This window comes from Streptomyces sp. NPDC057616, from assembly GCF_042800575.1.
In the GTDB taxonomy this organism is placed as follows: Bacteria; Actinomycetota; Actinomycetes; order Streptomycetales; family Streptomycetaceae; genus Streptomyces.
In genome coordinates, this window is record NZ_JBHVGU010000039.1 from 1 (window position 1) to 55107 (window position 55107).

54 protein-coding genes and 1 pseudogene (1 of these 55 only partly in view) are annotated in these 55107 nt (G+C 74.6%); 30 read left to right on the forward strand and 25 right to left on the reverse strand.

Annotated features, from left to right (window positions below; translation table 11 throughout):
- Positions 1 to 151: 151 nt before the first annotated feature.
- The 3 genes from ACFU97_RS36495 to ACFU97_RS36505 form a co-directional block, all read right to left on the reverse strand.
- Positions 152 to 484, reverse strand: a complete 333-nt coding sequence (locus ACFU97_RS36495; protein ID WP_384265068.1) for a cupin domain-containing protein — start codon at positions 482 to 484, stop codon at positions 152 to 154.
- 100 nt (positions 485 to 584) lie between these two features.
- Positions 585 to 3272, reverse strand: a complete 2688-nt coding sequence (gene ppdK, locus ACFU97_RS36500; protein ID WP_384265070.1) for a pyruvate, phosphate dikinase — start codon at positions 3270 to 3272, stop codon at positions 585 to 587.
- Positions 3273 to 3281: 9 nt separating this feature from the next.
- On the reverse strand, positions 3282 to 4187 hold the full coding sequence (locus ACFU97_RS36505; protein WP_384265071.1) for a universal stress protein: 906 nt from the start codon (positions 4185 to 4187) through the stop codon (positions 3282 to 3284).
- A 165-nt stretch (positions 4188 to 4352) separates the two neighbouring features.
- Between ACFU97_RS36505 and ACFU97_RS36510 the strand changes: the two genes are divergently transcribed.
- From ACFU97_RS36510 to hypE, 12 genes are all read left to right on the forward strand, one after another.
- Entirely contained in the window at positions 4353 to 5183 is an 831-nt protein-coding gene (locus ACFU97_RS36510) for a universal stress protein (protein ID WP_384265072.1), read from the forward strand.
- Positions 5184 to 5259: 76 nt separating this feature from the next.
- Positions 5260 to 5763, forward strand: coding sequence for a hydrogenase maturation protease (locus ACFU97_RS36515; RefSeq protein WP_384265073.1), 504 nt, complete (start codon positions 5260 to 5262; stop codon positions 5761 to 5763).
- The gene (hypF, locus tag ACFU97_RS36520) at positions 5760 to 8048 is read left to right on the forward strand and encodes a carbamoyltransferase HypF (protein WP_384265074.1); all 2289 of its coding nucleotides are present in this window, start codon (positions 5760 to 5762) and stop codon (positions 8046 to 8048) included. Before ACFU97_RS36515 ends, hypF begins: the two co-directional genes overlap by 4 nt.
- 6 nt (positions 8049 to 8054) lie before the next feature.
- Complete coding sequence (locus ACFU97_RS36525; RefSeq protein WP_384265076.1) at positions 8055 to 8312, forward strand: HypC/HybG/HupF family hydrogenase formation chaperone; 258 nt, start codon at positions 8055 to 8057, stop codon at positions 8310 to 8312.
- Between the two features lie 139 nt (positions 8313 to 8451).
- Positions 8452 to 9582, forward strand: coding sequence for a 4Fe-4S dicluster domain-containing protein (locus ACFU97_RS36530; protein ID WP_384265077.1), 1131 nt, complete (start codon positions 8452 to 8454; stop codon positions 9580 to 9582).
- Positions 9582 to 10064 carry a Crp/Fnr family transcriptional regulator gene (locus ACFU97_RS36535; RefSeq protein WP_384265079.1) on the forward strand — a complete coding sequence of 161 codons (483 nt, stop codon included), beginning with the start codon at positions 9582 to 9584 and terminating at the stop codon, positions 10062 to 10064. The genes ACFU97_RS36530 and ACFU97_RS36535 overlap by 1 nt, the downstream gene beginning before the upstream one ends.
- Positions 10061 to 10867 (forward strand): FAD/NAD(P)-binding protein, encoded by an 807-nt coding sequence (locus tag ACFU97_RS36540; protein ID WP_384265080.1) that lies wholly within the window; start codon positions 10061 to 10063, stop codon positions 10865 to 10867. The genes ACFU97_RS36535 and ACFU97_RS36540 overlap by 4 nt, the downstream gene beginning before the upstream one ends.
- Position 10868: 1 nt before the next feature.
- Positions 10869 to 11636, forward strand: a complete 768-nt coding sequence (locus ACFU97_RS36545; RefSeq protein WP_384265082.1) for an oxidoreductase — start codon at positions 10869 to 10871, stop codon at positions 11634 to 11636.
- On the forward strand, positions 11633 to 12994 hold the full coding sequence (locus ACFU97_RS36550) for a Ni/Fe hydrogenase subunit alpha (protein WP_384265083.1): 1362 nt from the start codon (positions 11633 to 11635) through the stop codon (positions 12992 to 12994). The genes ACFU97_RS36545 and ACFU97_RS36550 overlap by 4 nt, the downstream gene beginning before the upstream one ends.
- Complete coding sequence (locus ACFU97_RS36555) at positions 12987 to 13607, forward strand: CBS domain-containing protein (RefSeq protein ID WP_384265085.1); 621 nt, start codon at positions 12987 to 12989, stop codon at positions 13605 to 13607. Before ACFU97_RS36550 ends, ACFU97_RS36555 begins: the two co-directional genes overlap by 8 nt.
- Positions 13604 to 14707: a hydrogenase formation protein HypD gene (hypD, locus tag ACFU97_RS36560; protein ID WP_384265086.1), complete on the forward strand. Its 1104-nt coding sequence runs from the start codon at positions 13604 to 13606 to the stop codon at positions 14705 to 14707. Before ACFU97_RS36555 ends, hypD begins: the two co-directional genes overlap by 4 nt.
- Positions 14704 to 15750, forward strand: coding sequence for a hydrogenase expression/formation protein HypE (gene hypE / locus ACFU97_RS36565; RefSeq protein ID WP_384265087.1), 1047 nt, complete (start codon positions 14704 to 14706; stop codon positions 15748 to 15750). The genes hypD and hypE overlap by 4 nt, the downstream gene beginning before the upstream one ends.
- Before the next feature lie 38 nt (positions 15751 to 15788).
- Here the strand turns inward: hypE and ACFU97_RS36570 are convergent, their stop codons facing one another.
- The gene (locus ACFU97_RS36570) at positions 15789 to 16391 is read right to left on the reverse strand and encodes a hypothetical protein (protein ID WP_384265089.1); all 603 of its coding nucleotides are present in this window, start codon (positions 16389 to 16391) and stop codon (positions 15789 to 15791) included.
- Complete coding sequence (locus tag ACFU97_RS36575; RefSeq protein ID WP_384265090.1) at positions 16388 to 17389, reverse strand: Acg family FMN-binding oxidoreductase; 1002 nt, start codon at positions 17387 to 17389, stop codon at positions 16388 to 16390. Before ACFU97_RS36575 ends, ACFU97_RS36570 begins: the two co-directional genes overlap by 4 nt.
- Positions 17390 to 17680: 291 nt before the next feature.
- Between ACFU97_RS36575 and ACFU97_RS36580 the strand changes: the two genes are divergently transcribed.
- On the forward strand, positions 17681 to 18679 hold the full coding sequence (locus ACFU97_RS36580) for a GerMN domain-containing protein (RefSeq protein WP_384265091.1): 999 nt from the start codon (positions 17681 to 17683) through the stop codon (positions 18677 to 18679).
- 100 nt (positions 18680 to 18779) lie between these two features.
- Here the strand turns inward: ACFU97_RS36580 and ACFU97_RS36585 are convergent, their stop codons facing one another.
- The 5 genes from ACFU97_RS36585 to ACFU97_RS36605 form a co-directional block, all read right to left on the reverse strand.
- Positions 18780 to 18983 carry a hypothetical protein gene (locus ACFU97_RS36585; RefSeq protein WP_384265093.1) on the reverse strand — a complete coding sequence of 68 codons (204 nt, stop codon included), beginning with the start codon at positions 18981 to 18983 and terminating at the stop codon, positions 18780 to 18782.
- A 35-nt stretch (positions 18984 to 19018) separates the two neighbouring features.
- On the reverse strand, positions 19019 to 19528 hold the full coding sequence (locus ACFU97_RS36590; protein WP_384265094.1) for a flavodoxin domain-containing protein: 510 nt from the start codon (positions 19526 to 19528) through the stop codon (positions 19019 to 19021).
- A gap of 16 nt (positions 19529 to 19544) precedes the next feature.
- Positions 19545 to 20276: a CBS domain-containing protein gene (locus tag ACFU97_RS36595; protein WP_384265095.1), complete on the reverse strand. Its 732-nt coding sequence runs from the start codon at positions 20274 to 20276 to the stop codon at positions 19545 to 19547.
- 12 nt (positions 20277 to 20288) lie between these two features.
- The gene (locus tag ACFU97_RS36600; RefSeq protein ID WP_384265097.1) at positions 20289 to 22979 is read right to left on the reverse strand and encodes a GNAT family N-acetyltransferase; all 2691 of its coding nucleotides are present in this window, start codon (positions 22977 to 22979) and stop codon (positions 20289 to 20291) included.
- A gap of 133 nt (positions 22980 to 23112) precedes the next feature.
- Positions 23113 to 23886 (reverse strand): universal stress protein, encoded by a 774-nt coding sequence (locus ACFU97_RS36605; protein WP_384265098.1) that lies wholly within the window; start codon positions 23884 to 23886, stop codon positions 23113 to 23115.
- A gap of 277 nt (positions 23887 to 24163) precedes the next feature.
- Between ACFU97_RS36605 and ACFU97_RS36610 the strand changes: the two genes are divergently transcribed.
- From ACFU97_RS36610 to ACFU97_RS36650, 9 genes are all read left to right on the forward strand, one after another.
- Positions 24164 to 25045 (forward strand): universal stress protein, encoded by an 882-nt coding sequence (locus ACFU97_RS36610; RefSeq protein ID WP_384265099.1) that lies wholly within the window; start codon positions 24164 to 24166, stop codon positions 25043 to 25045.
- A gap of 25 nt (positions 25046 to 25070) precedes the next feature.
- Complete coding sequence (locus ACFU97_RS36615) at positions 25071 to 27404, forward strand: heavy metal translocating P-type ATPase (RefSeq protein ID WP_384265101.1); 2334 nt, start codon at positions 25071 to 25073, stop codon at positions 27402 to 27404.
- A 127-nt stretch (positions 27405 to 27531) separates the two neighbouring features.
- Entirely contained in the window at positions 27532 to 28026 is a 495-nt protein-coding gene (locus tag ACFU97_RS36620) for a hypothetical protein (protein WP_384265102.1), read from the forward strand.
- 134 nt (positions 28027 to 28160) lie between these two features.
- Complete coding sequence (locus tag ACFU97_RS36625; RefSeq protein WP_384265104.1) at positions 28161 to 28451, forward strand: hypothetical protein; 291 nt, start codon at positions 28161 to 28163, stop codon at positions 28449 to 28451.
- 13 nt (positions 28452 to 28464) lie between these two features.
- The gene (locus ACFU97_RS36630; protein ID WP_384265105.1) at positions 28465 to 28806 is read left to right on the forward strand and encodes a CBS domain-containing protein; all 342 of its coding nucleotides are present in this window, start codon (positions 28465 to 28467) and stop codon (positions 28804 to 28806) included.
- Between the two features lie 132 nt (positions 28807 to 28938).
- Positions 28939 to 29502 carry a universal stress protein gene (locus ACFU97_RS36635; protein WP_384265106.1) on the forward strand — a complete coding sequence of 188 codons (564 nt, stop codon included), beginning with the start codon at positions 28939 to 28941 and terminating at the stop codon, positions 29500 to 29502.
- A 5-nt stretch (positions 29503 to 29507) separates the two neighbouring features.
- A complete protein-coding gene (locus ACFU97_RS36640; protein ID WP_384265107.1) occupies positions 29508 to 30014 on the forward strand; it encodes a flavodoxin domain-containing protein in 507 nt (168 codons plus the stop codon).
- 157 nt (positions 30015 to 30171) lie between these two features.
- Complete coding sequence (locus ACFU97_RS36645; RefSeq protein ID WP_384265108.1) at positions 30172 to 31602, forward strand: phosphoribosyltransferase family protein; 1431 nt, start codon at positions 30172 to 30174, stop codon at positions 31600 to 31602.
- Positions 31568 to 32842 (forward strand): APC family permease, encoded by a 1275-nt coding sequence (locus ACFU97_RS36650; RefSeq protein ID WP_384265109.1) that lies wholly within the window; start codon positions 31568 to 31570, stop codon positions 32840 to 32842. The genes ACFU97_RS36645 and ACFU97_RS36650 overlap by 35 nt, the downstream gene beginning before the upstream one ends.
- Before the next feature lie 76 nt (positions 32843 to 32918).
- Here the strand turns inward: ACFU97_RS36650 and ACFU97_RS36655 are convergent, their stop codons facing one another.
- Positions 32919 to 33272: a PadR family transcriptional regulator gene (locus ACFU97_RS36655; protein WP_384265110.1), complete on the reverse strand. Its 354-nt coding sequence runs from the start codon at positions 33270 to 33272 to the stop codon at positions 32919 to 32921.
- 38 nt (positions 33273 to 33310) lie between these two features.
- Positions 33311 to 34600: an FAD-dependent oxidoreductase gene (locus ACFU97_RS36660; protein WP_384265112.1), complete on the reverse strand. Its 1290-nt coding sequence runs from the start codon at positions 34598 to 34600 to the stop codon at positions 33311 to 33313.
- Between the two features lie 274 nt (positions 34601 to 34874).
- Here ACFU97_RS36660 and ACFU97_RS36665 point away from each other — a divergent pair, with 274 nt between their 5' ends.
- Both ACFU97_RS36665 and ACFU97_RS36670 read left to right on the forward strand, forming a co-directional pair.
- Positions 34875 to 35666, forward strand: a complete 792-nt coding sequence (locus ACFU97_RS36665; protein WP_384265113.1) for an ArsR family transcriptional regulator — start codon at positions 34875 to 34877, stop codon at positions 35664 to 35666.
- On the forward strand, positions 35663 to 36052 hold the full coding sequence (locus ACFU97_RS36670) for a VOC family protein (RefSeq protein WP_384265114.1): 390 nt from the start codon (positions 35663 to 35665) through the stop codon (positions 36050 to 36052). Before ACFU97_RS36665 ends, ACFU97_RS36670 begins: the two co-directional genes overlap by 4 nt.
- A 23-nt stretch (positions 36053 to 36075) precedes the next feature.
- On the opposite strand, the gene ACFU97_RS36675 is transcribed toward ACFU97_RS36670, so the two are convergent.
- The 9 genes from ACFU97_RS36675 to ACFU97_RS36715 are packed head-to-tail and all read right to left on the reverse strand — an operon-like array spanning position 36076 to position 43819.
- Positions 36076 to 36714 (reverse strand): V-type ATP synthase subunit D, encoded by a 639-nt coding sequence (locus ACFU97_RS36675; RefSeq protein ID WP_384265115.1) that lies wholly within the window; start codon positions 36712 to 36714, stop codon positions 36076 to 36078.
- Between the two features lie 4 nt (positions 36715 to 36718).
- Entirely contained in the window at positions 36719 to 38104 is a 1386-nt protein-coding gene (locus ACFU97_RS36680; RefSeq protein ID WP_384265213.1) for a V-type ATP synthase subunit B, read from the reverse strand.
- Positions 38105 to 38109: 5 nt separating this feature from the next.
- Positions 38110 to 39855 (reverse strand): V-type ATP synthase subunit A, encoded by a 1746-nt coding sequence (locus tag ACFU97_RS36685; protein WP_384265116.1) that lies wholly within the window; start codon positions 39853 to 39855, stop codon positions 38110 to 38112.
- Complete coding sequence (locus ACFU97_RS36690) at positions 39843 to 40373, reverse strand: V-type ATP synthase subunit E family protein (protein ID WP_384265118.1); 531 nt, start codon at positions 40371 to 40373, stop codon at positions 39843 to 39845. Before ACFU97_RS36690 ends, ACFU97_RS36685 begins: the two co-directional genes overlap by 13 nt.
- Complete coding sequence (locus tag ACFU97_RS36695) at positions 40370 to 40591, reverse strand: hypothetical protein (RefSeq protein ID WP_384265119.1); 222 nt, start codon at positions 40589 to 40591, stop codon at positions 40370 to 40372. Before ACFU97_RS36695 ends, ACFU97_RS36690 begins: the two co-directional genes overlap by 4 nt.
- Before the next feature lies 1 nt (position 40592).
- Positions 40593 to 41015, reverse strand: coding sequence for an ATP synthase subunit C (locus ACFU97_RS36700; RefSeq protein WP_384265120.1), 423 nt, complete (start codon positions 41013 to 41015; stop codon positions 40593 to 40595).
- Positions 41012 to 42451 (reverse strand): V-type ATPase 116kDa subunit family protein, encoded by a 1440-nt coding sequence (locus ACFU97_RS36705; protein WP_384265122.1) that lies wholly within the window; start codon positions 42449 to 42451, stop codon positions 41012 to 41014. Before ACFU97_RS36705 ends, ACFU97_RS36700 begins: the two co-directional genes overlap by 4 nt.
- A complete protein-coding gene (locus tag ACFU97_RS36710; RefSeq protein WP_384265123.1) occupies positions 42435 to 43352 on the reverse strand; it encodes a V-type ATPase subunit in 918 nt (305 codons plus the stop codon). Before ACFU97_RS36710 ends, ACFU97_RS36705 begins: the two co-directional genes overlap by 17 nt.
- A complete protein-coding gene (locus ACFU97_RS36715; protein WP_384265124.1) occupies positions 43325 to 43819 on the reverse strand; it encodes a hypothetical protein in 495 nt (164 codons plus the stop codon). The genes ACFU97_RS36710 and ACFU97_RS36715 overlap by 28 nt, the downstream gene beginning before the upstream one ends.
- 182 nt (positions 43820 to 44001) lie before the next feature.
- Between ACFU97_RS36715 and ACFU97_RS36720 the strand changes: the two genes are divergently transcribed.
- From ACFU97_RS36720 to ACFU97_RS36740, 5 genes are all read left to right on the forward strand, one after another.
- Positions 44002 to 44865: a CBS domain-containing protein gene (locus ACFU97_RS36720; protein ID WP_384265126.1), complete on the forward strand. Its 864-nt coding sequence runs from the start codon at positions 44002 to 44004 to the stop codon at positions 44863 to 44865.
- Between the two features lie 56 nt (positions 44866 to 44921).
- Positions 44922 to 45371, forward strand: coding sequence for an OsmC family protein (locus tag ACFU97_RS36725; protein WP_384265127.1), 450 nt, complete (start codon positions 44922 to 44924; stop codon positions 45369 to 45371).
- A gap of 177 nt (positions 45372 to 45548) precedes the next feature.
- On the forward strand, positions 45549 to 48380 hold the full coding sequence (locus tag ACFU97_RS36730) for a cation-translocating P-type ATPase (protein WP_384265128.1): 2832 nt from the start codon (positions 45549 to 45551) through the stop codon (positions 48378 to 48380).
- Entirely contained in the window at positions 48377 to 49036 is a 660-nt protein-coding gene (locus ACFU97_RS36735) for a potassium channel family protein (protein WP_384265130.1), read from the forward strand. The genes ACFU97_RS36730 and ACFU97_RS36735 overlap by 4 nt, the downstream gene beginning before the upstream one ends.
- A complete protein-coding gene (locus tag ACFU97_RS36740; protein WP_384265131.1) occupies positions 49033 to 49689 on the forward strand; it encodes a potassium channel family protein in 657 nt (218 codons plus the stop codon). The genes ACFU97_RS36735 and ACFU97_RS36740 overlap by 4 nt, the downstream gene beginning before the upstream one ends.
- Positions 49690 to 49718: 29 nt before the next feature.
- Here the strand turns inward: ACFU97_RS36740 and ACFU97_RS36745 are convergent, their stop codons facing one another.
- The 3 genes and pseudogenes from ACFU97_RS36745 to ACFU97_RS36755 form a co-directional block, all read right to left on the reverse strand.
- Positions 49719 to 50243 (reverse strand): DUF2231 domain-containing protein, encoded by a 525-nt coding sequence (locus ACFU97_RS36745; protein ID WP_384265133.1) that lies wholly within the window; start codon positions 50241 to 50243, stop codon positions 49719 to 49721.
- Positions 50244 to 50367: 124 nt separating this feature from the next.
- The gene (locus ACFU97_RS36750) at positions 50368 to 50832 is read right to left on the reverse strand and encodes a cyclic nucleotide-binding domain-containing protein (RefSeq protein ID WP_384265135.1); all 465 of its coding nucleotides are present in this window, start codon (positions 50830 to 50832) and stop codon (positions 50368 to 50370) included.
- Positions 50833 to 51004: 172 nt separating this feature from the next.
- Positions 51005 to 53389 (reverse strand): annotated as a pseudogene (locus ACFU97_RS36755) (phosphoketolase).
- A gap of 47 nt (positions 53390 to 53436) precedes the next feature.
- Between ACFU97_RS36755 and ppk2 the strand changes: the two are divergent.
- Complete coding sequence (gene ppk2, locus ACFU97_RS36760; protein WP_384265137.1) at positions 53437 to 54240, forward strand: polyphosphate kinase 2; 804 nt, start codon at positions 53437 to 53439, stop codon at positions 54238 to 54240.
- Between the two features lie 5 nt (positions 54241 to 54245).
- On the opposite strand, the gene ACFU97_RS36765 is transcribed toward ppk2, so the two are convergent.
- Positions 54246 to 55107 carry the 3' portion of a universal stress protein gene (locus ACFU97_RS36765; RefSeq protein WP_384265215.1) on the reverse strand. The gene runs 20 nt beyond the window's last position, so the window shows 862 of its 882 coding nt (coding positions 21–882); the start codon falls outside the window, past its right edge; its stop codon occupies positions 54246 to 54248.

Consider the following 55107-nt stretch of genomic DNA (forward strand, 5'->3'; position numbering starts at 1 on the left):
TGGTGGCGCTTGGGAGGGGATGGAGAAGGTGTCGTTCGGGGGGCGGGTTTTGTGGGAGAGTGGGGCACCCCCCTCGTCGCGGACTCCCCGACCCCGGCCCCCCCACCCCCCCCCCCTGGTCCCGGCGGTCCGGCCGCCCCAGGACGGCCGGTCAGCCCGTCTTGCCGACCGTCAGCAGCACGGCCGAGTCCTCCAGGGCGTCCAGGCTGTGCCGCGCGGGAGGCACGAGGAGCAGGTCCCCGGTCCTGCCCTCCCACACGTCCCCGCCGCTGCGCAGGCGCACACGGCCGCGCAGCACGAGCACCGTCGCCTCGCCGGGACTGTCGTGCTCGGCCAGCTCGGTGCCGGCGCACAGGGTGATCAGGGTCTGGCGCAGGACGTGTTCGTGGCCGCCGTAGACGGTCTCGGCGCTGCGGCCGGTGGAGGACGCGGCGGCCCGTTCGAGGTGTTCGCGGATGCGGGCGTCGAGCGAGAGCTTCTGCATGGTTGCAGTGTGCCGTTTCTGTGTCGGTGACGGCCGCCGATACGCCGCCGCGAAAGCCGTGCGGCGCCTGGAACGGCCCGGTGGAAGACGTCTCATCCGCTCACCTGGTGTCGCTCGTGTCCGTGGTCTCGGTCAGCGATGCGCGTCCCGCCTCCAGCCGGGCCGCCGGGATGCGGAACGGCGAGCAGGAAACGTAGTCCAGGCCCACCCGGTGGAAGAAGTGGATCGAGTCCGGGTCGCCGCCGTGCTCGCCGCACACGCCCGTCTCTAGCCTCGGGTTGACCGCACGGCCCGCCTGCACGCCGATCTCCACCAGCCGGCCGACGCCCTCCTGGTCGATCGTCTCGAACGGCGACACCGGGAAGACGCCCTTGTCGAGGTAGAGCGGGAAGAAGGACGCCTCGGCGTCGTCGCGCGACAGCCCCCAGGTGGTCTGGGTGAGGTCGTTGGTGCCGAAGGAGAAGAAGTCGGCCGCCTCGGCGATGCGACCCGCGGTGAGCGCGGCCCGCGGCAGCTCGATCATCGTTCCGATCGGGCACTCCAGGGCCCGGCCGGTCTCGGTCTCCACCTCGCCGAGCACCCGTTCCGCCTCGGCGCGGGCCAGCCGCAGCTCCTCGACCGTGCCGACGAGCGGGATCATGATCTCGGCGCGCGGTGCGCCGCCGTCGCGCAGCCGCTGCGCGACGGCCTCGGCGACCGCCCTGACCTGCATGGCCATCAGGCCCGGCACGGCCAGACCCAGACGGACGCCGCGCAGGCCCAGCATCGGGTTCTGCTCGTGCATCCGCTCGACGGCCGCGAGCAGTTCACGGTCGTGCGGGTCCGGCCGGTCGGTGCGGGCGAGGCGGACGGCGAGTTCCGTGCGGTCGGGCAGGAACTCGTGCAGCGGCGGGTCGATCAGCCGGATCGTCACCGGCAGTCCGTCCATCGCCTCCAGGATGGCGGTGAAGTCGGCCCGCTGCAGCGGCAGCAGGGCGTCCAGGGCCCGTTCGCGTGCGACGTCGTCGCGGGCCAGGATCATCGCCTCGACCAGCGCCCTGCGCTCGCCGAGGAACATGTGCTCGGTGCGGCACAGGCCGATGCCCTGCGCGCCCAGTGCGCGGGCCCGCACGGCGTCCTCGGGGGTGTCGGCGTTGGCCCGCACCTCCAGGCGGCGTACGGAGTCGGCGTGGTCGAGGGCGCCCAGGACCGCGCTCGTGAGCGTGTCGGTGGCGGTGCCGGACTCCAGGGCGCGTCCGACGTCGGAGGCGGTGAGCGGCAGCGCTCCGAGGTGCACGGTGCCCGCCGTGCCGTCGACGGAGACCACGTCACCCTCGTGGACCACGGTCCCGGACGGCGCGGTGAACCGCCGCTGTGCCGCGTCCACGGCCAGTTCCTCGGCGCCGCACACGCACACCTTGCCCATGCCGCGGGCGACCACCGCGGCATGGCTGGTCTTGCCGCCCCGGCTGGTGAGGACGGCCTGGGCGGCGATCATGCCGGGCAGGTCGTCGGGCGTGGTCTCCCGGCGGACCAGGACCACCTGCTCGCCGGCGGCGGCACGGCGGACGGCCTCGGCGGAGTCGAAGACGACGGCGCCGACCGCCGCGCCCGGTGAGGCGGGCACGCCGTGGGCGAGGGGCCGGTCGGTGGTCCGTGCGTCGAACCGCGGGAACATCAGCCGGGTCAGGGCGGCGCCGTCGACGCGGATCAGGGCCTCGTCGGCGGTGATCGTCCGCTCCTCGCGCAGGTCGTGGGCGATACGGAAGGCGGCCTTGGCGGTGCGCTTGCCGACCCGGGTCTGCAGGACCCACAGCTTGCCGCGCTCGACGGTGAACTCGACGTCGCACAGGTCGCGGTAGTGGTTCTCCAGCGTGCGCAGGTGGTCGCCGAGTTCGGCGTAGGCGCGGGGGTCGAGCGTCCTGAGCTCGCTCAGCGGCAGGGCGTCGCGCACACCGGCGACGACGTCCTCGCCCTGGGCGTCGGGCAGGTAGTCCCCGTAGACGCCCTGTTCCCCGGTGGCGGGGTCGCGGGTGAAGGCGACGCCGGTGCCGGAGTCGGTGCCGAGGTTGCCGAAGACCATCGCCTGGATGTTGACGGCGGTGCCGAGATCCTCGGGGATGTGCTCGCGGTGGCGGTAGACGTGGGCGCGTTCGGTGTTCCAAGAGTCGAAGACGGCCCGGATGGCCCGGGCGAGCTGGTCGGCCGGCTCCTGCGGGAAGTCCGCACCGGTCTCCTGGCGGATGATCGCCTTGAACTCCTCGGTGAGCAGGACGAGTTCGGCGGTGTCGAGCAGATGGTCGTCGGCGACCCCACGCCGGGCCTTGTGCGCGGCGATGGCCTGCTCGAACAGGTCGCCGTCGACGCCCAGCACGGTGTGCCCGAACATCTGGATGAGCCGGCGGTAGGAGTCCCAGGCGAACCGCTCCTGCCCGGACGCCTTGGCCAGCCCGGTGACGGACTCGTCGTTGAGGCCGACGTCGAGGATGGTGTCCATCATTCCGGGCATCGAGAAGCGGGCGCCCGAACGCACGGACACCAGCAGCGGATCGTCGGGCGCTCCCAGGGTGCGGCCCATCGCCCGCTCCAGGCCGGCGAGCGCCTGCGCCGCCTCGACGGCGAGTTCCGGCGGCTCCTGCCCGGTGTTCAGATAGACCTTGCACGCCTCGGTGGTGACGGTGAATCCGGGCGGGACGGGCAGCCCGATCCTGGTCATCTCGGCGAGCCCGGCTCCCTTGCCACCGAGCAGGGCGGCCATGTCCCGGCCGCCCTCGGCGAAGGCGTACACGTACTTCGTCGGCTTGGTCATGATGCCCTCTCAGGCGTGGGGCACGACGGCCACGGGGCAGCCGACGTGGTGGATGGCGGCGTGGGTGACGGGGCCCGTGCGCGGGCCCGCGGGACGTTCGGTGGTGTGGCGGCCGACGACGAGCAGGCTCGCGCCCGAGGCGGCCCGGACCAGCACGGACTGGGGGCGGCCCTCGGTCACGGTCTCGGCGACCTCGACGCCGGGGTACTTGTCGCGCCACACCTGCAGGACGGCGCTCAGGTAGCCGAGCCATTCCCCGGCCCGTTCCGGGGCGCCCATCAGGCCGAGGTCACCGGGCCCGAGGCCGACCGGGGAGGGCTGCTGCCAGGCGTGCACGGCCCTCAGGCGCGTGCCCCGCGTACGGGCCTCCTCGAAGGCGAACTCGATCACCTCGTCGCACGGGTCCTCGACGTCGACACCGACGACGACGTCCCGGTAACCGGTGTCGGTGGACGCGGCGCCGCCGGCGTCCGGAAGGTGCTCGTCGGCGGCCTCCTCGCCGGCCCGGACCAGGACGACGGGCCCGGTGGCGCGTGCCACCACGCCCAGCGCGACCGAGCCGACCAGGAAGCCGGTGAAGCCGCTCAGGCCGCGCGACCCCAGCACGAGCAGGTCGGCGTCCGCGCCGGCCTTGAGCAGGGCGGCGGTGGCAGGGCCCTCGACCTGGACGTCGGGGTCCAGGCGGACGTCGGGGCAGGTGCGGCGGATGCGTTCCTGCGCCGCGCGCAGGGACCGCCGCGCCAGATGACGCCGGGCGGCCGTGGCCTCCTCGCCGTCCTCCTGGCGCGGATGCCAGTTCCAGGCGTGGAAGAGCCGCAGGGGCCGGTCGCGGCGTAAGGCCTCACGGGCGGCCCACTGTGCGGCTGCCAGACTCTCGGCCGAACCGTCGACACCGGCGATGACGGGCGGAAGCATGATGCGCACCTCCAGCGCTCGGTCTGCTCCTCGCCACCAGCGTCGTTCGGCGGCCCGCGGGCAGGTATGGGCCGCCAGGTCTTCGGCCTGGACCGTTCGGCCCCTGCTCGCCGGCTGGACGCGGGGAAAAGTGTGGAGGACACACGGCCCGAAAGGCGGCGCACCATGCAACGAGAGATCATCGTCGGCGTCGACCGGTCGGCACGCAGCCGTGCCGCCGCGGACTGGGGCGCCAGGGAGGCGCTGCTGCGGGGACTGCCGCTGCGCGTGGTGCACGTGGTGCCGCCGGCCTCCCTGGATCCCGTGGAGCAGTGGCCGTACCACCCAGAGGCGGTTGCCGACCATGTGGTGGCCGAACTCACCGGACGGCACGGCACGTTGCGGGCCGGGGCCGAGAGCGCGATCGGCACGCCCGCCCCCGTGCTGCGCGCCGTGGGCCGGGACGCCGAGCTGCTCGTGCTCGGCCTGCGCGGCGAGGGAGGCCAGGCCGGAACCGCCGTGGGCTCGACCGCGGAGGCCGTCGCGGAGGAGTCCACCGGGCCGGTGGTCCTCGTGCCGGGCGCGACCCCCGCCGAGGCGCCGCCGTGGCGGTCCGCCGGCGTGGCCGTCGGCGTCGACGTCCGTGACCCGTCGGCCGCCGCGCTCGACTTCGCCTTCGAGGCGGCCCGGCTGCGTGGCGCGCGCCTGCACGCCGTGCACGCGTGGCAGCTGCCCGACAGCGCCGTGTCCCCGCCCCTGCCGATCCTGGAGGAGGACCGGGCCACCTGGGAGGACAACGAGGTGCAGCTGCTGTCCGACGCACTGCGCCCCTGGCGCCGGAAGTACCCGGACGTCGACGTGCTGGAGGACGTCCTGCTGTTCACCCCGGCGGAGGCCCTCGCCCACGCCTCGGAGGGAGCCGAACTCATGGTGGTGGCACGGCACTCCGGCGCGGGCTCCACGCTGCGGGAGCTGCTCGGGCGCTTGCGCTGCCCCGTCGCCGTCGTGCCCTCCTGACCCGGGCGGGTCGGCCCCGGCGGTGGGGTCGTTCGGCCCATGCGGTGCCGCGCGGGGACGGCGCACCGTGTGGACCATGGGGACACCTACACGGATCGCCGTCATCGGCGTCGGCAACGAGTTCCGGCGCGACGACGGAGTGGGCTGGGCCGTGCTCGCCCGGCTGCGCGAGCGTGCCGCGCGCCGTCCGCTGCCGCCGGGCACCGTGCCCGCCGTCTGCGACGGCGATCCGGGACGGCTGATCGGGCTGTGGGAGGACGCGGACCTCGCGGTGGTCGTGGACGCGGCCCACGCGCACCCGGGCACGCCCGGCCGGGTGCACCGCCTGGAGCTGGACGCCGGTCACCTGGCGCAGCCGCCGACCACCAGCTCGCACGGCCTCGGACTCGGCGAGGCCGTCGAACTCGCCCGCGCGCTCGGCAGGTTGCCCCGCCACCTCGTCGTCTACGCCGTGGAGGGCGCCGACAGCTCGCTGGGCACCGGCCTCTCCCCCGCCGTGGCGGCGGCCGTCGAACCGCTCACGCGCACCGTCGAGTGGGAGATCGTCCGGCACCGGCCCACCGCGGGGAGGCCGGCATGACCGTGCGGCGCTTCCGCGTGGAGGGGATCGTCCAGGGTGTCGGCTTCCGGCCGTTCGTCTACCGCACCGCGTCCACGCTCGGCCTGGACGGCTGGGTGGCCAACGTCAACGGGCACGTGGAGGGCGAGGTCGCCGGGCCGCCGCAGGTGATCGACGAGTTCGCCGTCCGGCTGCGCGCCGACGCGCCGGCCCTCGCCCGGGTGCGCCGGGTCCGGCTGACCGGCGACACGGCGCAGCCGGCGTTCGGGCCGGGGTTCCAGGTGCGCCACAGCGCGCCCGCGGAGGCGGACACGGCGCCGCGCGAGATACCCCCCGACGCCGCGATCTGCGAGGCCTGCCTGGCCGAGCTGCGCGACCCCGGCGACCGCCGTCACCGCTACCCCTTCATCAACTGCACGGACTGCGGTCCGCGCGCCACGATCATCGAGGATCTCCCGTACGACCGGATCCGCACCACCATGCGCCGCTTCCCTCTCTGCCCGCGGTGCGCGGCCGAGTACGCCGATCCGGCGGACCGGCGCTTCCACGCCGAACCCGTCGCCTGCCCCGTCTGCGGTCCGCGGCTCGCCTGGGAGGACCTGCGGGGCGAGGAGGCGCTGCAGGCCGCCGTCAAGACCGTCGCCGCGGGCGGGATCGTCGCGCTGAAAGGTATCGGCGGTTATCAACTCGTGTGCGACGCCGGTGATCCGGCCGCCGTCTCGGAGCTGCGGCGGCGCAAGGGACGGCCCACCAAGCCGTTCGCCGTCATGGTCCCCGACCTCGCGGCTGCCGCCCGGCTGGCGCGGATCGGTTCCACCGAGGAAGCCGCCCTGACCTCCCTGGAACGACCGGTCGTGCTGCTCGCGCGGCGCCGCCTGAACCGTGCCGATCCGCTCGCCCACGAGATCCACCCGGGCCTGACGAGCGTCGGCCTGTTCCTGCCGACCACGGGTCTGCACCACCTCCTCCTCGGCGATCTGGCCCGCCCCCTGGTGGTGACCAGCGGAAACCTCGCCGACGAGCCGATCGCCGTCGACGACGCCGACGCCCGGCGGGCGCTGGAGGGTGTCGCCGACGGCTTTCTCACCCACGACCGTGCCGTCCGGTCCCGCTACGACGACTCCGTGGTGCAGTTCACCGGGCGGACGCGGATCACGGTCCGGAGGGCCCGCGGCCTGGCCCCGGCTCCGCTGCCGCTCACCGTCGGCGCGCCGGTCGCCGGGGCCGGCGCCCAGCTCAAGCACACGTTCACGCTCGCCGCCGACGGCCGCGCCCACCTCGGACCGCACCTCGGCGACCTCGCCGACGCCACCGCCCACGACGCGTTCCTGGCGTCGTACGCCCACCTCAAGCGGCTCACCGGCATCGAACCCGTGGCCCTCGCCCACGACCTGCACCCCGGCTACCTGTCCACGCAGTGGGCGAAGGCTCAGTCGCTGCGTCTGGTCCCGGTGCAGCACCATCACGCGCACGTGGCCGCCTGCGCGGCCGAGCACGGAGTGCACGGGCCGTTCCTCGGCGTGGCCTACGACGGACTGGGACTGGGCGACGACGGCACCCTGTGGGGCGGCGAGATCCTCGTCGCCGACCTGAGCGGCTACCGCCGCGTAGGCAGGTTCGCGACCGCGCCCCTGCCCGGCGGCGACGCGGCGGTACGCCATCCCTCGCGTACGGCCCTGGGCCATCTGTTCGGCGGCGAGACGCTGGGCTCCCCGCACCCGTACCCGTGGCTCACCCGCGCCTTCACCGACCGGCTCGATCCGGCCGAGGTCGCCGCCGTGCGGGCCATGGTCGCGCGCGACGTCAACTGCCCGCGCGCGTCGAGCGCCGGCCGCCTCTTCGACACGGTCGCCGCGCTGCTGGGCCTGTGCGAGCGGGTGGGCTACGAGGGCGAGGCGGCCGTCCTGCTGGAGGCGGCGGCCGGAAGCGAGCATGCCGCACCGCTGGACCAACGGGTGGTGCGGGTCCGGGGGTTGTGGGTCTACGACTCCACGCCGACCCTGGCGGACCTGCTGCGCCGTCGGCTGGACGGGGAGCCGGTGTCCCGGCTGGCGGCTGCCTTCCATCTGACGCTCGGGATCGTGACCGCGGACCTGGTGGCGCGTGCGGTGGCCGAGGGCGCGCCACGGACCGTGTGCCTCGGCGGGGGCTGCTTCGTCAACCGGCGGCTGCTGACGGAGGTGAAGCGGCGGCTGCACGCGCAGGGGCTGCGGGTGCTGGCCGGCGGCCAGGTGCCGGTCGGGGACGGCGGTGTCAGTTACGGACAGGCGGCGGTGGCCGCCGCACGGCTGGCCGGGAAGGGGTGAACGCGCATGTGTCTGGGCATCCCGGGGCGGGTCGTGGAGGTGCACGACGACGCGGGGCTGCGGATGGGGACGGTGGACTTCGGCGGGGTCCGGCGCGAGGTGTGCCTCGGATGCACCCCCGACGCGGGGGTGGGGTCCTACGTGATCGTGCACGTCGGGTTCGCGATCACCGAGGTGGACGAGGCGGAGGCGCACAGGACGCTGTCGGTCCTGCGCGCGATGGCCGGAGCCGTGGAGGGCGAGCTGGGCGAGCCGCTGCCCTAGTGCGCATCGACGTGTCCCCGCGCCCCCGAAGGGGGGCGCCCGGGGTCCGGTCGGCTTGGTCGCTGGGCCGGTCGGCCCCTGCCGTCCCGCGGTGGCCGGGCACGACGCTGGGAGTGGACGAGTGACGAGGAGGAACGTGATGGACGCAGCCCCTGCCGTACTCGATCAAGACGGGCTCGCCGCCCTGGTCGAGGCACTCGTGGCGGACGGGCGGACCGTGGTGGGACCGACCGTGCGCGACGGGGCGGTCGTGCTGGCCGAACTGACCTCGGCGGACGCGCTGCCGTACGGCTGGGGGGTCGAGCTCGAGGCCGGACGGTACCGGCTGGTCCCCCGTGCGGACGGGGCCGCCTTCGCGCACAGCGCGGGGCCGCAGTCCTGGAAGAACTTCCTGCATCCCGCGCGGGAGCTGCTGTGGAGCGCCGACCGGACGCCGGAGGGCGACGTGTCGTTCACCGCGCACGAGGCCGAGGCGCCGTCGTACGCCTTCCTCGGGGTCCGGCCCTGCGACCTGCGGGCCATCGCCATCCAGGACCGCGTGCTGACCGGCGGCCGGTACGAGGACGGCGGGTACGGCGAGCGGCGCCGGCGGGCGCTGCTGATCGCCGCCGAGTGCACCGAGCCGGGTGCGACCTGCTTCTGCGTCTCCACGGGCGGCGGGCCCGCCGCCGATCCCGGCTACGACCTGGCGCTGACCGAGGTGGTGGACGAGGAGGGGCACCGGTTCCTGGTCCGCGTCGGCAGCGCGGAGGGCGCCCGGCTGCTCGACCAAGTCCCCTCCCGCCCGGCCGACATGGTCACCGAGTCCACCGCCCGCGGCGCGGTCGACGCGGCCCGTGAGCGGATGGGCCGCTCGCTGCCGCCTGTCGACCTGCGTGACCTGATGGGGGCGAGCCTGGACGCCGAGCGCTGGGACGACGTCGCCGAACGCTGTCTGACCTGCGGCAACTGCACGATGGTCTGCCCCACCTGCTTCTGCACCACCACGGAGGAGGTCACCGATCTGACCGGTGACCACACCGAGCGCTGGCAGCGCTGGGACTCCTGCTTCGACCTGGACTTCTCCTATCTGCACGGAGGGTCGGTGCGGCAGTCGTCCCGCAGCCGCTACCGGCAGTGGCTCACCCACAAACTCTCCACCTGGTACGACCAGTTCGGCACGTCCGGATGTGTCGGCTGCGGGCGCTGCATCGCCTGGTGCCCGGCCGGCATCGACATCACGGAGGAAGTGGCGGACCTGGAGACCGAACGCGGAACGGAGTCGGACTGATGCCCCCGTCGATGGCCCTGCGCATGAACCACGCCCTGCCCGCCGAACACCGCGAGCGTCTGCTGCGCGTCGGCCGCGAGGCCGCCTTCGCGCAGGACACCCGGCTGTTCGAGGAGGGCGGGCACGCGAACCGCTTCTGGATCCTCCGCAACGGCACGGCCGCGCTCGACATGCATGTGCCCGGCCGCCGCTCGCCGGTCGTCGAGACGCTCGGTGCCGGCGACCTGCTCGGCTGGTCGTGGCTGTACGAGCCGTACGTCTGGCAGCTCGGCGCAGTCGCCGTGACCCCCTTGCGGGCCTACGAGTTCGACGCCGTCGCCGTCCGCCTGATGTGTCTCGACGACGCCGAGTTCGGGCGCGCGGTGGAGCACTGGGTCGGGCGGGTGCTCGCCCACCGGCTGAACGCGGCCCGCACCCGGATGGTCGACCTGTACGGGACGCACGGGGCGTACGGCCTCCACGGGACGAAGGACGAGCAATGACCGCGCTGCCGGTACCGCACCGGGTCGTCGCCCGCCGGGCGGAGACCGCGGACACGGTCACCCTCCGGTTCGAGCCGGTGGGGCCGGCGCTGCCCGACTTCCTGCCGGGGCAGTTCGCGATGGTGCACTCCTTCGGGCGGGGCGAGATCCCCGTGTCGGTCAGCTCCGTCCAGGCCACCGGCGGTCTCGCGCACACCGTCCGCTCGGTGGGCGCGGTCTCCGACGGGGTGTGCGCGGCCCGGGTCGGCGACGTCGTCGGCATCCGCGGCCCCTACGGCACCAGCTGGGAGGCGGAGCGGGCGCACGGCCGGGACGTGGTGATCGTGGCGGGCGGCATCGGGTTCGCCCCGCTGCGGCCGCTGATCCTGGCGGTGCTGGCGGAGCCGGAGGCGTACGGGCGGGTCAACGTCCTGATCGGGGCCCGGACCCCGAGTGATCTCATCGCCCGTGCGGAGGTGGCGAGTTGGGCCACGGCGTTCACCGGTGTGACGGTCGACCGCCCCGAGGTGGACTGGCGCGGGGACGTCGGCGTGGTCACCCAGCTGCTCGGGCGGGCGCGGTTCGAGCCCGGGGAGACGACGGCGTTCGTGTGCGGCCCCGAGCCCATGATCCGGGCCACGGCCCGCGACCTGGTCCACCGAGGTGTGCCCGCCGAGGAGATCCAGGTCTCGCTGGAGCGGAACATGCGCTGCGCGACCGGGCACTGCGGGCACTGCCAGCTCGGCCCGCTGCTGCTGTGCCAGGTGGGACCGGTCGTGGACTGGGCGCGCGCCGAACCGCTCCTCTCGGCAAGGGAGTTGTGAGATGGCCACCACCAGGACCAGGCCCAGGCTCGCCGTGTTCAAGCTGGCCTCCTGCGACGGCTGCCAGCTCACCCTGCTCGACTGCGAGGACGAACTCCTGGCGCTGGCGGGCGAGGTGGACATCTCGCACTTCCTGGAGGCCTCCAGCTCGGTGGAGCCCGGGCCGTACGACCTCTCCCTGGTCGAGGGCTCCATCACCACGGCCGCGGACGCCGAGCGCATCCGGGCCATCCGCGACGCATCGCGCCACCTGGTGACCATCGGCGCGTGCGCCACGGCGGGCGGCATCCAGGCGCTGCGCAACTTCGCGGACGTCGAGGAGTTCCGGCGCACCGTGTACGCGCACCCCGAGTACATCTCCACGCTCGCCACCTCCACTCCCGTGTCGGCCCATGTGGACGTCGACTTCGAGCTGCGCGGCTGCCCGGTCGACCGGCGCCAGCTCATCGAGGTGATCACCGCGTTCCTCGCCGGGCGCAAGCCCGACGTGCCGAACCACAGCGTGTGCTTCGAGTGCAAGCGGCGCGGCACGGTCTGCGTCACGGTCGCCCACGGCACACCCTGCCTCGGGCCGGTCACGCACGCCGGGTGCGGGGCGCTGTGCCCCGCCTACCACCGCGGCTGCTTCGGCTGCTTCGGCCCGTCCGGGTCGGTGAACCTGCCCGCCCTGATCCCGCTGCTGCGCCGCGACGGCCTCGGCGACGAGGACGTGGTGCGGCTCCTGCACACCTTCAACACCGCTGCGTTCGAGGAGGAGTTGAACAAGTGACCCATCGCGGATCCCGGATGCTGCACGTCGGCTCGCTGTCGCGGGTCGAGGGCGAGGGTGCGCTGCGCCTGCACGTGCACGACGGCACGGTCACCGAGGCGCGGCTGGAGATCTACGAGCCGCCGCGCTTCTTCGAGGCGTTCCTGCGCGGCCGTTCGTACACCGAGCCGCCCGACATCACGGCGCGGGTGTGCGGGATCTGCCCGGTGGCGTACCAGATGAGCGCGTGCGCGGCGATCGAGGACGCGTGCGGCGTGAAGGTCGACCCGGTGATCCGGGACCTGCGCCGGCTGCTGTACTGCGGCGAGTGGATCGAGAGCCAGGTCCTGCACATCTACCTGCTGCACGCACCGGACTTCCTGGGCCGTGCGAGCGCGATCGAGCTGGCCCGCACCCATCGCGCCGAGGTGGAACGGGGGCTGAGGCTGAAGAAGGCCGGCAACTCCCTGATGGAGCTGATCGGCGGACGGGCCGTGCACCCCGTGAACGTACGGCTGGGCGGCTTCCACCGGGTGCCGACGCGCGGGGAACTGCGGCCCGTGCGGGAGGAGTTGAAGCAGGCGCTGGTCGACGCGTGGGAGACCGTGCGCTGGGTCGCCGGCTTCGAGTTCCCGGACGCCCGTGTCGAGGCGGACCTGCTGGCGCTGGCCGAGCCGGACACGTACGCCATCGACGGCGGCACCCCGACCGTGCTGCGCGCGGACGGCGGCACCGGTTCCTTCCCCGTGCGGGAGTTCGCCGAGCACGTCACCGAGACGCAGGTGCGCCGTTCCACCGCCCTGCACTCGCGGCTGGACGGCCGGCTGCATCTCACGGGCTCGCTCGCCCGGTTCGCGATCAACGGCCCGCGGCTGTCGCCGGTGGCGCTGCAGGCCGCCGTGGAGGCGGGGCTGGGCGACCCGCGCGAGGGCGCGGTGTGCCGCAACCCGTTCCGCTCGATCCTGGTGCGGGCCGTGGAGGCGGTGTACGCCGTCTCGGAGGCGCTGCGGATCATCGACACCTACGAGCCGCCCGCGCGCCCGTACACCGAGGTGCCCCCGGTCGCGGGCGTCGGGCACGGCGCCACCGAGGCGCCCCGCGGGGTGCTGTACCACCGCTACGAACTCGACGCCGACGGCATCGTGACCAGTGCCCTGATGGTGCCGCCGACGGCGCAGAACCAGGCCGCGATCGAGGACGACCTGCGCCGCATGACGCAGCGCGCGATCGGCGAACGCGACCCGGACGACGCCGAGTTGACGGCCCTGTGCGAGCGGGCGATCCGCAACCACGACCCGTGCATCTCGTGCTCCACCCACTTCCTCGACCTGACGGTCGTCCGTACCTCGGCAGACAGTCCGGGAGGCTGCGATGTCTGAATCTCCGTACACCGTGAGCGACGTGATGACGCACACCGTCGTCGCCGTCGGCAGCCAGGCGCCCTTCAAGGAGATCGTCGAGCTGCTCGACCAGTGGAAGGTCAGCGCCGTGCCGGTCCTGGCGGGCGAGGGCCGGGTCGTGGGGGTCGTGTCCGAGGCCGATCTGATGGCCAAGGAGGAGTTCCGCGACACCGAGGAGGGGGATCCGGACGACCGGCGTAAGGCCGGCGCGGTGACCGCGGGCGAGCTCATGAGCGCCCCCGCCGTGACCGTGCACGCGGACGCCTCGCTGGCCGAGGCCGCCCGCATCATGGCCCACCGGCACGTCAAGCGACTGCCCGTGGTGGACGGCGTCGGCCTGCTCCAGGGCGTGGTCAGCCGCAGCGACCTGCTGAAGGTGTTCCTGCGGGACGACGAGGAGATCGCCGGGGAGATCCGGCGCGACGTGCTCGGCCAGCTCCCGGTCGTCGCCCCCCTGACGGTGAGCGTGTCCGAGGGCGTGGTCACGCTCGGCGGCGTCCTGCCCGACCGGACGCTCGTGCCCGTGGTGGCGCGGGCGGTGCGGGCGGTGGAGGGGGTCGTGGACGTCCGGCTCGACCTCTCGCACCGATGAAGTACCTCGACGAGTACCGCGATCCCGTCCTCGCCCGGCGGCTGCTGGACGAGCTGCGGGGCGCCGCCACCCGGCCCTGGCGGATCATGGAGGTGTGCGGCGGGCAGACCCACACCCTGGTCCGCCAGGGCATCGACGAGCTGCTGCCCGCCGGGATGCGGATGATCCACGGCCCCGGCTGCCCGGTCTGCGTCACCCCGCTGGAGACCCTGGACCGGGCCATGGCGATCGCCGCCCGGCCCGGTGTGACCCTCACCAGCTTCGGCGACATGCTGCGCGTGCCGGGCACCGACACCGACCTGCTGTCGCTGCGGGCGCGCGGCGCGGACGTACGCGTGGTGTACGCCCCGATGGACGCCGTGCGCCTGGCCGCCGGCCACCCCGACCGGGAGGTGGTCTTCCTCGCCGTCGGCTTCGAGACGACCGCCCCGGCCAACGCGACGGCCGTGCTGCACGCCGCCCGCCTCGGCCTGACGAACTTCTCGATGCTGGTCAGCCACGTCCTCGTGCCGCCCGCGATGACCGCCCTGCTCGACGACCCCGGCTGCGAGGTGCAGGCCTTCCTGGCGGCCGGGCACGTCTGCGCGGTGATGGGCTGGACCGAGTACGAGCCGATCGCCGCCCGGTACGGCGTGCCGATCGTGGTCACCGGTTTCGAGCCGCTGGACCTGCTGGAGGGCATCCTGATGGCCGTACGGCAGCTGGAGGCCGGGCGGGCCGAGGTGGAGAACCAGTACGTACGGGCCGTGCGCCGGTCCGGCAACACCGCCGCGCGGGACGCCGTCCGCCGGGTCTTCCAGGTCACCGACCGGGCCTGGCGCGGCATCGGCGAGCTGCCCGGCAGCGGCCTCGAACTGACCGAGGAATACCGGCGGTTCGACGCGGCCCGCCGCTTCGACGTGGGCGGTCTGCGGCCTGTCGAGGACGCGGCGTGCATCGCGGGCGCCATCCTGACCGGGGCGAAGCTGCCCACCGACTGCGCCGCGTACGGCACCCGCTGCACACCCCGCCATCCCCTGGGCGCGCCGATGGTGTCGTCCGAGGGCACCTGTGCCGCCTTCCACGCGGCCGGCCGCACTCCCGCGAGGAGCACGCCATGAGCATCCAATGCCCCACCCCGAACCACGAGGACGAGGTCGTGCTGCTGGGCCATGGTGCCGGCGGGCGCCTGACCGCGGAGCTGCTCGAGAGCCTGGTGCTGCCCGCAGTGGGCGGCGGCGCGGGGCCGCTGGAGGACGCCGCGCTGCTGCCCTCCCATCCGAGTCTGGTGATGAGCACCGACAGCTTCGTCGTCAGCCCGCTGTTCTTCCCGGGCGGCGACATCGGCTCCCTGGCCGTGCACGGCACGGTCAACGACCTGGCCATGCGCGGTGCGTGGCCGCTGGCGCTGTCCGTCTCCCTGATCGTCGAGGAGGGGCTGCCGCTGGCCGAACTGCGGTCCGTCATGGTGTCGTTGGGCAAGGCCGCCCAGAACGTGGGCGTCCCCGTGATCACCGGGGACACCAAGGTCGTCGGACGCGGCGCGGCAGACCGCTTGTTCATCAACACCACCGGGATCGGGCAGCGGCACGAACTCCTGTGCCTGTCGGCCGCGTTGGCCCGCCCGGGGGACGCCGTGCTGCTGTCGGGGCCGATCGGCCTGCACGGCACGACCGTGCTGAGCACCCGCGAGGGGCTCGGCTTCGAGAGCGACATCGCCTCCGACACCCGGCCGCTGCACCGGCTGGTGCGCGCCCTGGCCCCGCTCGGCGAGGCGGTTCATGTGCTGCGCGATCCGACCCGGGGCGGGCTGGCGGCCGCGCTCAACGAGATCGCCCGGGACTCCTCGGCCGCCGTGGAGATCGAGGAGCACGCCGTGCCGGTGCCGCAGGCGGTCGCCTCGGCCTGCGACCTGCTCGGCCTGGACCCGCTGGTGGTCGCCAACGAGGGCTGCCTGGTCGCCTTCGTCGACGCAACGGCGGCCGAAGCGGCACTGGCCGCGATGCGGTCGCTGCCCGAGGGGGCGCAGGCGGTGCGGATCGGCGAGGTGCTGCCGCAGGGGCAGGGGCAGGGGCCGCAGGGGCGGGTGACCATGCGGACGCTGGTGGGGGCGCGGCGGATCGTGGAGATGCCACTGGGTGAGCAACTGCCGCGCATCTGCTGACAGTCGTCCCGGGCAGGGCGGGCAGGTGCCGGTTTCCGTCAGCCGGTCCTGCGGCCCCACCTCGGGTCGATCAGGGCCCACTCCGTGTCCCACTGGTCCTGCCGCCGCCGGTCCATGCGCACGCGCGTGAAGCAGCTGGCCAGGATCACCGCCGTACCCGCGCTCACCGCGGCCACCGCGCCCATCACGGCTCCCTGGAACTCCGCCTCGTCGGCCGTGGTGGGCTCGCGCACGAGGTCGCCCTGCCGGTCCAGCCACACCGCCGTCGTGTCTCCGCTGCGGCTCCTGGCCGAGTCGACCCGGGCGATGCCCGTCCGGGGCGTACCGTCCGCCGCCCGGTAGCGGACGTGCGCCCACACCTGGCCGCCGGTCGTGCCGTCCATGCCGTCGACGCCGGGGGACGGCTTCACGCTCCGGGTGACCACCGCCGGCACCTTGTGCCGCTCGGCCCTCATCCCGTCGAGGTCGCGCTGGACGGCATGGGCGGTCACGACGCCCGCGGTGACCGCCCCGGCCAGCGCGAGCAGCCCGGTGGCGAACAACAACCACGCCTCGACGAGGTAGCTGCGGCGCCTGAGGGGGTTGCGGCGCAGCCGCCACCACCGCACCCGGCCCTGCCGACGCCGGCCGGCCCGCGTCATGGTGACCACCGTGCCGGGGCGTCGTCGCGGGCGAGCACCTGCACGGGCGGGCGCCGCGGTGTGCACCACGCCGGCCGCTGCGGCACCTGTCCCAGCCGCAGGACGATCTGCGGGTAGCGGCCGGCCGTGACGTCCGTCCGCAGCCGGGCGCGCAGGGCGGGCAGTTCGAGGGGCTGCGTGTGGAAGGCGGCCATGACGTCGTGGGCCGCCGCATGCAGCAGCATGCGCTGCAGGGCCTGCCCCGAGCGCAGCCAGTCCGTACGGCGGTCGTGGGGGGTGGACAGGATCACGACGGTGCCGGTGCCCGCGGTGCGGCTACGGGCGGAGACGCGGCGCCGGCCGGCGCGGGGCAGGTACTCGCGGCCGGCCAGCAGGGTGGTGTCCGGGTGGTGGCGGCAGGCCTCGACGGGCATCCCGTACGGGCCGACGCAGCGTGCCAGTTCGGTGGCGTGCCCCAGGTCCGCGCGGTGCGTGTCCTCCGCGGTGCGCACCAGCCCGGCGAGGAGTGCCAGCTGCTCCGGGTCGTCGACGATCTGGAGGGTGGCCCCCTCGACCCGGGCCTGCTCGTGCAGGTCGGCCAGGAGCTCGTCCGGGACCGGCGCGGCGCCGAACCGCCCCCGGTGGGTGTACCGGCTGTTCATCCCGCGGACCAGCAGCGCCTCGTCCGGGGTGCTCGGGGCGTGGGCCGCGTAGCCGACGCGGGCCAGGTGGTGGGAGTCCCCGGGGTCCGGCAGGAGGTCGACCACGGGCCGGAAGCCGAGGTGGCGTACGGCGATCCGCACGTTGAACAGGGCCGCCCCGCAGGCGATGACGGCCTCCCTGCCGTACGGGTCGGTCAGCACCATCCGCCGGCCGTCGTCCAGGTGCACCTCGAAGCCGCGGTCGTCGCCCTCCTCGACGAAGAACCAGGGCTGGCAGTTGTGCGGCGAGGGCGCGAGCGAGGCGGCACGGGCCAGGTGGAGGGCGGCGCGGCCCGGCTTGTCGTGGATCACCGACATGATGCATCCCGCCTTTCGCTGGACATCCACCTCCAGCGTCGCCGTGCGCCGCGTCCTGGCACATGGGCCGTCCGGTCCCGCCTGCCCGGACTCAGGGACCCTGCTGGCCCCGGGGCGCGGCTCCGCCGCCGCACCTTGATCACCCGGCGGGCGAACACCGGGCGGACGGCCACGGGCCCGCGCGCCGAACGACGGTGATCGGCGCGGCCGTTCGGCCCTGCGGCACAGGCCGTGCGGCACTTCTGGCGGCGGCCGGCACGCGGTTCGCTGGAAGTGTCGGAGGAGGTTGCCATGTCCAGCCAGCCATGGTCCGTCGCTCGCTCCCGCCGGCACCGCCGCGCCGCCCTGCTCACCACGGCGCTGACGCTCCCGGCCCTCGCCCTCACCGCCTGCGGCACACAGACCGCGGCACCCGGCGGCCCGGCGGACGGCAGCCGTCCGTCCGGCTCGTCCGCCGGCTCAGGGACCTCGGGCGGCACGTCGGGCGCCCCGGCGCCCACCACGTCCGCCCCGTCGACACCGTCCGCGACCACGCCCGGCACGAGTGGGACCGGCGGCACGGGCGGCACCGCGGCGAAGACCGTCCGCACGGCCGTCTACTTCCTGCACGGCGAGAACGTCTCGCCCGCCCCGCGCGCCGTGACCGCACCCGCGACCGCCACCGCGGCCGTACGGGCCCTGCTCGCCGGGCCCGACGGCTACGAGGCCCGCCACGGCCGCACCACCGCCGTGCCGTCCGGGACACGGCTGCGCTCACTCGTGATCCGCGACCACGTGGCCACCGTCGACCTCTCCGGCCGGTACGACGACGGAGGCGGCAGCCTGTCGATGCGCGAACGGCTGGCCCAGGTCGTGTTCACCGTGACCCGCTTCCCGTCCGTGCACAAGGTCGCCTTCGAGGTCGACGGCAAGCCCGCGCACCACTTCGGGGGCGAGGGCATCGTGCTCAACGGCCCCGTCGGCCGGGCCGACTTCGAGAGCGTCTCCCCCGCCGTCCTGGTCGAGTCCCCGCTGATCGGCGATGCCGTCCGCACCCCGGTGCGGGTCTGGGGCAGCGCCGACACCTTCGAGGCCGAGTTCCGGCTGAAGGTCACCGACACCACCGGGCACACCGCCGCCGACGTCCTGGTCAGGGCGACGTCGGGCACGGGCACCCGTGGCACCTTCGACGTGACCTTCCCCTACAAGGCCGCCCGCACCGGACCGGGCCTGCTGACGGCGTACTTCGTGTCGCCGGCGGACGGCCGGCCCGTGACCGTCGACACCGTGCCGCTGACCGTGAACCGCTGACACCGGCCCACGACACGAGGACCCCGGCGCGATCGTCGCGCCGGGGTCGACAACTGCTTGGTGGTCCGGGCTTTCTTCAGGCACCGCACGCCTCGGCGGGCTACGCCTTGGCGGTGGGAGGATGGTGGCCGCGGCCCAGCCGCCGGGCCAGCAGGACCAGCGCGACGACGACCGGGATCAGCAGCGGCACCAGCGGCAGACCGATCACCGAGGCGACCAGTCCCAGGCAGAAGACGGCCAGGATGGTGGCGATCAGGTACAGCACCGCCTCCGCCGTCATCGTGGGGATCTCACGGAAACTCATGATGCGCCTCCCTCCGGGGAGTTGTGCCGAGCGGGTCAGCGGTTCTCCCGCTCCTCGACCAGTTCGCCGGCCACCCCCGCGGCCCACGCCTCGATGGCGGGGAAGTCGCGGTAGTCGCCGCCCTTTCCGTTGCGCACGATCATCCGGGCCAGACGTCCCTTGGCGCCCTCCTGGAGGCAGCCGCCGAAGGTGACGTGTCCCCGGGCGTCGACCCGGTTCATGGCACGCCGCACGCCGGGCACGGGCGGGATGTCCTTCTCGGACGCCGAGGGGTCCAGCGGCCCGCTGCTGAAGAACCACACGGGCCGGTCGGCGAGCGCGCGGCGGTTGCGGCGCACGAACCGGCGGGCGTCCTTGTGCCAGCGTCCGGCGTACAGCCCGCCGCCGACCACGACGGCGTCGTAGCGCGTCACGTCACCGGCCGAGGCGGCCGGCAGCGCCTCGGCGGCGAGCCCCGCCTTGGACATGACCTCGGCCACGGCCTCGGCGATCTGCGCGGTGGATCCGTTCGTCGTCCCGTAGGCGACCAGAACTTCGGCAGGCATGGCGGTCCGCCTCCTCTCACAACCGGCGCAGCCAGTCGTCGGCCACGCCGTGCACGGCCTGCTGCTGGGGCTGGATCTTCGCGTCGTCCAGCCGGAAGGTGAGCCTGTCGACCACGGCGACGACGCCGTCGATCTGCCGGGTCATGAACAGGGCGATCTCCTTCTCGCTCTTGCGCTCCATGTGACCGGCCAGCGTGACCACGCCTTCGGTCACGGTGACGTCGATGCTGCGCGGCGGCAGCCACAGCGCGCGCACCAGCACCTCTTCGATCACCTCGGTGCGGATCTTCGCGTCGGGCCGCAGGAAGACGGTCAGCAGGTCGCGGCGGGTGACGATGCCCACGAGCCGGTCCGCCTCGTCCAGCACCGGCAGCCGCTCGACGCGGTGCTGGGCCATCGTCCGGGCGGCCTCGACGATGGTGTCGTCGGCGTAGACCGTGACGGGCGGTGCGGTCATCAGCTGCCCGGCGGTGCTCGCCCGGGACTTCGCGGCGTGCCTCCTGGCGCCCCGGGTCAGACCGGCCAGCCGCGACCGCTTCTTCGTCTCGAAGGGATCGGGGGTGTCCGCCTGGCGGGCCATCAGGTCGGTCTCGGAGATCACTCCGATGACCTTGTCGTCCTCGTCGACCACCGGCAGTCCGCTGATGCGGTGCTCGCCGAGCCGGCGCGCCACCTCCTTGAACGGGGTGCCGTACTCGGCGCGGACGACCTCCGTGGTCATCACGGAGCCGACCTTGTTGTGCTTCATGACTGTCCCTCCTCAGCGGAGTCGGCGCAGATACGGGTCGTGGGACCTGCGCGGCACCAGGCGTACCCGTGCGTCCAGCACGGTGACGCCGCCCGGGGCCGCGAGAACGGGGTTGAAGTCGGCCTCGGCCAGCTGCGGCAGGTCGCTCGCCATCCGCGACAGCCGCAGCAGCAGCCGTTCGAGTTCCTCGAGGTCGACGGGGCGCGTGCCGTCCGCGCCGAAGAGCAGCGGGGCGCAGCGCGGGGAGGTGATCAGGTCGTGCACGTCGTGGTCGGTGAGCGGGGCGAGCCGGGCCGCGTGGTCGGCGAGCACCTCGGTCGCGGTGCCGCCGAGTCCGAACAGCACCAGCGGGCCGAAGACCTCGTCCTGGACCACGCCGGCGAACAGCTCGGTGCCGCGGTCGGCGAGCGGCTGAAGCACCACTCCGGTCAGCAGGCCGGCGAAGCGCGTCTCCAGGTCCCGGTAGGCGGCCCGCACTTGGGACTCGCCGCGCAGATCGAGGTGGACGGCGTGCTCGACGGTCTTGTGCAGCAGCCCGGGCCAGTACCCCTTCATCACCACGCGGCCGTCGGCGCCGCGCAGCCGGTCGGCGGCGAGGGCGGCGTCGTCCTCCGTCTCGGCCCACGCCCACGCCGACTGCCGGATGCCGTAGCAGCCGAGGAGCGCGGCGCAGGTGCGCGGGTCGAGCCAGCCGCCGTCCGGGTGCGCGTCGAGGTAGGTCTCGACGACGGCGTGGGCGCGTGTCGTCTCGGCGCCGTCCAGCGCGGGGACGGTCCCGGCGGGCCGGGCCAGCCAGTCGGCGCGCCGGACCGCGTGGGCCAGGGCCCGTGCCGCGGCGTGGGGTTCGGCGTAGGACGGGACGGTGCCGCCGCCGGCCTGCAGCAGTTCGACCGGCAGGGCCTGCTCGAGCCGGATCACGGCGACGGGCTTGGTCCGCCGCGCGGGGGCGCGGGTGAGCGCCCGGACGAGGTCGTCGCCGGTGGCCGCGGCCACCGCCGTGGGGACGAGGGCCACGAGTACGGCGTCGATTCCGCTGTTGTGCATGATCAGGTCGACGCAGTTCGCGAGTTGCTCCTCCGTGACGGCGGCGCTCGCGTCGACGGGGTTGCCGACGGCGGCCCCCTCGGGCAGCACGGCGAGTACGGCGTCGACGAGCTGCGGCGTGGGCGGCGGCAGCGTCAGCCCGGCCTCGGCGCAGGCGTCCGCCGCGAGCACGCCCGCTCCCCCGGCGTTGGTGACGATCGCGACGCGCCCGCCCGCGGGCAGCGGCTGGGAGTGCAACAGGGCCGCGGTCTCCAGGAGCTCACCGACCGAGCGGGTGGCGGTGACGCCCGCCTGCGTGAACAGGGCGCCGCGCGTCATGGTGCGGGTGGCGGCGGCAGCGGTGTGCGAGGCGGCGGCGCGCCGGCCCGCGTCGGTGCGTCCGGCGTCGACGGTCAGCACCGGCATGCGGCGCGCCACGCGGCGGGCGGTACGGGAGAAGGCGCGCGGGTTGCCGAACGACTCCAGGTGCAGCAGGGCCAGGTCGGTGCGGTGGTCGCTCTCCCACCACTGGAGCATGTCGTTGCCGCTGACGTCGTACTTGTCGCCCAGCGACGCGAAGGTGGACACGCCGATGCCGAGCCGGGAGAGCCCGTCCAGCAGGGCGATGCCGACGCCGCCGGACTGCACCGCGACACCGGCCGTGCCGGGGCGCGGGTGGCCGGCGGCGAAGGTGGCGTCCAGCCGCAGCTGGGAGTCGGTGTTGGACACGCCCAGGCAGTTCGGCCCGACCATGCGCATGCCGTACGTGCGGCAGGCGGCCATCAGCGCCTGCGCCTGGTCGGCGTCGAGTCCGGCGGTGACCACGAGCAGGGCGCGCACGCCGGCCTTGCCGCACTCCTCGGCCACCGGGGCCACGCCCGCCGCCGGTACGGCGACGACGGCGAGGTCGGGCGTCCTGGGCAGGGCGCTGACCGAGGGGTGGGAGGGCACGCCGAGGATGGAGGTGGCGGCGGGGTTCACGGCGAACACGCGCCGGGTGTAGCCGCCGGCCTTCAGGTGGTGCAGGATCGCCCGGCCCACCGAGCCCGGTTTGCGTCCGGCGCCGACGACGGCGACGGTCTTCGGCCGCAGCAGCGGTTCGAGGCTGGCCACGTCGGCGGCCCGGCCGCGCTCCTCCACCGCAGAGAGGTAGGTGTCGCTCTGCGTGAGCTCGATGGTGCAGCGCACCTCGGGGCCCTCGAAGCGGCGGGCGGTGCGCAGTCCGAGGTCGGCGAAGAGCCGGAGCACCTCGCGGTTCTCGCTCAGCGCGTCGGCGGTGAAGGCGGTGACGCCCTCCGCGCGCGCGGTGGAGACGAGGTGCTCGACGAGCAGGGTGCCGACACCGCGGTGGTGCAGTCCCTCGGCGACCGCGATGGACATGTCGGCCTCGGTTCCCGAGCCGCCGGTGTCGTACTCGGCGAGACCGAGCACCTGGCCCGAGCGTTCGGCCAGCAGCGCCCGGTATCCGGGTCGCGGGGCGGCGCAGGCGCGGTCGGCGGCCATCTCGGCCGAGCGCCGGCTCACGCCGAAGAACCTCAGCCGCAGGTTCTCCGGGGACATCTCCTCGTACAGTCCCTGCAGTTGGCCGTGGTCGCCGGGCACGACGGGACGGATGGACACGGTGGTGCCGTCCGCGAGCAGGGCATGGACCGGCGGTCCACTGGGCTTGTCGTCCGTCATCGCGGACCTCCTCCAGGAGTCTGTTCACTTCGAGCGTCCGGCGGAACGGTGCGGGGACCCATGGGCTGACCGGCGGTGACATGGGGGCCGGACGGCCCTCGGTCGGCGCGGGCGCACGCCGCGGTCCTGCCGGTCACGGCCGAACGGTCCGGCCGGTCCGGGCGGGCACGACGGCGACCGGGCAGTGGGCGCGGCCCACGAGGGTCCGGCCGGGCGAGCCCGGCGCCATCTCCAGCGCCCGGTGGCGGGAGGCGATCACGACCAGCTGGGCGCCGTCGCTCGCCCGGACGAGCGCGTGTCCGCTGCGGCGCCGGGTGCGCCTGTCCTGGACGGTGACACCGGGGTACCTCTTCCGCAGCCGGGTCAGCGGCCGGCGCAGGGCGTCGGCCCGCGTCCGCAGCACCAGCAGTTCCGCGCCGCGCTCCGCGGCCTCCGCGAAGGCGAATTCGGCGGCGTTCGCCGAGGTGGCGTCCGCGAGCACCACGGGGCCCTGCCGCTCGGTCCGGCCGCGCACCACCAGCAGCGGGGCGCGTCCGTGGGCGGACAGCCGGCCGGTGAGTCCGGCCGCCTGCCGGTCGCCCACCACGGTCAGCGACGCGGTGCGCGACTCCGCCTCCAGCACGTGCGCCGCGTCGCCCAGCAGGACGTCACTGGTGATCGTCACGTGCGGTGCGGCCTTGCGGGCGCGCCGCTCGGCCTCGCCGAGCCGGACGTTCAGGCTCTCGCGCAGTCCGCCGCCGTCCGGGTCCCAGGGCGGCACACCGGGCTGCACGGGCGCCATCGGCCAGGCCAGTGCGTGCGCCAAGTGCAGTTCCGTACCGCGCCGTTCGGCCTCCAGTGCCGCGGCCTCCACCGCCGCCAGGCTCGACGCCGATCCGTCGACCCCCACCACAACCGGCCCGTTCATGACAGCCCTCCCGCCGTCGGCCCGCTCGGGGCCGGCTCGTGTACGAGGTCCGGCCGCGGCGGCATCGTGCGGCAGGGACCGTGCCCGCCGTTGCCGGTGGGACGGCCCCCGCCTCTCCTGACGCACCTCAGCCTCGGGCCGCGGTTTTCCGGCCGCAGTGGGCCGTACGGGCCCAATGGCGCACCGTCCGGCCCTGCCGGGGTGCTCGCGCCGCGGCCAGCCTGGAGATGGGAGGCACCTTGCGCGGTGTGCGCCGCGCGGAGAACGGAGGTGTGCCATGACCGGACCCGTCGTCGTCGGACTCGACGGCGCACCCGCGAGCGCGACGGCCGCGTGGTGGGCGGCGCGCGAGGCCGTGGACCGGCATCTGCCCCTTCTGCTGCTGCACTCCTGGACCGCCCAGCCCTACGACGTGCCCGCCGACCGCAAGGCCCTCGCCAAGGCGCGTCACGGAGGTCAGATCCTGCAGCGGACGCAGTCCGAACTGCTGGACCGGCACCCGGACCTGGAGCTGGTCACGGAGCTGGTCCCGGTCTCCGCGGCGCAGGCGCTGCTGGACGCGAGCGGCACCGCGTCGCTGCTGGTGCTCGGCTCCCGCGGGCACGGCCCGGTGGCCGGCTTCATGCTGGGTTCCATCAGCCTGCAGGTCCTGGGCCTGGCCCGCTGTCCCACCGTGACCGTACGGGCCGACCATCCCGCCGTGGAGACCGGCTGGGGGCGCCCGGCCGCGGACGACCGGCAGGAGATCGTCGTCGGCGTCCGGGAGGCCGGGCCGGTCTCCGACCCGCTGCTTGAGTTCGCCTTCACCGCCGCCGAACTGCGCGGGGCGCGGGTGCGCGCGGTGCGGGCACTGCCGGTGTCGTCCCTGGTGACGCATCCGCCCGTCGGCCGCGCCGACGGGGGCTACGAGACGGACGAACACGGCCGGCTGGCCGCCGCGCTCGCGCCGTGGCGGCAGAAGTTCCCCGACATCGACGTCGTGGACCATGTGGCCCGCGGCCCGGCGGCGCAGGTGCTGCTCGCCGCCTCCGCGCACGGCATGCTCACCGTCCTGGGCCGCCGGCGTCACCCCTCGCCGCTCACGTGGAAGCTCGGTCCCGTCGCGCACGCCGCCCTGCACCATGCGCCGTGCCCCGTGGCCGTCGTCCCCCACGACTGAGCCGCACCGGCCGAGCGAGCCCGTCATGGCCACCGTCACCGCGAGGAAGCAGCTGCGCCGGCTGTTCACGGCCCTGTTCGTGCCGCCGACGCCCGAGTCCGTGCTGCTGATCGTGACCACGTCCGCGCTCCTGGCCGGCGGCGTCTGCCGGCTCGCCGGCGCTCCCGGCCTCGCGGAGTTGTGCTGGGGCCTGGGCACGGCCGCCGCCGTCGTCCCGGCGGTCGGCTGGGTGCTCGACACCCTCCGGCACGGCCGCGCCGGCGTCGACCTGATCGCCGTCCTCGCCCTCGGCGGCACCCTGGCCGTGCACGAGTACCTCGCCGGAGCGCTGATCGCGCTCATGCTCGCCTCCGGCCGCACCCTGGAGGCGGCGGCGCAGCGGCGGGCCTCGCACGATCTGCGGGCCCTGCTGGAACGCGCGCCGCGCACCGCGCGGGTCCGTACCGCGAGCGGTGTGAGCCAGGTGCCCTCGTCCGAGGTCGCCGTCGGCGATCTGCTCGTCGTCGGTCCCGGTGAAGTGGTGCCCGTGGACGGGCGGGTGGCCGACGTGCCCGCCGTGCTGGACGAGTCGGCGCTGACCGGCGAGCCGCTCACCGTGCGGCGGGCGCGGGGCGAGCCGGTGCGCAGCGGGGTGGTCAACGGCGGCGACGCCTTCGAGCTGCGCGCCACCGCGACCGAGGAGGACAGCACCTACGCGGGGATCGTTCGGCTGGCCCGGCAGGCGGGCGCGGAGTCGGCCCCGGTGGTGCGGCTGGCCGACCGGTACGCGGCCTGGTTCCTGCCGCTGTCCCTGGCGGTCGCCGCCGTGGCCTGGCTGCTCAGCGGCTCCGCCGTGCGGGCGGTGGCCGTGCTGGTGGTGGCGACGCCGTGTCCGCTGCTGCTGGCGGCGCCGGTGGCGGTCGTCTCCGGTCTGTCCCGGGCCTCGCGGCTCGGGGTGGTGGTCCGCGACGGCGGGGCGCTGGAGAACCTGGGCCGGGCCAGGACCCTGCTGCTGGACAAGACGGGCACGCTCACCGGTGGCCGGCCCCGCGTCCTGGACGTGGTCGCGGCACCGGGATGGAAGCCCGCCCAGGTGCTGCGGCTGGCGGCCTCGCTCGACCAGTACTCCCCGCACGTCCTGGCGCAGGCCGTGGTCGACGCGGCGCGCGAGCGCGGGCTTCGGCTCTCCGTGCCGGCCGAGGTGTCGGAGGAGCCCGGCCGGGGTGCGTCCGGCGTCGTGGCGGGTCGCCGGACGGCGATCGGCCGGCGCGACGAGGACGCCCGGCTGCCGGACTGGGCACGGTCGGTGGAGAACCGGGCGCTGCTGGACGGAGCGGCGGTGGCCTGGCTGTCGGTGGACGGCGACCCGGTCGGGGCGGTGCTGCTGCGCGATCCGCTGCGTCCGGACGCGCCGCGCACCCTGCGCCGGCTGCGCGCCTCCGGCATCCGGCGGCTGGTGATGCTCACCGGCGACCGAGCCGCCCCCGCGCGCGAGGTCGGCGCCGTCCTCGGCCTCGACGACGTGCGGGCCGGGCTCACCCCGGCCGGCAAGGTCGCCGCGGTCCGCGCGGAGCGCGAGCGCGCGGTCACCGTGATGGTGGGCGACGGCGTGAACGACGCTCCCGCGCTCGCCGCCGCGGACATCGGCGTGGCGATGGGCGCCCGGGGTTCCACGGCCTCCTCGGAGGCGGCCGACATCGTGCTGACCACCGACCGGGTGGACCGGCTGGCCGACGCCGGGGCCATCGCCGTACGGGCGCGGCGCATCGCCGTGCAGAGCGCGCTCGGCGGCATGGCGCTGTCGCTGGCCGCCATGGCCGCGGCCGCCTTCGGCCTGCTGCCGCCGGCCGCCGGCGCGCTGCTGCAGGAGGGCATCGACGTGGCCGTGATCCTCAACGCCCTGCGGGTGCTGCGCGACGACCGGCAGGGCCGGCCCGTGCTGCCGCCGTCCACGGAGGCGCTCATCCGCCGGTTCGCCGCGGAACACGACGACCTGCAGGACGTGCTGGACGCCGTGCGCGACGCCGCCGACCGGTTGTCGGACGGGGCGGGTCCCCGGTCCCTCGACGCGGTGCGGGAGGTGCACCGGCTGCTCACCGAGCGGCTGCTGCCCCACGAGTACGCCGAGGAGCACCAGTTGTATCCGGCGCTCGCCCCGACCCTCGGGGGCCCCGAGGCGACGGCCACCATGAGCCGCGCGCATGCAGAGATCGAACGGCTCTCCCGCCGCGTGGCCACCCACCTGACGCTGACCGGCCCCGACGGGGCCCTGTCCCCGGAGCAGCTGGACGACCTGCGGGCCTGCCTCTACGGCCTGCACTCGGTGCTGCGGCTGCACTTCACACAGGAGGAGGAGAGCTACTTCTCCCTCGCCCAGTGAGTGGCCGCCCCGCAGCGTGGCCGACCGGCCCACCGGATCGGCCCGTTCGGCCCGCGATCGAGGTAACTGCACGGCGGTGTACTGGAGTTGACGAGGTTTCCGCATCGCTTCAGGGGAGGGGAACGTCATGATGACACCTCGTACCGTGCGCCGCGTCGCCCTGGGTGCCGTGGTGCTGGCCCTCGCGGCCACCGCACCGGCGACCGCGACCGGATCGCGCACGGACGACGGATCCGCCACCACGGCCACCGCGCCGGACCGCACGGGCACACCGCGCTCTGCGGTCGACAGGGTCGCCGACTTCTACGGCACCTACCTCGACGTCCTGTACGACTCCGGCCGCAACCAGCTCGCCGACTCCCTGCGCGCCCACTACCTGACCGCGAACCTGCGCGCGGACCTGGCGCGGTGGGAGGCCGCCCACCACAAGGACGGCGTACTGCGGGCCAAGGGGACGCCGATCGCCTGGGAGGTCGCCTACAACGACAGCGGGATGGGGCACTGCTGGACCCGGGTCACGCTCACCTGGCAGGACGCCGGCAACCGTACCCACCGCACGCACCTGATGATCCAGTCCGACCTCGGGTCGCGGCTGATCACCGGCATCCGCGCGGTGGCCTGACCGGGCAGGGCCCGATCGGCCGCCCGAAGGACCGGTCGGCCCATCCCGGTGCCGGTGCGGACTGCGCACGATGTCCGTGTGCCCCGTCCCACGGCAGCGGCGCGGGCGTCTCGAAGGTCTCGGAGGTGACCCCCATGAGCACGGTTCCCTCGCGGCGGTCGTCCGGACGCCCCGCCACCGTGGTGCATCTGCCGTGTGCCCGGCGCACCGTGGGTGTGGAGGCGGCGCTGCGCCTGCCCAGTGTGATGGTGCTGGTGGTCGAGGACGCGTGCACCGTGATGGCGCTGCACGACTGGCAGCGCCGTGAGCCCCACCGCCTGCGCCCCCTGGCCCGCCGCCGCTGGCGGGCGGAGGGCAGGCGGCTGCGCGCCAAGGAAGAGCGGATGCGGGAGCTGGCCGCGCAGTGCCTGGACGCGCCCGACTGACCGAGGGGGTGCGATGAAGGAGACCGAGGGGCCGTTCGGCGCCTACCGCCACTCCGCGTTCCCGGTGCTCGCCGCGGACGGCACGCCGGCCGGACTGGTCACGGTGCGGCTCGTCAACCGGGTCCCGCTGCAGGCCCGTTCGGCGACCACGGTCGCCGACGTGATGCGCCCTCTCGCGGACGTCACGACCGCGTCCCCCGACGAGCCGGTCGTGGACCTGATCCCGCGTCTGGAGGCGAGCCGGGACCGCCGGGCCCTCGTCCTCGACACCGGGCACCTCGTCGGCATCGTCACCCTCGCCGACGTCAGCAGGGCCCTGACCTGGCTGACGGCGTCGACCCGGCCGCGGACGTGACGGGGCGGCGCCGCTACGGGACAGGGCCCCTCGGGCACCGGCCCGGGGCCCTTCGGCCCGCGCGACGGCCCCCGGGTGCGGGGCACGGTGGGACCGAGGACGTTCCAGGGGAGATCTGTCAGGGAGGCAGCCGTGTCCGGATGCGCCGAGGGCAAGGGCATCGTCGTGGGCGTGGACGGTTCCGCGGCCTCACGCGCCGCGCTGCGCTGGGCCGTTGATCAGGCGCACGCCCTGGACGTCGAGCTGGTCGCCGTGCACGCCTGGGAGCCGGCCACGGGGTTCGCCCCCTACGCCCCCGTCTCCACGCGCCCCACGGTGGCGGAGCAGCGCGAACGGGCCGCCGAGGTGCTCGCCGCCACCGTGCGCGCCGTCTTCGGCCCCCGTCCGGCCGCCGGCACGCACGCGGTGCTCGCGGAGGGGCCGCCCGCGCACGTCCTGCTCGAGCAGGCGCGCGGGGCGCTGCTGCTCGCTGTGGGCCGCGGGCCGGGCGTGCAGGGGGAGCCGCGGGCCGTGGGCGCGGTGGGCCGTGAGTGCCTGCGCCACTCCACGGTGCCCGTGGTCGTGGTGCCCGCCCCCGCAGCGTCGGAGCGTCCCCCCGACCGCCGACGGGGCGCCAGGTCACTTCACGCGGCGGGCGTCGCACGGGGGCGGCGGACGAACCGGAACGCGCGGGACCGCGCGATCGACACGAGGTGATGACCATGGACGTCCTGGTGGGATACGCCACCGCCCACGGCTCGACGCGCGAGATGGCCGACCGGGTGGCGGCCGGACTGGACAAGGCCGGGCTGAGAGTGGAGGCCAGGGACCTGCGGACGGTCGACGACGCCGACGCCTACTCCGCCTTCGTCCTCGGCAGCGCGGTGCACGGGCAGACCTGGCTGGAGCCGGCCAAGGACTTCCTGCGGGAGAACGCCGACATCCTCGGCACCCGCCCGGTGTGGATCTTCAGCGTCGGGATGCCGGCCGCGCTGCGCGGGCCCTGGAAGCGCCTGGCGCCCAAGGAGGAGCCGGTGATCGTGGAGAGCCTGCCCGGCGGGCTGCCGTACCGCGACCACCGCCTCTTCTCGGGTGTCATCGCGCCGGAGCAGCTGCCGTTCACCGGGCGCCTGATGTTCCGCCTGGTCGGCGGCCGGTTCGGCGACTACCGGGACTGGGCCGCCGTGGACACCTGGACCGCCGCGATCGCCGGCGACCTGGCGCGCTGACGGCTGGGCCGTTCGGTTCCGGAGCCGGTCCCGTATCGGCCCATGATCCGGGGTCGATGGCCTCATGGCGGTGCGGCCCGTTGCGGAGAAGGCTGGACGGTGCAGGCGGAACACGCGGGCGGCCTCTGCCCTGCCGAGTGCGAACGAGGCGGTGACCATGCGATTCGAGGACCGTACGGATGCGGGACGCCGGCTGGCGCCCCTGCTGGCACACCTGCGCGGCCAGGACGTCGCCGTCCTGGGACTGCCCAGGGGCGGGATGCCCGTGGCCTTCGAGGTGGCGCGGGAGCTCGACGCCCCGCTGGACGTCCTCGTGGTGCGCAAGCTGGGCGTGCCCCGGCAGCCCGAGCTGGCCTTCGGCGCCGTGGGAGAGCACGGGGTCCTCGTGCTCAACGACGACGTGATCGCGGAGGCGGGGCTCGGACCGGACGGGCGACAGAAGGTGGAGCGGGTCCAACGGGCCGAGGTGGAACGGCAGTCGGAGCGCTACCGCCACGACCGTGTACCCGTCCCCGTGGCCGGGCGGACCGTCGTGGTGGTGGACGACGGGCTGGCCACCGGCGCCACCGCCGAGGCCGCCTGCCGGGTGGCCCGCGGTCTGGGGGCGAACCGGGTGGTGCTGGCCGTGCCGGTGGGGACCGAGCGGACCGTGCAGCGCCTGCGCCGTACGGCCGACGAGGTCGTCTGTCTGCACTCCCCGCACTTCTTCGGCTCGGTCGGCGCCTGGTACCGGGACTTCACCCAGGTCCCCGACGCCCTGGTGACGGCCCTGCTGCACCGGGCCGCGCGCCCGGCACCGCCGGATGCCCCCGCACCCGCCACCTCCGCGCCCCCTCCCTCGGCACCCGCCGCGTCCCCGTCCGCCGAACATCCGCCCGCGAGCCGGGAGATCGAGATCCCCACGCGGCATGTGCGGCTGGCCGCGCGTCTCGTCCTGCCCGGGGAGGCGCCGGGGGTCGTGGTGTTCGCGCACGGCAGCGGCAGCAGCCGCCACAGCCCGCGCAACCGGTACGTCGCCGACGTCCTGAACCGGGCGGGCCTGGGCACGCTGCTGCTGGACCTGCTCACCGAGGACGAGGAAGGCGACCGCCACAACACCTTCGACATCGTGCTGCTGGCCGGGCGGCTGCGCGCCGCCGCGGACCGGCTACGCCGTGAAACCGGCCTGCCCGTCGCCTACTTCGGGGCCAGCACCGGCGCGGCCGCCGCCCTGCAGGCCGCCGCGGTGGACTCCGGCATCCGCGCGGTCGTCTCCCGCGGTGGGCGCCCGGACCTGGCCCCGACCGCCGCGCTGGCGCACGTGCGGGCCCCGACCCTGTTCGTCGTCGGCTCGCTCGACACACGGGTCCTGAGCCTCAACCGGCTGGCCGCCGACTGGATGCACTGCGACCACCGCATCGCCGTCGTCCCCGGTGCCGGTCACCTCTTCGAGGAACCCGGCACCCTGTCCGCCGTCGCGGGACTGGCCCGCGACTGGTTCACCGGCCACCTCGCGTTCACCCCCGCTGTATATCGTCAGCCGATATCGGACGGCGACGGAGGACGGGTGCGGCATGGGCCAGGCGTCGCAGGGCGGCACGACGGCTGAGTTGGAGCGGCGGCTCGGTGTCTTCGACGCCGTGGTCATCGGGCTGGGATCGATGATCGGCGCGGGCATCTTCGTTGCGCTGGCGCCGGCCGCGCGGGCCGCGGGGTCGGGGCTGCTGGTGGGGCTGGCGATCGCGGCCGTGGTGGCCTACTGCAACGCCACGTCCTCGGCCCGGCTCGCCGCCCGCTACCCGCGGTCGGGCGGGACGTACGTCTACGGCCGTGAGCGGCTGGGCCCGTTCTGGGGGTATCTCGCCGGCTGGGGATTCGTGGTCGGCAAGACCGCGTCGTGCGCCGCGATGGCGCTGACCGTGGGGTCGTACGTGTGGCCGGAGCACACGCACGCCGTCGCAGTGGCCGCGGTCGTGGCTCTGACAGCGGTCGACTACCTGGGCGTGCAGAAGGCGGCCTGGCTGACGCGGGCGATCGTGGCGGTGGTGCTGGCGGTGCTGGCGGCGGTGGTCGTCGCCTGTCTGACCTCGGCCGACGCCCGCACCGGGCGGCTGGGCATCGGCTCGGACGCCTCGGCCGGCGGTGTGCTGCAGGCCGCCGGTCTGCTGTTCTTCGCCTTCGCCGGGTACGCGCGCATCGCCACCCTGGGCGAGGAGGTGCGGGATCCCGCGCGCACGATCCCGCGGGCGATCCCCCTCGCCCTGGGCATCACCCTCGTCGTGTACGCGGCGGTCGCGGTGTCCGTGCTCCTCGTGCTCGGGCCCGCCGGGCTGGCCGGAGAGAGCGCGCCGCTGGCCGAAGCCGTGCGGCAGGCCGGGACACCGGGGCTGGCGCCGGTCGTACGGGTGGGAGCGGCCGTGGCCGCGCTCGGCTCGCTGCTCGCCCTGATCCTCGGCGTCTCGCGCACCACGCTGGCCATGTCCCGGGACCGCCATCTGCCCCATGTCCTGTCCGCCGTGCATCCGCGGTTCAAGGTCCCGCACCGCGCCGAACTCCTGGTCGGCGCGGTCGTGGCCGTCCTCGCCGCCACCACGGACGTACGCGGCGCGATCGGCTTCTCCTCCTTCGGCGTGCTCGCCTACTACGCCGTGGCCAACGCCTCCGCGTGGACGCTGACGGAGCAGGAGAACCCGCCCCCGCGCGCCGTCCCCGTCGTCGGACTGGCCGGCTGCCTGGTGCTCGCCTTCACATTGCCCGCCTCGTCGGTGGCCTGGGGAACGGCCGTACTCCTCTTGGGAGTTGCGGCCTACGCGGTGCGCCGCGCCATCGCCCTGCGCGACGCGTCCTGAGCCCACGCACGGCAGCGTTCCGCACCGCCCACGCTCCGAGCCGCCCACGCTCCGAGCCGCTCACGCTCCGAGCCGCTCACGGGGAGTCGCCGAGGAGTTCACGGGCCAGCTCCGCCAGTGCCCTGCGGTCCTCGGCCAGCGCCTCGCGGCCGGCCTCCGTCGCGGTGCAGACCCGGCGCGTACGGCCGTTCACCAGGCGCTGCTGCGAGGTCAGCAGCCCCTCGGCCTCCAGCCGGTGCAGGGTCGGATACAGCGTGCCGGGGCTGATGTCGTAACCGTGGCGGGCGAGTTCAGCGGTCATCCAGGCGCCGTGGATCTCGCCCTCGGCCGCGTGGTGCAGGATGTGCAGCCGCACCGCGCCGCGCTGGAACTCCCGCACCCTGGCCACCTCCGCGCCCGGACCGGCGGTCATGAATCCGGTGTCGGCCATCGATACTACGGCGCGAAGGTGGCACGGGCGGCGGGCGTTCAGCCGCCCCGGGCGAATGCGGGCGTACGGCAGACGTGCCGGGCGATGCGCGTGGCGGCGAACTCGGTCCCGGCGACGAACCGCATCATCGGGCCGAACATGGGCGCGGCGAGAGAGCCGGTGAAGTACAGCCCCGACACCGACGATTCGAGGGCCGCCGAGAGATGCGGCGCCCTCGAACCGCGCACGCACACCATCGAGTCGCGGACCGCGGTCGACAGGAACGGCACCGCGTCCAGGTCGAGCCGGTAGCCGGTGGCCGCCAGCACGTGATCGACGGTCGTCGTGGCGGGCCCGCCCGGCGCGTCGAGCTCCAGGCGCACCCCCGCCTGAACCGCTTCGGCCCCCACGACGCGGCAGGACGTGCGGACCGGGACGATGTTCTCGACGCGGTCCCGCAGCCACCAGCCGCCCGAGGGCCCGAGCGCCCGGCGGAAGAGCAGCAGGCGGGCCGCCGCGGGCATCCACCGCACCCCGCCGGGTGCCTTGCAGACCGCCGCCAGGATCCAGCCCGTGCCGAGGGGCGAGGCCGGTTTGGCCATCCGCTCGGTCAGGGGCCGGGCCAGGTCCGGCTTCATCCCCCACAGCACCTTGGGCTCGCGCACCAGGACCTGGGCCTCGGCACCGGCCTCGTGCAGCAGGGCGGCGCTCTCCAGCGCCGACTGGCCGCCGCCGACCACGACGACACGGCGGCCGGCGTAGCACGACAGGTCGGTGTGCTGGCTGGTGTGGGAGACCAGGGCGTCCCGGCCCGGGCCCTCCGGGGCGAGCCGCCGCAGTTCGGCGGGGATGTGCGCGAGGCCGTTGAGACCGGTCGCGGCCACGACCGCCGCCGCCTCGATCTCCTGTCCGTCGTCGAGGCGGACGAGGAAGGCCGGGCCGGGTCCCGGCCGGTCGACGGAGACCACCCGTGCCTGGTCCACCTCCCCCACGTACTGCTTCTGGAACCACATCCCGTAGCGCACGAAGACGTCGCACGGGATCGGTGTGAGCTCGGTCAGCTCCGGCTCGCCGTGCACCCGGCGGAAGTCCGCCAGCCGGCCGCCCGGCTCCGGTGCCGAGAGGTCGGTGGCGTCCGGAGTCGATTTCAGGAACATCCCGGTGGCCATCGCGTGCCGCCAACTGCCCAGCACCTCACCGAAGATGCGCACCGGCACGCCCGCCGCCCGCAGATGCGCGGCCACCGAGAGACCGTACGGCCCCGCACCCACGATGACGACCGGAAGCCCCCCGCGCCCGGTCAACGCCTGCTCGCCGACGGGGCGTTGCCCCGGAAGCGACTGCGTCATGCATCCCCCCACTGTGGTCCTGACGCCGCCTTCCCCAAAGCAGCGCGACATGTGGGATGGTGCGCCCGGCGCAGGCCTGTCGCACCCGTCCCCCTCCGTGGCTCAGTGTGACGTGTCGCCACGCTGTCGGTCGACGATATCGGCACACGTTGTCCAAAACGTGGTCGAACCGTGGACCGCGAATTGCCTACCGATCCCCCGTGACCTCGTCAGACGCACCAGCAGACACGACCGTACAGGTTCCATCAATTTCATTTGATGTAGTCTGGATGGTATGGCGTCCTCCAGCCGCGCAGCGCCCCCGTTCGTGCATCTGGCCGCCCACCCGGTGCGCTGGCGCCTGCTGACCACCCTGGCCGGCGGTGACCACCGGGTCCGCGAACTGGTGGCGCTCGTCGGTGAGCCGCAGAACCTGGTCTCGTACCATCTACGGCTCCTGCGGGACGGCGGGCTGGTCACGGCGGCCCGGAGCAGCTTCGACGGCCGGGACAGCTACTACCGCCTCGATCTGGACCGCTGCGCACAGGTCCTCTCCGCCACGGGCGTCGCCCTTCATCCCGCACTGCGCACCCGGCCGGCCCCGTCACCGCCGTTCACCACCGCGCACGCGCGCACACCCTCCGTGCTCTTCCTGTGCACCGGCAACAGCGCCCGCTCACCGATCGCGGAGGCCCTGCTGCGGCAGCACACGGGCGGTGCCGTCCAGGTCGCCAGCGCGGGCAGCCGTCCGGCGCCGCGTGTGCACCCCGACGCCGTACGGGTGCTGCGGGAGGAATTCGGCATCGACATCGGTGACCGGCGGCCACGGCATCTGGACACGCTGTCGGAGCAGCGGTTCGACCACGTCATCACCCTGTGCGACAAGGTTCGCGAGGTCTGCCCCGAGTATCCGCGGCCCACCCGCCGAGCCCACTGGAGCACCCCCGACCCGGCCGCCGCCGGGAACGGCCACAGCGACGGCGACCGGACGAGCTACCCCGCATTCAGGCGCACGGCGGGCGACATCGACACCCGCATCCGTCATCTGCTGCCCGTCCTCGCCACCCCTCAGGAGGCCCAGCCATGACGTCCACCGAGCAACTCGCGAGCGTCCGTTACATCGTCGACGACGTCCAGGCAGCCGTCGACTTCTACACCACCCATCTCGGGTTCACCCTGCGCTTCAGCGCCGCACCCGCGTTCGCCGACGTCACGCGCGGCCCGCTGCGGCTGCTGCTGTCCGGCGCGGCCAGCTCCGGCGCCCGGGCCACGCCCGACGGCAACGCCACCGCCGGCCGCAACCGCATCCACCTGGTCCTCGACGACCTCGACGCCGACGTCGAGCGCCTGCGCGCGGCCGGACTGACCTTCCGCAGCGACATCCTCTCCGGCCCGGGCGGACGCCAGATCCTCCTGGCCGACCCGGCCGGCAACCTCGTCGAGCTGTTCCAGCCGGCGAGCGACCGGACCTGACGCGGCGGTTCGCACCGATCGGCTCACCGGTCCGGCCGGGCGGCGGCCGCCGCGCTCTGCGCACCCGCCGCCCACCGTCTGCGGACGGCGTCCTCGTGCTCGCTCTGTTCCAGTGCGCGGTCCGCGGCGGCCAGGGCCGTCTCCAGGCGCGGCACCCAGTGCCGGCGCAGGGCCCGCAGCCTGCGCCGGGTGCGGACGACCTCGTCGCCCACGGCACGCGACGCGGACCGGGCGACGGCGTAGGCGGCCGCCGCCCGCACCGCCTCGGCGTAGGCGGCCTCGGCGTGGACCAGAGCGGTGTTCGCGGGCGTGGGGTCGTCCGGCTCCCGCGGCGGCACCGCGCACGTCACGGTGCCCGGGTGCCGTACGCCCATGGTGGAGGTCCAGGAGACCGCCAGTTCGGCGGGGCGGGTGAAGTCCGCCGGGTCCAGGGCCTCTTCGCCGCTCAGCAGCAGCCCGCGCCGCAGCCATCGCTCGGCCTGCGCGAGCTGCCGGTGCCAGCGCTCGCCGGCCTCCCGCTCGACGCGCAGCAGTTCCGCGTGGCGGGTGCGCAGGACGCGCAGCTTCTGGTCGAGCAGGTCCGCCCCGCGCCTGGCGACGTCGAGGCTGCGGCGCAGGCGCAGCCGGCCGGCCCGGCCGGGCGGGACACGCAGGTCGGCCATCGGGTCACCCGCCTTCCTGCGCACCGTGGGCGTCGAGGAACTCGGCCGGAAGCATGGCCAGTTGACTGCGCGGAAGGGTCAGCAGCACCTGCCACGCGCGCTCCAGCGTCTGCTCCAGGGTGCGCAGTTCGTCCTGCCCCTGGTGCACGAGACCGCGGGCGAAGGCACGGTCGAAGTCCAGATAGGTCCGGTCGGCGGGGCCGAGCGATCCCTCGCCCACGAGATCGGCCAGTTCCCTGACCTGCCGGGCACGGGCCAGCGCGGACAACAGCTGGGCGGCGACGTCGAGATGGTCCTCCCGGGTACGGCCGGGCCCCGCCCCCTTGCGCATCAGCCGCGACAGCGAGGACAGCGCGTCCACCGGCGGATAGACACCCTGGGCGTGCATCTGCCGGGACAGCACGATCTGCCCCTCCGTGATGTAACCGGTGAGGTCCGGCACGGGGTGGGTGATGTCGCCGGCGGGCATGGTCAGCACCGGCAGCACGGTGACCGACCCCGGCAGGCCGCGGATGCGTCCGCAGCGCTCGTAGAGGGAGGCCAGGTCGCTGTAGAGGTAGCCGGGGTAGGCGCGGCGGGCCGGGGTCTCGCCGCGGGCGGCGGACACCTCGCGCAGCGCCTCGGCGTAGCTGGTCATGTCCGTCATGACCACCAGGACGTGGCGGCCCTCGGCGAACGCCAGCTGCTCGGCGACGGTGAGCGCGATGCGCGGGGTGAGGATGCGCTCGATCACGGGGTCGTCGGCGGTGTTGAGCAGCAGCACCAGCTCGCCCGCGGCCGACCGTTCCTCCAGCGCGTCGCGGACGAAGTCGGCGTCCGCGTGGGTCACCCCCATGGCGGCGAAGACCACGCAGAACGGCTGCCCTCCGGCCGTCGACCGGGCGGCGATCTGCGTCGCCAGTTCGAGGTGGGGCAGGCCGGCCGCCGAGAAGACCGGGAGCTTCTGTCCCCGCACCAGCGTGGTGAGCGCGTCGATGGCGCTGACACCGGTCAGCACCGGCTCGGCGGGCGGCTCGCGGCGCAGGGGATTGACCGGGCGGCCGGCGACCGCCGATGCGGTGGCCCCGAAGACGGGCGGGCCGCCGTCGAGCGGTTCGCCGCGGCCGTTGCACACCCGGCCCAGCCAGCCGGGGCCGACGGGGATGCGCAGGGGCGAGCCGGTGAACTCGGCGCCCACGCGCGCCGGGTCCATGCCCGCGGTGTCCTCCAGCACCTGGACGACGGCCGTGCCCCGGTCCACCTCCAGCACGACGCCGTGGCGCCGCTCCCCCGACCCGAGGGTGAACAGGACGAACTCGTCCCAGCCGACCCCCTCGACCTTGTCGATGACCGCCAGCGGGCCGCTCAGCTCGCGCACCGAGGTGAACTCGGCGCGGCCCCAGTCGGGCACTGTGTTCACGACACCTCCCCGAGCCGGGCGAGCATGGTCGCGCGCAGGGTGTCCACGGTCGCCGCGCCGTGCGGGCCCGCCTCCTCGCGGGCGCGCAGGACGGGCGAGAAGTCGGCCTCCTCGATGTGTGCGGCCGGCACGCCCGCGTCCGCCAGTTCGTGGCAGCGTGCGACGACGGCCAGCACCGCCTCGGCGAGCGCGGCCGTCTTCCGGGTGCCGCTGTAGGCGTCCCGTTCGGACAGCGCGCTCTGCTGGAGCACGCCCTCGCGCACCAGCCGCCCGCCCAGGACGCTGACGCGTTCACGCGCGGGCAGGGCGGTGATGCCGAGCAGGTCGACCAGGTCGGCCAGCCGGTCGGCCTCGGCGAGCAGGCCCGCGATGCGGGCGCGGCGGGCGGGCGTGTCCGGGTCGTCCGCCGTCGCCCGGTGGGCGTCGAGCGCCTCGGTGTCGCGGGAGAACGACTCGGCCCAGGAGACGGCCGGGTAGTGGCGGGCGTAGGCCAGTTCGCGGTCGAGGGTCCACAGGCAGCGGACGAAGCGCTGGGTGTGGGCGGTGACCGGCTCGGCCATGTCGCCGCCGGGCGGCGAGACCGCGCCGATCACGGTGACGGAGCCGGTGCGGCCGCCGAGGGTGGTGACGGCGCCGGCCCGTTCGTAGAACGCCGCGATCGCCGAGGCGAGTCCGGCCGGGTAGCCCTCCTCGGCGGGCAGCGCGCCGGTGCGGGAGCCGAACTCGCGCAGCGCCTCCGCCCAGCGGGAGGTGGAGTCGGCGATGACGACGACGTCCAGGCCCATGTCGCGGAAGTACTCGGCGACCGTCACCCCCGTGTGGATGCTGGCCTCGCGGGCCATCATCGGCATGTTGGAGGTGTTGGCGACGATCACGGTCCGGTCGGCGAGGCGCCCGCCGGTGCGCGGGTCGGTGAGCGCGCCGAACTCGTCGATGACGTCGGCCATCTCGTTGCCGCGCTCGCCGCAGCCGACGTAGACGATGACGTCCGCGTCGCACCACTTGGCGATCTGCTGGAGCAGCACGGTCTTGCCGGTGCCGAAGCCGCCGGGGACGGCGACCGTGCTGCCCAGCGCCACCGGGAAGAGCAGGTCGATGACGCGCTGGCCGGTGTTCAGCGCCCTGGTGCTGCGCAGGCGTTCGCGGACCGGCCGTGGTGTGCGCACGGGCCACCGGGTGGTCAGCGGGATCATCGTCCCGGCCACCGTGGCGACGGTGTCGTCGGCGGCGAGGCGGCCCGGGGCGGCGATCGATTCCACGCGTCCCGCGCTGCCGGGCGGGACGAGCACCGGGAGCGGTACGGGCCCGGCGTCGTGGATCTCGCCGAGGACGTCTCCCGGCCCGACCTGCTCGCCCTCGGCGGCCCGGGGCGTGAATGCCCAGCCGGGCTCGTCCTGTCCGCTCCGGCCGTCGGCGCCCGGTTCCAGCCAGGCGCCGGCCGACTTGAGGGGACGCAGCAGTCCGTCGAAGATGCCGCCGAGCAGGCCGGGGCCGAGGGCCGCGGACAGCGGCCGGCCCAGCGGGCGGCACGCCATCCCGGGGGCGAGACCGCCCGTGTACTCGTACGCCTGGATCGTGATGACCGCGTCGCGGATGGCGACGACCTCGCCGGGCAGTTCGTCCTCGCCGAGGGCGACGAGGTCGTGCATGGCGGTGCCGCCGACGTGCTCGGCCTCCACGAGCGGGCCGGCGACCCGCAGGATGCGGCCGGTGCCGTGCCGGGTGGACGTCACGGTGCCCACAGCTGCTCCACCTCCCCGCCGGCCCGGTCCAGCGCCCGTTGTGCGAACGCGGCCAGACCGCAGTCGAGCCGGCGCCCCGGGGCGTCGCCGACGACACCTCCGCCGGGGGCCTCGGTGATCCGGGCGCCGGGGCCCAGCACCTGCCGCACCCGGGCGGTCAGGCGCCGGCGCACGGCGGGGTACGCGTCGGTGCCGCGCAGGGCCTCGACACGGTCCACGACCTGCCGGCACAGGTCCTCCCAGATCTCCCGGCGGGCGGCCAGCTCCCTCGACCGTGCGGCGCGGCGGACCCGGCTGCGGGCGGCGGCACCGGCGAGGTCGGCGTCGTGCGCGCCCTGCCTACGGGCCTCGGCGAGGACGGCCGACGCCTGCGCCTCGGCCTCCCGGACGCCGGCCCGGGCCTCCTCGTCGGCCTCCGCCAGCAGCGCCTCGGCGTCCGCGGCGGCATCCCGCAGAAGCCGCGCCCGTACGGGGTCCAGTGCCGGCGAGGCGGCGGCGGGCAGCAGCGTGGTCCTCATGACGGCATCACCGCCGTCAGCCGATCCTGCGCATCGAGCGGCCCGGACCCGAGAACGGCGGCCGCCGCAGGCGTGAGGATCACCAGACCCACCTCCGCCGGAAGTCCGCTCCAGGCGGCCAGGACCGCCTCCGGGTCCTCGGCGGGCAGGACGACGACTCCCGCCGTCGCCAGCCCGACCACGCGCTGCCGCTCGCCGATCGCTGCCACGTGCGTCATGTCAGGACTTCCCGATCAGGATGATGGCGACGACCAGGCCGTAGATCGCGATCCCTTCGGCGAGGCCGACGATGACCATGGCCCGGCCGAACAGCTCGGGCCGTTCGCTGAGCGCCGCGATGGCCGCGGCACCCGTGTACGCCACGGCGATCGCGGCACCGATCGAGGCGCCGGCGACCGCGATCGCGGCGCCGATCAGGGCCGCCGAGCCCGAGCCGGAGCTCTGGGCGGCGGCCGTGGCGGTGTGCGCCTGTGCCGCGCCGCCGCTCAGGGCGACCAGCAGGAGCGCGAGGGCCCCGGAGAACAGTGCCGCGTCCGCCGCGAGAACCCACCGCAGCGCCGCCTTGTCGCGACGGCGCAGCAGACGTCGGGTCCCGGCGAACGCCGCGACGAGCACGGGGAGCGCGATCAGCCAGGCGATCATGTCGTCACCTCCATGGCGGGTGGGGCGGCTGGGGGCACGGACGGTGCCTGCGTGGGCACGTGCCAGGGGCGGAAGGGCCGGCCCTCGGCGTCGAAGACCCGGGAGAACAGCTCGTAGAACTCCAGCCGCAGGGCCTGTACGCCCGCGACGAGCGCCTCCAGGGCGAAGGCGAGCGCATTGCCGAGCAGGAAGACCAGACATCCGGCGATCACGCCCACCGGCCCGGATCCGGTCAGGGCCGTGGTGCCCTGCCAGACGATGGCGCCCAGGGCGGCATGGGTGAGGCCGAAGGCCGCGAGCCGGGCGAAGGACACCGTGTTCGAGCCGATGCGGATCACCACGTCGAAGAGCTGGACCCCGGTCTGCAGGGCGCCGGAGGCGCCGCCGCCGGAGGCCGTGAACAGCCCGGTGCCGGCCAGCGCCAGCCCGGCGAGCGCGAGCAGCGAGCCGATCACGGCGAGCACGGGTGCGTGGGTCGCGGCGCCCGCGGCGAGGACCGCGAGGCCGAGGAAGACCGCGGCGCCCGCGATGCCGGACGCGGCGTACAGGGCACGGCTCGGGCCGCCCTCGCGCCAGCGGTTGACGATGCCCGCCGCGTAGGCGAGGGCGAGCAGGATCGCACCGACGGCGATCGCGGCGGCGAGCAGCCGCAGCGGTTCGTCGAGGGGGTTGAGCCACAGCACCGGCAACACGCCGGTGGGGCCGAAGAATTCGCCGTACGCGAGTCCCGCGAGGGTGCTCGTCACGCCGGCTCCGGCCACGAAGGGCCAGACGGGCCGCAGGGACGCCAGGCGGCGCGGCCGGCCGGTGCGCAGCAGCAGCGCGCCGAGCAGGAGCAGCAGGCCGTGGCCGGCGTCGCCGAACATCATCCCGAACATGGCGACGTAGGCGATTCCCGCGGGCAGGGTGGGGTCGACGTCGGCGTACGGGACGGTGCCGTAGGTGCGCACCAGGGGGACGAGGGAGCGCCGGACCGTGGTCGTGTCGTGGAGCCGGGTCGGCGGGTCGATGCCACGGGGTGCGCGCAGCGGCACCAGCGCGCCTCCGGTGCGCGCCAACCGGGCGGACAGGCGCGGCACTTCGGCCGCCGGGCACCATCCGGCCAGGGCGGCCGCGGCGCCGTGCCGCAGCGCCGCCTCGTGGTACGTCTCGAGCTGGGCCTCGCCCGCGAGCAGGTCGGCCCGGCCCGCGGCCCCGAGCGCGTCGAGGTCGGGTGCCGTCGGGGAGAGCAGGGGGCGGACGGGCCCCGCACCGAGCGCCTGGAGCCGCCGGGCGGCGGGCCCGGGCCTGCCGTGCCCGGGCTCCCCCGCTCCGTCGAGTTCGACGCATCCCGCGTCGGCCACGCACACCAGGGCGTCCCGCAGCACGGCGCGAGGGGCGACGACGGCCACCCGGTCCATCCGCGCCGGTGTCAGGGAATCAGCCCAGGAGCTCATCGAAGGCCTCCAGCGCTTGCCCACCCTGCTCGGCGCACTCCAGCCCGGCCCGCACCCGCCAGGCGTCGGTGCTGAGGACCGCCACCGCGCCCACGACGGGCGTCATGTCGAAGCGGGCCTCGTGCAGCAGTCGCAGGCCGTCGTGTTCGAGCGTGGTCCACCAGCGCGCCTCGGCCCGCCACAGGTCGGCGGGTGTCCCGACGTCCGCCAGCGCCCACTTGGCCGCCGCCGGCAGGCCCGCGCGGAACTCGCCGAAGGCGGTCGACCGCACGGCCGCCGTGCCGAGCAGACGCACCGCGTGCCGTGTGTCGGGCCGGCGACCGGTCACGAAGACCTCGCGGGCCCACAGCAGGGCGGCCTCGCCCGCCGCCCAGCGGGCGGCCGACGGCACGTTCGCCGCGGTGCGCGCGGCCGCCGACCACCGCATGGCGGTGATCACCGCCGCGGGCGACTCGGATCCGGGATCCCCCCAGGGGGACGCGGCGAGTTCGGCCCGCAGCTCCGCCGGACTGCGGGCCCGGGACAGCCGGGGCCAGACCGTCGACAGCGCCCCCAGCCGGTACGGCGGCGGCTGCGGCGCACCCTCCATGGCGCGCAGCAGGCCCCGGGTGTTGGCGATCTCGAAGTGCGACGCGAGCAGGCGTACGGCGGCGGAGCCGGGCCGCGGCTGCCACCCGGCCAGGACCCGCAGCTGCCACAACAGGGTCTCGGTGACCGCCCGTTGGGCCTCGGTGATGCCGGCCTCGACGTCGAGCCGGCGGCGGTAGGGGGTGGCGGCCAGCGTCCGCAGGGCGTCCGGCAGGCCGGGCGCGGCGGCCAGCCGCCGCGCCGTCGCGGGTCCGGCGCGCCCGGCGGCCATGGCCTCGGCCCGGGTCACCCCGGCGACCCATCCGGCGCCCATGACGGTCCCCTCTGCGGTCCCTCCGGCCCTGTGCCGGGCGGCCCGGTCAGTTCGCGGACGGTGCGGGCCGCGAGGCGCACGGCCAGTTCGTGGGTGCGGCCTCGCGCGCGCTCCCGCATCTCCTCCACGGCCCGCGCCGCCTCGGCGTCGGCGCGGGCCGCCGCGGCACGGGCCTCCTCGCCGAGCCGCTCCGCGGTCGCACGCCTGACCTCCTGGGCCTGTTCCCGCGCGGTCCGCACGATGTCCTCGGCCCGCCGGGCGGCCGTACGCCGGCGGGCGGCGGCCTCCCGCGTCGCGTTCTCGCGCAGCGCGGCGGCCTCGGCGGCGGTGTCGTCCAGGAGGGCCAGCGGGGGCTCCAGCTCGGCGGCGAGTTCGGCGGAACGGTCCGCGGGAACGGCGCCGCCGACGGCGGGGCCGGGTGAACCGGCCGGCCGGAAGCGCGCGAGGAACTCGCGGAATCCAGGCATGACGACCTCCGAGCCCGACCACGGCGTCCGCTGATGACCTGCTTTCACGCTACGAAAGGGGTGCGAAGGCCCACAGGGGCCGATTGACCTGCGGAAGGGGCCGGGCGGCCCTGTGCCCGCCGACCGCTCGGCGGGATGGTGAGCATAGGAGGCGCGTTGCGCGCGGACCACGGGAGGTTGCCATGAACGACCGTGACGCCCGGGAAGCAGGCGCGGCATCGGTGGAGGCCCGTCGTTCGGTGCCCACCGCCGCCCCCAAGCCGGCCGAGGAAACCCGTCAGAATCTGATGGTGCGCTATCTGCAGGCCATGGCCTCGCACGAGTCGCACGCCGACGAGCTGTCTCCCGCCCCGCACGCCGTGACCGGCCCGGCCCGGCGGGACGCCCCGCGTCCGGGGACGATCTCGGACCTCCAGATCAGCCACATCGCGCGGCGGACGGCGACCGGGGTCACCCCCGACACGCCCTTCGCGGACGTCGCCCACATGCTCGCCCGCGAGCAGCTGGGGGCCGTTCCCGTCGTGGACGCCTCCCGGCACGTCGTCGGCGTGGTCGCGGAGTCCGATCTGCTGGCCAGGGCGGCCACCCTCGCCACCACCGACGAACACACCGGCGCCCTGGGCAAGTTGCTCGGCCGCCGCTCGCGGGGCCTGGGCACCGGCATCACGGCCGGCGCGCTGATGACGACGCCGGCGCTGACCGTGCACCCCTGGACCCCGGTCGTCGAGGCGGCCCGCACCGCGGCCCGCTCCCGGATCCGGCAGGTGTACGTGACCGACCACAAGGGCCGTCTCGTGGGCGTCGTCAGCCGCAGCGAGCTGCTGCACGCCCTGGTGCGGGACGACGCCGCCCTGCGCACGGAGATCGTCTCCCACGTGCTGCGGGAGGAACTGGAGGTCGACCCCAAGAGCGTGGGTGTGCAGGTCCAGCACGGGGTCGTCACCCTCACCGGTTCGCTGCCCGCGGACCTCGTACCGCGGCTGACCGACGCGGTGGCACGCATTCCGGACGTGCTGGAGGTGGCGGACCACCTCACGGCGGTCTGAACCCCGGCGCGCGCACTTCAGGCACAGCTGCCGACGCCGACCAGGGAGGTCCGGCCATGACCCACACCGCCACGGAGACCGTCAGGCAGACCCCCGGCACGTACGGGCTCGACGTCACCCATGTCCACGGCGACGCCTTCGAGGTCGACATCCGCGGCCACCGGCTCCTGGTCGACCAGCCCACCGAGGCGGGCGGCACCGACGTGGCGCCCACACCGGTCGAGCTGTTCGCCGCCTCCCTGGCCACCTGCGTGGCCTTCTACGCCGGCCGCTACCTGCAGCGGCACGGCCTGCCCCGTGGCGGCCTGCGGGTGCACACGGAGTTCACCCTGGCGGCCGACCCACCGGCCCGCGTCGAGTCGCTGCGGGTCACCGTCACGCCCCCGCACGCGCTGTCCGACCAGCGCCATGAGGCCCTGCTCGCGGTCGTCTCGCACTGCACCGTGCACAACACGCTGCGGCTGCCGCCCAGGGTCGAGATCGGGCTGGCCCTGCCGGAGCCCTGAGCATGTCGCCGAGCCGGGCGTCCGCACACCGGGGCCAGGTGGTCCGGTGAGGCCGTGCCGCTGCAGGTGTGACAGGGCGGGTCCGCCCCCTCCTGCGGGCCGGGTGGCCCATGGCGGGCCCGGCTCCCGCGGCGAAGCGTGGAGGGGAGAAAGCCGTCCTACGAGCCTGGGGGTCCGGTGCCGAGCCGTCTCACAGCGAGTCTTCCGGCCGCCCGCGGCGCCCGGACCGCGGGCACCGCACCGCCGCCCGGCACATCGGCCCCGCCGGTGCAACGGCTGCCCGCGGACGAGGTGTTCACGGCCTTCGGCAGCTCGCCGCGCGGGCTGTCCGCCGCCGAGGCGGGTGCGCGGCAGGGGACGTACGGTCCCAACGAGCTGCCCCGCCCCCGCCGCAAGGGCGTGTGGCGGCGTTTCCTCGCCCAGTTCACCGACTTGTTCGCGCTCGTGCTGATCGCGGCGTCGGCGCTGACGTTCCTCGCCTACGCGCTGCAGGACCCCCGCGACGTCGGCAACCTGCAGCTGGCCTTCGCGATCCTGGGCGTCGTGGTGCTGAACGCGGTGATCGGCTTCGCGCAGGAGTACTCGGCCGAGCGGACCGCCCAGACGCTGCAGGCGATGGTGCCGCACACCTGCCGGGTGCTGCGGGACGGGGAACGCCTGGAGCTGCCGTCCGCCGCGCTGGTGCCGGGCGACCTCGTCGTCCTGGAGGCGGGCGACGCGGTCTCGGCGGACTGCCGGGTCGTCGCGGCCCACGGGCTGTCGGTGAACAACGCGCCGCTGACCGGGGAGAGTTCGGCGGTCGGCCGGGTCGGTGAGCCGACCGCGGCGGACACCGCCCTGGACTCCCGCAACTGCGTCTTCATGGGCACCACGGTGGTGGCCGGGTCGGGCAAGGCGGTCGTCTACGCCATCGGGGCGGCGACGGAGTTCGGCAGGATCTTCCGGCTCACCGACGAGGCCCCGAGCCAGAAGACGCCCCTGCAGCGCGAGGTCGCCGTGATGGCGCGGCGGGTGGCGGCGCTGGCCGTGGCGATCGGCGCGGGCATGTTCGCGCTGCGCCTGCAGACCGGGCAGCCCCTGGTGTCGGCCTTCGTGTTCGCGCTCGGGGTGATGGTCGCGCTGGTGCCCGAGGGGCTGCCCGCGACGCTGTCGGTGTCGCTGGCCATCGGGGTGCGCCGGATGGCCCGCCGGCAGGCCCTGGTCAAGAAGCTGCTGGCGGTGGAGGCCCTGGGCTCGACCACCGTGGTCTGCACGGACAAGACGGGCACCCTCACCCAGGCGGAGATGACGGTCACCCGGATCTGGAGCGACGGGACGTGGCACGAGGTGTCCGGCGTGGGGTACGCGCCGGCCGGCGAGGTGTCCGGTCCGGAGGATCTCGGGGACCTCATGCGCAGCGCGGTGCTGTGCACGGACGCGCGGCTGGTGCCCCCGGCGGGCGCCGACGGGTGGCGGGTGCTCGGCGACACCACGGAGGGCGCGATCCTCGTCGCGGCGGCCAAGGCAGGTCTGCATCCGGCCGAGGAGCGGGACGCGGCGCCGCGCATCGGCGAGTTCCCCTTCGATCCCGTGCGCAAGCTGATGAGCACCGTTCACCGGACACCCACCGGTGACGTCCTGTGCGTCAAGGGCGCGCCGCAGGAGGTGCTCACGCGGTGCCGCCGCATCCGTCTGCACTCCGCCGAGCACGATCTCGACGCCCCGCTGCGGGAGGGCGTCGTCGCGGCCAACGACACGATGGCGGCACGGGGGTTGCGGGTGCTGGCGGTGGCCGTCCGTCCGGTGGACGAGCTGCCGGGCACGGCGCAGGAGGCCGAGGCCGACCTGACCTTCCTGGGCCTGATCGGCATGCTCGACCCGCCGAGGCCCGAGGTCGCCGAGGCGGTCCGGGCCTGCCACCGGGCCGGCATCCGGATCGTGATGGTGACCGGCGACCACCCGCTGACGGCGGAGGCGATCGCCCGCCGCGTCGGCATCGTGACCGGTCCCGCGCCCACCGTCGTCACCGGCCCCGGCCTGGACGCCATGGACGCGGGCGCACTGGACGAACTGCTCGCGGAACCGGGGCAGTTGCTGCTGTGCCGGGTCAGCCCGGAGCACAAGATGCGGGTGGTGGCGGCGCTGCAGGAGCGCGGCGAGGTGGTGGCGGTCACCGGGGACGGGGCCAACGACGCCCCCGCGCTCAAGCACGCCGACATCGGCGTGTCCATGGGTGCCACCGGCACCGACGTGGCCCGCGAGGCCTCCGAGATGGTGCTGCTGGACGACTCGTTCGCCTCCATCACGGCGGCCGTGGAACTCGGGCGGTCCGTCTACCGCAACATCCGCAAGTTCCTGGCCTACCTCTTCAGCCACAACATCGCCGAGCTCGTCCCGATCCTCGCGGCGGCGTTCGCCGGCTTCCCGCTGGTGCCGCTGACCGCCGTGCAGATCCTGGCCATCGACCTCGGCTCGGACGTGCTGCCCGCCCTGGCGCTGGGCGCGGAGCCGCCCGAGCCGGACACGATGGACCGCCCGCCCCGCTCGCGCCGCGAGCGGCTGTTCTCCGCCGAACTGGTGCGCCGTTTCCTCTTCCTGGGCGCCGTGCAGTCGATCGGCGTGTGCACGGTCTTCTTCTGGCAGGTGCACGCCTCGGGGATCCCGTACGCGGACTTCACGAGCGACGACCCCGCCTACCGCAAGGCCATCACGCTCACCCAGGCGGCGATCGTGGTGAGCCAGTTCTTCAACGCCCTGGCCGTGCGCACCGACCGGCAGAGCGTGTTCACCGTCGGGGTGTTCTCCAACCCCCGCCTGATCGCGGCGGGTTGCTTCGGCATCGGCCTGATGGCCGCGATCAGCTACGTGCCGCTGCTGCAGGACGTGTTCAACACCGCGGCGCTGGGTGCCGCCGACTGGGCCGTGCTCGTCGGCTTCGGCGTCCTGCTGCTGGCCGCGGAGGAGGCACGCAAGTGGTGGGTGCGCCGCAGGCCCGCGCCCGCCGTCACCGGAAAGGAGACGACGCGATGAGGGTCATCGTGGTGGGCTGCGGCCGGGTCGGTTCCCAGCTCGCCGCCCAGCTGGTCAACGAGGGCCACGACGTGCGCGTCATCGACCGCGACCCCAGGACCCGGCGGCTGCTGCCCCCCGGCTTCACCGGCCAGGTCCTGCACGGCAACGGCTTCAGCCGCACCCTGCTGGAGTCCGCCGGTATCGCGCTCGCCGACGCGTTCGTCGCCGTCACCTCCGGCGACAACACCAACATCGTCAGCGCCCGTACGGCGAAGGAGACCTACCGGGTGCCGATCGTGCTGGCCCGCATCTACGATCCCCGGCGCGCCGACATCTACCGCGGCCTGGGCATCCCGACGATCGCCAGCGTGCGCTGGACGGTGCACCAGCTGCACCAGATGCTGCTGCACCGCCACCTCACCCCGGAGCTCGACTTCGGCAACGGCGAGACGCTGCTGGTGCGTTCCCGGCTGCCCGCCTACCTCACCGGCCGGCAGCTCGGCGGCCTGGAGGTGGACGGTGAGATCCGCGTGGTCGAGGTGACCCGCGGCGGCCGGTCGTTCCTGCCCACCCCGCACACGGCCGCCGAGGCGGACGATCTGGTCACGTTCGCCGTCGCCGCCGACGCCCTCGGCCGGCTGCGCGGCTTCCTCGACAAGGAGCTCGGCACATGAAGGTCATCGTCGCCGGGGCCGGACGCCTCGGCACCCAGATCGCCCAGGTGCTCGGCGCCGCCCGCAACCAGGTCACGCTCGTGGACCGGGACGACGACCGGGTCGCCGCGCTCGAGGGCCGGGTGCCCGCCGAGCTGTGCGCCGGCGACGCCTGCGAGCCGGCCGTGCTGGAGGCGGCCGGCGCCCACGCCGCCGACCTGGTCGTCGCCACCACCGGCGAGGACGAGGACAACCTGGTCGTCAGCCTGCTCGCCAAGCGCCAGTTCAAGGTCCCCCGGGTCATCGCGCGGATCAACGACGACGAGAACGCCTGGCTGTTCGACGCGCACTGGGGCGTCGACACCGCCGTGCCGGCCGCGGCGCCCCTCGTCTCCCTGGTCGAGGAGGCGACGAGCGCCAGCGACACGGTGGCGCTGCTGCGGCTGAGCAAGGCGGGCGTCGACGTGATCGAGACGAGCATCGGGCCGCACTCCCGGGCCGCCGGGCACACCCTCGCGGAGATCGCCGTGCCGCACGGCATCGTGGTCGCCACCGTCGTCCGCGCCGGCGATCCGCTGGCACCCGCGCCGGAGCTGGAGCTGCGGGAGGGCGACGAGCTCCTCGTGGTCTCCCACACCGCCACCCCCAGCGAGGTGCACGCGGTCTTCCAGTGATCCGCCGCGCGGGCGGGTCGGCGCCGGGTTCAGTCGCCGTCGCCCTCGCCGCCGGACGCCGTCTTGGAGTAGCCGTCGTGCCACGCGGCCTTGGCCCCCGAGTCGCCGATGCGGTAGACGTCCACGACGGCTCCGCCGGCGATCACGACCGACAGCACGGCGGCAACGACGCGCACCGGGGCGGCGGCCCAGCGGGTGCCGCGCCCGTCCCCGTCGGCGGACACGGAGGCGGCGGTGCGGCGGGTCGCCCACCAGACGACGACGGCCAGCACGAGCAGGCCTCCGGCCCACGGGAGCATCCCGTCACCGAGCTCGGCGTGCCGGCGTACCAGTGAGTTGCTGTCGACGTGCTCCTCCAGCCACTCCCCCGCCTGCGTGGTGAGCGGGACGCTCGCGACCGTGACGAGGGCGAGCAATGGCAGCACGATGCCCATGCGCCGCGCCGCCGCCGGCCAGACCGCGCACACGACGAGTGCCAGGGCGGTCAGGGGGACGAGTACGACGACGAAATGGACGAGCAGCACATGTGCAGGCAGGCCATTCACCAGGCTCATGGGGGGTTCCTTCAGCAGGTTGGGCGCATGATTGTTTTCGATCAGGCGCGCCACCCTGGCACAGGAAGTTCTCAGCTTCTTCTGAGAGCGGCGCTTTCTTGTCAGCGCCTCTCCGAAGGCCGTCTCAGCCCCGGGCCCCGCTGCCGTAGGGGGCGTACAGGTCGAGCAGCCGGGTGCGGGCCGCGCTCAGCCTGCGGTTGACGGCGTCGCCGACCCACAGGGCGATCCAGCGCCCCATCTCGGGATCGTCCTCGCACATCCGCAGGACCGTCCGCGCGTCGAACTCGTGGGCCCGCACCGGGCCCACCGTGCGGGCGCCGAACCGCCAGCGGTAGGGCTGGTAGAGCCAGGAGCAGCCGAGGAGTTCGCCGGACTCCACGGTGTCTATGACGGCCGGGCGGCGCCCGGGCACCCTCGTGTCGAGGGCGACGGTGCCCGACTCCACGATCCAGAAGTGATCGGCCCGGCCTCCCTCCACGAACAGGCGGGTGTCCGGCGGGTAGCGCACGTCGTGCGCCATGTTCATGAGCCTGCCCCGGTACACGGCGGGGAGCTTCCTGGTGGTCCGGGGGGTGATCGCGGTGGTCATGGCTGCGCCTCCTCGTGCGCCGGGCCGGCACGGCGGTCGTCGCGGGGACGTCGCCTGTCTTCAGCGTCGGCCACGGCCGGGGGCACCACATGGGCCGATCGGTCCCCGTCGCGGGGGCCGGACGGGGCCCTGTGGAGGCGATCCAGCCTCCACAGGGCCCCTTTGCCGCAGGTCAGCCGTTCCAGGTCCAGTCCGCGACCTCGGGCAGGTCCGTGCCGTGCTCGCGGATCCAGTCGTGGTGGCGCTGGCGGGCGTCCTCCATGCGCTGGCGCACGGCCGCGGCGCGCACCGCGAGTCCGGGGACGCGGTCGATGACGTCCATGACCAGCCGGTAGCGGTCCAGGTCGTTGCGGACGACCATGTCGAACGGCGTGGTGGTGGTGCCGGACTCCTTGTAGCCGCGCACGTGCAGGTTCCTGTGGCCGGCGCGGCGGTAGGCGAGGCGGTGGATGAGCCACGGGTAGCCGTGGTAGGCGAAGATCACCGGCTTGTCCGCGGTGAACAGGCCGTCGTACTCGAAGTCGCTCATCCCGTGCGGGTGTTCCTCGCGCGGCATCAGGCGGGCCATGTCGACGACGTTGACCACCCGGACCGCGAGGTCCGGCAGGTGGCGGCGGAGCAGCTGGGCGGCGGCGAGCACCTCCAGGGTGGGCACGTCGCCGGCGCAGGCGAGGACCACGTCCGGTTCGCCGCCGTTCTCGCTGCCCGCCCACTCCCAGATCCCGGCCCCGCGGGCGCAGTGGGCGCGGGCCTGGTCCATGGACAGCCAGTCGAAGCACGGCTGCTTGCCGGCGACGATCACGTTGACGTAGTCCCGGCTGCGCAGCGCGTGGTCGGCGACCGAGAGCAGGGTGTTGGCGTCCGGCGGCAGGTAGACGCGTACGACCTCGGGGCTCTTGTTGAGGACGTGGTCGACGAAGCCGGGGTCCTGGTGCGAGAAGCCGTTGTGGTCCTGGCGCCACACATGGGAGGTCAGCAGGTAGTTGAGCGAGGCGATCGGGGCGCGCCAGGGCAGCCGCCTGGAGGTCCTCAGCCACTTGATGTGCTGGTTGACCATGGAGTCGACGATGTGCACGAAGGCCTCGTAGCAGGAGAACAGGCCGTGCCGGCCGGTGAGGAGGTAGCCCTCCAGCCAGCCCTGGCAGGTGTGCTCGGAGAGGATCTCCATCACGCGCCCGTGCCGGTCGAGGTGCTCGTCCACCGGCAGGTGCTCGGCCTGCCACGCCTTCCCGCTGGCGTCGAAGACGGCCTGCAGCCGGTTGGAGGCGGTCTCGTCCGGGCCGACGACGCGGAAGTCGCGCCGGGAGGTGGTGTCCTACATGACCTTTTCGAGGAGGTCGCCGAGGACCCGTGTGGGCTCGTGCAGCGTGGTGCCGGGCTTGTCGACGGGGACGGCGAACCGGTCCAGGGAGCGGATGGGCAGGTCGCGTACGAGCAGCCCGCCGTTGGCGTGCGGGGTGGCGCCCAGCCGGCGGTCGCCCTCGGGCACGCAGGCCAGGGCGCCGGCGACGGGCCGGCCCTCGGCGTCGAACAGCTCCTGCGGGCGGTACGAGCGCAGCCACTGCTCCAGCTGCCGCAGGTGCTCGGGGTTCTCGCGCACACCGGCCAGCGGGACCTGGTGGGCGCGCCAGGTGCCCTCCACCGGCACTCCGTCGACCTCGGCGGGGCCGGTCCAGCCCTTCGGGGTGCGCAGCACGATCATCGGCCAGTGCGAGCGCTCCGCGACCCCGTCCTCGCGGGCCGAGCGCTGCAGCAGCGTGATGCGCTCCAGCGCGGTGTCCAACGCCTGTGCCATCGCGCGGTGCACGGTGGCCGGGTCGTCGCCGCTGACGTGGATCGGCGCGTGCCCGTAGCCGCGCAGCAGCTCGTCGAGCTCGTGCTCGGGCAGACGGGACAGCACCGTCGGGTTGGCGATCTTGTAGCCGTTGAGGTGGAGGATCGGCAGGACGGCACCGTCGTGGACCGGGTCGAGGAACTTGTTGGAGTGCCAGGAGGCGGCCAGCGGCCCGGTCTCCGCCTCGCCGTCGCCGATCACGCAGGCGACCAGCAGGTCCGGGTTGTCGAAGGCGGCTCCGTAGGCGTGCGAGAGCGAGTAGCCCAGTTCACCGCCCTCGTGGATGGAGCCGGGGGTCTCCGGCGCCACATGGCTCGGCACCCCGCCGGGGAAGGAGAACTGGCGGAACAGCCGCGCCATGCCGGCCTCGTCCCGGCTCACGTCCGGATACGTCTCGCTGTAGGTGCCCTCCAGCCAGGAGTTGGCCACCACCGAGGGACCGCCGTGGCCCGGCCCCCAGATGCACACGGCGTCGATGCCGCGCGCCTTGATGACGCGGTTGAGGTGGGTGTACACGAGGTTCAGGCCCGGTGAGGTGCCCCAGTGCCCGAGCAGGCGCGGCTTGATGTGTTCGGGCGTGAGGGGCTCCCGCAGCAACGGGTTGGCCATGAGGTAGATCTGTCCGGCGGCGAGGTAGTTGGCGGCACGCCAGTGCAGATCCAGGGTGCGCAGCTCCTCGTCGGTCAGTACGGTGCTGCTGTCCTGGTGTTCGGCCTTGGGCATCAGGGACTCCGGAAGTCATCGACGTGTCAACGGGCGATGGAGGCGGCATGGCCGGGAAGAAAGAGGCGGCGCTGCCGCGTAAGACGTATGAGAAGGAACTGCTGCGCCTGCAGACGGAGTTGGTGAGGCTGCAGGAGTGGGTGCGGGCCGAGGGCGCGCGGCTCGTCGTCGTCTTCGAGGGACGGGACGCGGCGGGCAAGGGCGGCACCATCAAGCGGGTGGCGGAGCACCTCAACCCCCGTGTGGCACGGATCGCGGCGCTGCCGAAGCCGACCGAGCGCGAGCGCACCCAGTGGTACTTCCAACGGTACGCGGAACATCTGCCCGCAGCGGGCGAGATCGTGCTCTTCGACCGGTCCTGGTACAACCGGGCCGGCGTCGAGCACGTGATGGGCTTCTGCACCAAGGAGGAGCACCAGCTCTTTTTGCGGCAGTGCCCGATCTTCGAGCGGATGCTGGTGGAGGCCGGGGTCCTGCTGCGCAAGTACTGGTTCTCGGTGAGCGACACCGAGCAGCAGGAGCGGTTCCGGCGCCGGCTGGAGGACCCGCTGCGCCGCTGGAAGCTGTCGCCGATGGACCTGGAGTCGATCACCCACTGGGAGGCGTACTCCCGGGCGAAGGACCAGATGATGGTCCACACGGACATCAGCGAGGCGCCGTGGTTCGTCGTGGAGAGCGACGACAAGCGCCGGGCACGGCTGAACATGATCGCCCACCTGCTGAGCACCGTGCCGTACCACGACGTGCCGCCGCCCGTGCTGAAGCTGCCGGACCGGCCGGCGTCGACCGGCTACCTGCGCACGCCGCGCGATCTCCAGAACTACGTTCCCGACCACACGGCCAGCCTGTAAGCGGATCACTGCGCCCGCACCTTCTGCGGCACCACGGCGACCGGGCAGGCGGAGTGGTGCAGCAGCGCGTGGGCCACGCGGCCCAGCTGCATCCCGAAGTGCCCTTCCCGGCGCTTGGCCCCGACGACCAGGAGGTCGGCCTCGTGCGAGAGGTCGGCCAGCACCTTGCGGGCGTGGCCCTCGACGGTGCGGCGGCGCACGTCGGCGTCGGCGGGGACGCCCGTCAGCGCGCCCTCCAGCGCCTTCACGGCCCGCTCCTCGTGCAGCCGGGCGGGCTCGCCGGCCATCAGCGGGTGGTCGGTGGTCTCGTGCGCGGGGCACCGCCAGGCCCGTACGGCCTCCAGCGGGACGCCGCGGCGGCGCGCCTCGTCGACGGCGAAGCGGACGGCCGGGGTCTCCTCCGGGTCCTCCCCGACGCCGAGCAGGATCCGCCCATGGGTTCCCGGCACCGCCTGCTTGTCGTGGCTGCCGCGCAGCACGATCACGGGGCAGTCGGCCTGCGCGGCCACGCTCAGGCCGACGGAGCCCAGCAGGAACTCGGCGATGCCGCTGCGGCCGCGGCTGCCCACCACCACCGCGGAGGCCGTCCGCCCCTCGTGGACCAGGGTGTACTCGGGCTCCTCGGGCAGCACCACGGGCGTCACCTTGACGTCCGGACGGCGGGCGAGCGCCCGCCGGGCGGCGTGCTCGACGACGTCCTCGGCGAGCACCTCCTCGGACGGCTTGCCGAGGTCGGCCGAGAGCGAGCCGCCCTCGTAGCGCTCCCACAGCGAGGCGTACACCACCCGCAGCGGCACGCCGTGCAGCGCGGCCTCGTCGGCGGCCCAGTCGACGGCCCGCAGGCTCGGCTCGGAGCCGTCCACGCCC

Coding starts and splice junctions, on each gene's coding strand:
- ACFU97_RS36515 (WP_384265073.1), top strand. CDS start 5,260: ATGGGGACACCTACACGGATCGCCGTCATCGGCGTCGGCAACGAGTTC.
- ACFU97_RS36630 (WP_384265105.1), top strand. CDS start 28,465: ATGAAGGAGACCGAGGGGCCGTTCGGCGCCTACCGCCACTCCGCGTTC.
- ACFU97_RS36620 (WP_384265102.1), top strand. CDS start 27,532: ATGATGACACCTCGTACCGTGCGCCGCGTCGCCCTGGGTGCCGTGGTG.
- ACFU97_RS36710 (WP_384265123.1), bottom strand. CDS start 43,352: ATGGGCGCCGGATGGGTCGCCGGGGTGACCCGGGCCGAGGCCATGGCC.
- ACFU97_RS36660 (WP_384265112.1), bottom strand. CDS start 34,600: ATGACGCAGTCGCTTCCGGGGCAACGCCCCGTCGGCGAGCAGGCGTTG.
- ACFU97_RS36650 (WP_384265109.1), top strand. CDS start 31,568: ATGGGCCAGGCGTCGCAGGGCGGCACGACGGCTGAGTTGGAGCGGCGG.
- ACFU97_RS36600 (WP_384265097.1), bottom strand. CDS start 22,979: ATGACGGACGACAAGCCCAGTGGACCGCCGGTCCATGCCCTGCTCGCG.
- ACFU97_RS36700 (WP_384265120.1), bottom strand. CDS start 41,015: ATGATCGCCTGGCTGATCGCGCTCCCCGTGCTCGTCGCGGCGTTCGCC.
- ACFU97_RS36535 (WP_384265079.1), top strand. CDS start 9,582: ATGCCCCCGTCGATGGCCCTGCGCATGAACCACGCCCTGCCCGCCGAA.
- ACFU97_RS36555 (WP_384265085.1), top strand. CDS start 12,987: ATGTCTGAATCTCCGTACACCGTGAGCGACGTGATGACGCACACCGTC.
- ppdK (WP_384265070.1), bottom strand. CDS start 3,272: ATGACCAAGCCGACGAAGTACGTGTACGCCTTCGCCGAGGGCGGCCGG.
- ACFU97_RS36750 (WP_384265135.1), bottom strand. CDS start 50,832: ATGACCACCGCGATCACCCCCCGGACCACCAGGAAGCTCCCCGCCGTG.
- ACFU97_RS36615 (WP_384265101.1), top strand. CDS start 25,071: ATGGCCACCGTCACCGCGAGGAAGCAGCTGCGCCGGCTGTTCACGGCC.
- ACFU97_RS36695 (WP_384265119.1), bottom strand. CDS start 40,591: ATGACGCACGTGGCAGCGATCGGCGAGCGGCAGCGCGTGGTCGGGCTG.
- ACFU97_RS36575 (WP_384265090.1), bottom strand. CDS start 17,389: ATGTCGGTGATCCACGACAAGCCGGGCCGCGCCGCCCTCCACCTGGCC.
- hypF (WP_384265074.1), top strand. CDS start 5,760: ATGACCGTGCGGCGCTTCCGCGTGGAGGGGATCGTCCAGGGTGTCGGC.
- ACFU97_RS36735 (WP_384265130.1), top strand. CDS start 48,377: ATGAGGGTCATCGTGGTGGGCTGCGGCCGGGTCGGTTCCCAGCTCGCC.
- ACFU97_RS36530 (WP_384265077.1), top strand. CDS start 8,452: ATGGACGCAGCCCCTGCCGTACTCGATCAAGACGGGCTCGCCGCCCTG.
- ACFU97_RS36715 (WP_384265124.1), bottom strand. CDS start 43,819: ATGCCTGGATTCCGCGAGTTCCTCGCGCGCTTCCGGCCGGCCGGTTCA.
- ACFU97_RS36595 (WP_384265095.1), bottom strand. CDS start 20,276: ATGAAGCACAACAAGGTCGGCTCCGTGATGACCACGGAGGTCGTCCGC.
- ACFU97_RS36605 (WP_384265098.1), bottom strand. CDS start 23,886: ATGAACGGGCCGGTTGTGGTGGGGGTCGACGGATCGGCGTCGAGCCTG.
- ppk2 (WP_384265137.1), top strand. CDS start 53,437: ATGGCCGGGAAGAAAGAGGCGGCGCTGCCGCGTAAGACGTATGAGAAG.
- ACFU97_RS36495 (WP_384265068.1), bottom strand. CDS start 484: ATGCAGAAGCTCTCGCTCGACGCCCGCATCCGCGAACACCTCGAACGG.
- ACFU97_RS36540 (WP_384265080.1), top strand. CDS start 10,061: ATGACCGCGCTGCCGGTACCGCACCGGGTCGTCGCCCGCCGGGCGGAG.
- ACFU97_RS36590 (WP_384265094.1), bottom strand. CDS start 19,528: ATGCCTGCCGAAGTTCTGGTCGCCTACGGGACGACGAACGGATCCACC.
- ACFU97_RS36745 (WP_384265133.1), bottom strand. CDS start 50,243: ATGAGCCTGGTGAATGGCCTGCCTGCACATGTGCTGCTCGTCCATTTC.
- ACFU97_RS36505 (WP_384265071.1), bottom strand. CDS start 4,187: ATGCTTCCGCCCGTCATCGCCGGTGTCGACGGTTCGGCCGAGAGTCTG.
- ACFU97_RS36625 (WP_384265104.1), top strand. CDS start 28,161: ATGAGCACGGTTCCCTCGCGGCGGTCGTCCGGACGCCCCGCCACCGTG.
- ACFU97_RS36580 (WP_384265091.1), top strand. CDS start 17,681: ATGTCCAGCCAGCCATGGTCCGTCGCTCGCTCCCGCCGGCACCGCCGC.
- ACFU97_RS36645 (WP_384265108.1), top strand. CDS start 30,172: ATGCGATTCGAGGACCGTACGGATGCGGGACGCCGGCTGGCGCCCCTG.
- ACFU97_RS36640 (WP_384265107.1), top strand. CDS start 29,508: ATGGACGTCCTGGTGGGATACGCCACCGCCCACGGCTCGACGCGCGAG.
- ACFU97_RS36570 (WP_384265089.1), bottom strand. CDS start 16,391: ATGACGCGGGCCGGCCGGCGTCGGCAGGGCCGGGTGCGGTGGTGGCGG.
- ACFU97_RS36740 (WP_384265131.1), top strand. CDS start 49,033: ATGAAGGTCATCGTCGCCGGGGCCGGACGCCTCGGCACCCAGATCGCC.
- ACFU97_RS36675 (WP_384265115.1), bottom strand. CDS start 36,714: ATGGCCGACCTGCGTGTCCCGCCCGGCCGGGCCGGCCGGCTGCGCCTG.
- ACFU97_RS36525 (WP_384265076.1), top strand. CDS start 8,055: ATGTGTCTGGGCATCCCGGGGCGGGTCGTGGAGGTGCACGACGACGCG.
- ACFU97_RS36655 (WP_384265110.1), bottom strand. CDS start 33,272: ATGGCCGACACCGGATTCATGACCGCCGGTCCGGGCGCGGAGGTGGCC.
- ACFU97_RS36510 (WP_384265072.1), top strand. CDS start 4,353: ATGCAACGAGAGATCATCGTCGGCGTCGACCGGTCGGCACGCAGCCGT.
- ACFU97_RS36665 (WP_384265113.1), top strand. CDS start 34,875: ATGGCGTCCTCCAGCCGCGCAGCGCCCCCGTTCGTGCATCTGGCCGCC.
- ACFU97_RS36690 (WP_384265118.1), bottom strand. CDS start 40,373: ATGAGGACCACGCTGCTGCCCGCCGCCGCCTCGCCGGCACTGGACCCC.
- ACFU97_RS36610 (WP_384265099.1), top strand. CDS start 24,164: ATGACCGGACCCGTCGTCGTCGGACTCGACGGCGCACCCGCGAGCGCG.
- hypE (WP_384265087.1), top strand. CDS start 14,704: ATGAGCATCCAATGCCCCACCCCGAACCACGAGGACGAGGTCGTGCTG.
- ACFU97_RS36670 (WP_384265114.1), top strand. CDS start 35,663: ATGACGTCCACCGAGCAACTCGCGAGCGTCCGTTACATCGTCGACGAC.
- ACFU97_RS36725 (WP_384265127.1), top strand. CDS start 44,922: ATGACCCACACCGCCACGGAGACCGTCAGGCAGACCCCCGGCACGTAC.
- ACFU97_RS36720 (WP_384265126.1), top strand. CDS start 44,002: ATGAACGACCGTGACGCCCGGGAAGCAGGCGCGGCATCGGTGGAGGCC.
- ACFU97_RS36545 (WP_384265082.1), top strand. CDS start 10,869: ATGGCCACCACCAGGACCAGGCCCAGGCTCGCCGTGTTCAAGCTGGCC.
- ACFU97_RS36705 (WP_384265122.1), bottom strand. CDS start 42,451: ATGAGCTCCTGGGCTGATTCCCTGACACCGGCGCGGATGGACCGGGTG.
- hypD (WP_384265086.1), top strand. CDS start 13,604: ATGAAGTACCTCGACGAGTACCGCGATCCCGTCCTCGCCCGGCGGCTG.
- ACFU97_RS36585 (WP_384265093.1), bottom strand. CDS start 18,983: ATGAGTTTCCGTGAGATCCCCACGATGACGGCGGAGGCGGTGCTGTAC.